Annotated in this window: 43 protein-coding genes, 3 tRNA genes and 1 riboswitch (1 of these 47 only partly in view); of the genes, 18 read left to right on the top strand and 28 right to left on the bottom strand. The window is 63.9% G+C overall.

The genetic code is table 11. From position 1 onward, the window contains the following. From ACZ92H_RS12320 to ACZ92H_RS12285, 8 genes are all read right to left on the bottom strand, one after another. The coding region (locus ACZ92H_RS12320) for a GTP-binding protein (RefSeq protein WP_017454492.1) at positions 1-124 on the bottom strand (124 nt) is incomplete at its 3' end. Between the two features lie 88 nt (positions 125-212). Next, a tRNA-Thr gene (locus ACZ92H_RS12315) sits at positions 213-287 on the bottom strand. Between the two features lie 43 nt (positions 288-330). Further along, a tRNA-Gly gene (locus ACZ92H_RS12310) sits at positions 331-404 on the bottom strand. 62 nt (positions 405-466) lie between these two features. After that, positions 467-551 (bottom strand) — tRNA-Tyr (locus ACZ92H_RS12305). Positions 552-784: 233 nt separating this feature from the next. Next, positions 785-2,431: a response regulator gene (locus ACZ92H_RS12300; RefSeq protein WP_465049547.1), complete on the bottom strand. Its 1,647-nt coding sequence runs from the start codon at positions 2,429-2,431 to the stop codon at positions 785-787. Between the two features lie 147 nt (positions 2,432-2,578). Beyond that, a complete protein-coding gene (locus tag ACZ92H_RS12295; RefSeq protein ID WP_131374441.1) occupies positions 2,579-4,174 on the bottom strand; it encodes a DUF3369 domain-containing protein in 1,596 nt (531 codons plus the stop codon). Between the two features lie 63 nt (positions 4,175-4,237). After that, the gene (locus ACZ92H_RS12290; protein WP_465049545.1) at positions 4,238-5,329 is read right to left on the bottom strand and encodes a J domain-containing protein; all 1,092 of its coding nucleotides are present in this window, start codon (positions 5,327-5,329) and stop codon (positions 4,238-4,240) included. A gap of 139 nt (positions 5,330-5,468) precedes the next feature. Beyond that, a complete protein-coding gene (locus ACZ92H_RS12285; RefSeq protein ID WP_465049543.1) occupies positions 5,469-6,620 on the bottom strand; it encodes a class I SAM-dependent methyltransferase in 1,152 nt (383 codons plus the stop codon). Between the two features lie 85 nt (positions 6,621-6,705). Here ACZ92H_RS12285 and ACZ92H_RS12280 point away from each other — a divergent pair, with 85 nt between their 5' ends. The 4 genes from ACZ92H_RS12280 to pepF all read left to right on the top strand — a co-directional run bounded on the left by ACZ92H_RS12280 (position 6,706) and on the right by pepF (position 10,956). After that, entirely contained in the window at positions 6,706-7,491 is a 786-nt protein-coding gene (locus ACZ92H_RS12280) for an SDR family oxidoreductase (RefSeq protein ID WP_465049542.1), read from the top strand. A gap of 53 nt (positions 7,492-7,544) precedes the next feature. Then, positions 7,545-7,943 carry a dihydroneopterin aldolase gene (locus ACZ92H_RS12275; protein WP_092798596.1) on the top strand — a complete coding sequence of 133 codons (399 nt, stop codon included), beginning with the start codon at positions 7,545-7,547 and terminating at the stop codon, positions 7,941-7,943. A gap of 20 nt (positions 7,944-7,963) precedes the next feature. After that, complete coding sequence (ttcA, locus tag ACZ92H_RS12270) at positions 7,964-8,899, top strand: tRNA 2-thiocytidine(32) synthetase TtcA (RefSeq protein ID WP_131374449.1); 936 nt, start codon at positions 7,964-7,966, stop codon at positions 8,897-8,899. A gap of 167 nt (positions 8,900-9,066) precedes the next feature. Beyond that, the gene (gene pepF / locus ACZ92H_RS12265; protein WP_465049540.1) at positions 9,067-10,956 is read left to right on the top strand and encodes an oligoendopeptidase F; all 1,890 of its coding nucleotides are present in this window, start codon (positions 9,067-9,069) and stop codon (positions 10,954-10,956) included. A gap of 92 nt (positions 10,957-11,048) precedes the next feature. Here pepF and kefC read toward each other — a convergent pair whose 3' ends face one another. The 6 genes from kefC to hppD all read right to left on the bottom strand — a co-directional run bounded on the left by kefC (position 11,049) and on the right by hppD (position 24,481). Next, positions 11,049-12,863, bottom strand: a complete 1,815-nt coding sequence (gene kefC / locus ACZ92H_RS12260; RefSeq protein WP_465049538.1) for a glutathione-regulated potassium-efflux system protein KefC — start codon at positions 12,861-12,863, stop codon at positions 11,049-11,051. Between the two features lie 84 nt (positions 12,864-12,947). Next, on the bottom strand, positions 12,948-14,738 hold the full coding sequence (locus ACZ92H_RS12255) for a M14 family metallopeptidase (protein ID WP_465049536.1): 1,791 nt from the start codon (positions 14,736-14,738) through the stop codon (positions 12,948-12,950). Between the two features lie 201 nt (positions 14,739-14,939). Further along, the gene (locus tag ACZ92H_RS12250; protein WP_465049535.1) at positions 14,940-17,663 is read right to left on the bottom strand and encodes a TonB-dependent receptor plug domain-containing protein; all 2,724 of its coding nucleotides are present in this window, start codon (positions 17,661-17,663) and stop codon (positions 14,940-14,942) included. A 163-nt stretch (positions 17,664-17,826) separates the two neighbouring features. After that, complete coding sequence (locus tag ACZ92H_RS12245; RefSeq protein ID WP_465049533.1) at positions 17,827-19,326, bottom strand: S41 family peptidase; 1,500 nt, start codon at positions 19,324-19,326, stop codon at positions 17,827-17,829. A gap of 128 nt (positions 19,327-19,454) precedes the next feature. Beyond that, positions 19,455-23,051 carry an indolepyruvate ferredoxin oxidoreductase family protein gene (locus tag ACZ92H_RS12240; RefSeq protein ID WP_465049531.1) on the bottom strand — a complete coding sequence of 1,199 codons (3,597 nt, stop codon included), beginning with the start codon at positions 23,049-23,051 and terminating at the stop codon, positions 19,455-19,457. A gap of 302 nt (positions 23,052-23,353) precedes the next feature. Then, positions 23,354-24,481 carry a 4-hydroxyphenylpyruvate dioxygenase gene (gene hppD / locus ACZ92H_RS12235; RefSeq protein ID WP_099665780.1) on the bottom strand — a complete coding sequence of 376 codons (1,128 nt, stop codon included), beginning with the start codon at positions 24,479-24,481 and terminating at the stop codon, positions 23,354-23,356. 125 nt (positions 24,482-24,606) lie between these two features. Here hppD and ACZ92H_RS12230 point away from each other — a divergent pair, with 125 nt between their 5' ends. Further along, complete coding sequence (locus ACZ92H_RS12230) at positions 24,607-25,131, top strand: Lrp/AsnC family transcriptional regulator (RefSeq protein ID WP_092798605.1); 525 nt, start codon at positions 24,607-24,609, stop codon at positions 25,129-25,131. Positions 25,132-25,136: 5 nt separating this feature from the next. Here ACZ92H_RS12230 and ACZ92H_RS12225 read toward each other — a convergent pair whose 3' ends face one another. From ACZ92H_RS12225 to ACZ92H_RS12210, 4 genes are read right to left on the bottom strand one after another with little or no spacing between them, the layout of a single operon-like run. Further along, the gene (locus ACZ92H_RS12225) at positions 25,137-25,832 is read right to left on the bottom strand and encodes a GNAT family N-acetyltransferase (RefSeq protein WP_465049529.1); all 696 of its coding nucleotides are present in this window, start codon (positions 25,830-25,832) and stop codon (positions 25,137-25,139) included. Beyond that, complete coding sequence (locus ACZ92H_RS12220; RefSeq protein WP_465049527.1) at positions 25,829-26,944, bottom strand: tRNA nucleotidyltransferase/poly(A) polymerase-related protein; 1,116 nt, start codon at positions 26,942-26,944, stop codon at positions 25,829-25,831. The genes ACZ92H_RS12225 and ACZ92H_RS12220 overlap by 4 nt, the downstream gene beginning before the upstream one ends. A gap of 12 nt (positions 26,945-26,956) precedes the next feature. Beyond that, entirely contained in the window at positions 26,957-27,673 is a 717-nt protein-coding gene (locus ACZ92H_RS12215) for a glutathione S-transferase family protein (protein ID WP_131374467.1), read from the bottom strand. Between the two features lie 22 nt (positions 27,674-27,695). After that, the gene (locus tag ACZ92H_RS12210; RefSeq protein ID WP_465049526.1) at positions 27,696-29,651 is read right to left on the bottom strand and encodes a lytic transglycosylase domain-containing protein; all 1,956 of its coding nucleotides are present in this window, start codon (positions 29,649-29,651) and stop codon (positions 27,696-27,698) included. Between the two features lie 137 nt (positions 29,652-29,788). On the opposite strand from ACZ92H_RS12210, the gene ACZ92H_RS12205 reads away from it, so the two are divergent. Continuing rightward, on the top strand, positions 29,789-30,328 hold the full coding sequence (locus tag ACZ92H_RS12205) for a 5-formyltetrahydrofolate cyclo-ligase (RefSeq protein ID WP_465049525.1): 540 nt from the start codon (positions 29,789-29,791) through the stop codon (positions 30,326-30,328). Positions 30,329-30,340: 12 nt separating this feature from the next. Here the strand turns inward: ACZ92H_RS12205 and metF are convergent, their stop codons facing one another. From metF to metK, 4 genes are all read right to left on the bottom strand, one after another. Continuing rightward, positions 30,341-31,171 (bottom strand): methylenetetrahydrofolate reductase [NAD(P)H], encoded by an 831-nt coding sequence (gene metF / locus ACZ92H_RS12200; protein WP_131374473.1) that lies wholly within the window; start codon positions 31,169-31,171, stop codon positions 30,341-30,343. After that, positions 31,158-31,514, bottom strand: a complete 357-nt coding sequence (locus tag ACZ92H_RS12195) for a phage holin family protein (RefSeq protein ID WP_131374474.1) — start codon at positions 31,512-31,514, stop codon at positions 31,158-31,160. Before ACZ92H_RS12195 ends, metF begins: the two co-directional genes overlap by 14 nt. 195 nt (positions 31,515-31,709) lie before the next feature. After that, on the bottom strand, positions 31,710-33,134 hold the full coding sequence (gene ahcY / locus ACZ92H_RS12190; protein ID WP_034783536.1) for an adenosylhomocysteinase: 1,425 nt from the start codon (positions 33,132-33,134) through the stop codon (positions 31,710-31,712). Positions 33,135-33,161: 27 nt separating this feature from the next. Beyond that, positions 33,162-33,229: riboswitch (S-adenosyl-L-homocysteine riboswitch) on the bottom strand. 122 nt (positions 33,230-33,351) lie between these two features. Then, entirely contained in the window at positions 33,352-34,518 is a 1,167-nt protein-coding gene (metK, locus tag ACZ92H_RS12185; RefSeq protein WP_102297496.1) for a methionine adenosyltransferase, read from the bottom strand. 188 nt (positions 34,519-34,706) lie between these two features. Between metK and ACZ92H_RS12180 the strand changes: the two genes are divergently transcribed. From ACZ92H_RS12180 to dapF, 3 genes are read left to right on the top strand one after another with little or no spacing between them, the layout of a single operon-like run. Beyond that, positions 34,707-35,576 carry a lysophospholipid acyltransferase family protein gene (locus ACZ92H_RS12180; protein WP_131374476.1) on the top strand — a complete coding sequence of 290 codons (870 nt, stop codon included), beginning with the start codon at positions 34,707-34,709 and terminating at the stop codon, positions 35,574-35,576. Beyond that, entirely contained in the window at positions 35,573-36,451 is an 879-nt protein-coding gene (locus ACZ92H_RS12175; RefSeq protein ID WP_131374478.1) for an LpxL/LpxP family acyltransferase, read from the top strand. Before ACZ92H_RS12180 ends, ACZ92H_RS12175 begins: the two co-directional genes overlap by 4 nt. An 11-nt stretch (positions 36,452-36,462) precedes the next feature. After that, positions 36,463-37,326 (top strand): diaminopimelate epimerase, encoded by an 864-nt coding sequence (gene dapF, locus ACZ92H_RS12170; protein ID WP_131374480.1) that lies wholly within the window; start codon positions 36,463-36,465, stop codon positions 37,324-37,326. A 9-nt stretch (positions 37,327-37,335) separates the two neighbouring features. Here the strand turns inward: dapF and ACZ92H_RS12165 are convergent, their stop codons facing one another. Next, positions 37,336-38,841 carry a tetratricopeptide repeat protein gene (locus ACZ92H_RS12165; protein WP_465049523.1) on the bottom strand — a complete coding sequence of 502 codons (1,506 nt, stop codon included), beginning with the start codon at positions 38,839-38,841 and terminating at the stop codon, positions 37,336-37,338. A gap of 415 nt (positions 38,842-39,256) precedes the next feature. On the opposite strand from ACZ92H_RS12165, the gene ACZ92H_RS12160 reads away from it, so the two are divergent. The 8 genes from ACZ92H_RS12160 to ACZ92H_RS12125 all read left to right on the top strand — a co-directional run bounded on the left by ACZ92H_RS12160 (position 39,257) and on the right by ACZ92H_RS12125 (position 46,739). Further along, positions 39,257-40,336: a porin gene (locus tag ACZ92H_RS12160; protein ID WP_131374484.1), complete on the top strand. Its 1,080-nt coding sequence runs from the start codon at positions 39,257-39,259 to the stop codon at positions 40,334-40,336. A gap of 180 nt (positions 40,337-40,516) precedes the next feature. Further along, positions 40,517-41,194, top strand: a complete 678-nt coding sequence (locus tag ACZ92H_RS12155; protein ID WP_465049522.1) for a DUF484 family protein — start codon at positions 40,517-40,519, stop codon at positions 41,192-41,194. A 7-nt stretch (positions 41,195-41,201) separates the two neighbouring features. Beyond that, entirely contained in the window at positions 41,202-42,149 is a 948-nt protein-coding gene (locus ACZ92H_RS12150) for a tyrosine recombinase XerC (RefSeq protein ID WP_465049520.1), read from the top strand. 126 nt (positions 42,150-42,275) lie between these two features. Next, entirely contained in the window at positions 42,276-43,346 is a 1,071-nt protein-coding gene (locus ACZ92H_RS12145; RefSeq protein ID WP_465049519.1) for a CobW family GTP-binding protein, read from the top strand. Between the two features lie 480 nt (positions 43,347-43,826). Further along, positions 43,827-44,279, top strand: a complete 453-nt coding sequence (gene dksA, locus ACZ92H_RS12140) for an RNA polymerase-binding protein DksA (protein WP_131374491.1) — start codon at positions 43,827-43,829, stop codon at positions 44,277-44,279. Positions 44,280-44,503: 224 nt separating this feature from the next. Next, a complete protein-coding gene (gene hslV / locus ACZ92H_RS12135) occupies positions 44,504-45,040 on the top strand; it encodes an ATP-dependent protease subunit HslV (protein WP_076565072.1) in 537 nt (178 codons plus the stop codon). Positions 45,041-45,173: 133 nt separating this feature from the next. Further along, positions 45,174-46,526: an ATP-dependent protease ATPase subunit HslU gene (gene hslU, locus ACZ92H_RS12130; RefSeq protein ID WP_465049555.1), complete on the top strand. Its 1,353-nt coding sequence runs from the start codon at positions 45,174-45,176 to the stop codon at positions 46,524-46,526. Between the two features lie 18 nt (positions 46,527-46,544). After that, entirely contained in the window at positions 46,545-46,739 is a 195-nt protein-coding gene (locus tag ACZ92H_RS12125; protein WP_131374493.1) for a hypothetical protein, read from the top strand. A 152-nt stretch (positions 46,740-46,891) separates the two neighbouring features. Here the strand turns inward: ACZ92H_RS12125 and ACZ92H_RS12120 are convergent, their stop codons facing one another. Beyond that, positions 46,892-47,506, bottom strand: coding sequence for an outer membrane protein (locus ACZ92H_RS12120; RefSeq protein ID WP_465049516.1), 615 nt, complete (start codon positions 47,504-47,506; stop codon positions 46,892-46,894). Between the two features lie 182 nt (positions 47,507-47,688). Between ACZ92H_RS12120 and ACZ92H_RS12115 the strand changes: the two genes are divergently transcribed. Beyond that, complete coding sequence (locus ACZ92H_RS12115; protein ID WP_465049515.1) at positions 47,689-48,483, top strand: helix-turn-helix domain-containing protein; 795 nt, start codon at positions 47,689-47,691, stop codon at positions 48,481-48,483. Here ACZ92H_RS12115 and ACZ92H_RS12110 read toward each other — a convergent pair. The 4 genes from ACZ92H_RS12110 to gspE all read right to left on the bottom strand — a co-directional run. After that, a complete protein-coding gene (locus ACZ92H_RS12110) occupies positions 48,456-50,711 on the bottom strand; it encodes a patatin-like phospholipase family protein (RefSeq protein WP_131374497.1) in 2,256 nt (751 codons plus the stop codon). The genes ACZ92H_RS12115 and ACZ92H_RS12110 overlap by 28 nt on opposite strands. Before the next feature lie 64 nt (positions 50,712-50,775). Further along, a complete protein-coding gene (locus ACZ92H_RS12105; protein WP_131374499.1) occupies positions 50,776-51,339 on the bottom strand; it encodes a type II secretion system protein N in 564 nt (187 codons plus the stop codon). 15 nt (positions 51,340-51,354) lie between these two features. After that, the gene (gene gspF / locus ACZ92H_RS12100) at positions 51,355-52,575 is read right to left on the bottom strand and encodes a type II secretion system inner membrane protein GspF (protein WP_465049513.1); all 1,221 of its coding nucleotides are present in this window, start codon (positions 52,573-52,575) and stop codon (positions 51,355-51,357) included. A 10-nt stretch (positions 52,576-52,585) separates the two neighbouring features. Next, positions 52,586-52,651, bottom strand: the 3' portion of a protein-coding gene (gene gspE, locus ACZ92H_RS12095) for a type II secretion system ATPase GspE (RefSeq protein WP_131374503.1). Its footprint extends 1,356 nt past the window's final position; only the last 66 of its 1,422 coding nucleotides appear in the window; its start codon lies beyond the right edge, outside the window; it ends in the stop codon at positions 52,586-52,588.

Below are 52,651 nucleotides of genomic sequence, written 5' to 3'. Positions count from 1 at the left end.
CGCCGAATTTCTTCGACAGAACCGTTGCGATTGCAGCGGTCAGCGTGGTTTTACCGTGGTCGACGTGGCCGATGGTGCCGACGTTGACGTGCGGCTTGGTCCGTTCGAATTTACCTTTTGCCATTTTGAACTCCTAATGATTTGATTAGATTGCTCAGGCACACGCCCGACGGTCTGGTTTGAATTGCTTCTGTGCTGCCTGCTGCGAATTCTGGTGCCCTTGACGTGGATCGAACACGTGGCCTCTCCCTTACCAAGGGAGTGCTCTACCACTGAGCTACAAGGGCTGTAATTTGTTGCATGCGATGCATCAAGCATCTGAACGGAAACTGGAGCGGGTGAAGGGAATCGAACCCTCGTCGTAAGCTTGGAAGGCTTCTGCTCTACCATTGAGCTACACCCGCGAGGTATCGTTCACTTTATCTTCACTTACTTTTGCTACTACCCAGTTTTCCTTGCAAAAACTTGGTGGAGGGGGCTGGATTCGAACCAGCGTACTCATAGAGAACAGATTTACAGTCTGTCGCCTTTAACCACTCGGCCACCCCTCCGCGGGAACCGCAGAGTATGAAGCATCTACTCACAACTGTCAACCTTATTTACTGATGCCTGACTGCTGCACTTGCTTATAAAGAAGAAGTTGGCTGCTTCGGGGCGTGATTATAAGCTCCCGATTTGAGAATGTGCAAGGGTTGGCGCAAAAAAGTCGTCTTTTTTCGCATTTTTTTTCTCCCCCTCGCCGGCAGCCCGCATTTTCCCGTCATTTGCCCCACATTGCCCTGCCTTACCGGGCGTCAGGCGGATGCATCCAGGTGTTGCCGTGCGGCTTATATTTACGCAACAGCTGCTGATGCAGGCCGGACAGCACGGGCAATTTCGGGTTGCGCGGGTCCAGGCGGCGCACGCCGGCAATAAACGTCAGCGCCTGCTGCCCCATGCGCTCATCCCAGCCTTCGTGCTCCAGGCATTTCAGCACGGCCACGGCAGCATTGAACACCACTTGCGGATTGTCGGGCAGGCGCGTGACAGCTTCGCCCATCAGCTCGACGGCACCGCGGAAGTCGCCCGCGCCCGCCCTGGCGGCACCGGCTGCCACCATGTCGGCCACTTCCTGGCGGCTTTGCCGCGCCAGGGCCTTGGCCAGCTCCTCGCGCCCCGCCTTTTCAAACACGGCCATGGCGCGCGTCATGGCGGCGCTGTCGGGTGCATTGCGCATGACTTCGCGCATCACCTCGGCGGCGCCATCTTCGCGCCCGTGCGCCAGGCACTGGCGCGCCAGCTCCGTCTTGAGCATGTTCGAGCCGCCCACGCTGTGGCGGTTGGCCGCCAGCGCCGCGTCGAGCGACTGCTGCAGCCGCTCCTGGTTGCCCGTATGCGCATGCAGCATGACGCCGCACAGGGCGCTGCACAGTTCCGCGTTCTTTTGTCCGCCCATCGACTTGTCCAGGTCGCGGATGACGGCGCCCACCTGCAGCGGGTCGCCCTTGCGCACCAGGGTCTGCACCAGGCGCACATGGTCTTCCGGATCGCGGAATTCGGAATACTTGGCCTTGCTGACCACCAGCTTCAGGGCCTTTTCCGCCGTCTCGATATCGTCGGCCGCCAGCGCCGCCTCGCCCAGGCGGCGCAAACGGCGCACGGCGTGCGGCGACAGCGCCACCGCCTCGCTCAGGGCCGCCTGCGCCAGTTCCGGCTTGCCTTGCGCCAAATGCGTGCGGGCCAGCCAGTCATAGGCGTCGAGAAAGCGCTTATTGTTCTCCAACAAGCCTTCCAGCGTGCCCTGCGCGGCGTCGTACTCGCCCAGCAGGAATTGCGTCTTGGCCTGTCCCAGGCGCGCCCAGCCGATGGCCTTGCTGTCGTACAGGGCCGCGTAGATCGGCTCCGCGTCGGCCGCCTCGCCCAGCAGCAGATGCAGCTCGGCGCGCAGGCGCAGGAAGTCGGTGGCATAGCGGGGATACAGGCTGGCGCCCTCGGCGCAGGCGGCAATCGCCGCGCGCTCGTTGCCCACGTCGATCAGGGCATACACGGGCACGAAGGCGTTGCGCTTGTCGAGCGCGCGGCCGATGCGTTCGAGCATGTTGTCGGCGGTGAACGGCTTGAGGATGTAATCGGTGGGCAACAGCTCGACGGCGCTGACCACCTTGGCGAAACTGCCTTCGCCCGTGACCATGAAGAACATGGTCGAGGCGTGCATCAATTTATGGTGGCGCAAGTCTTCCAGCATCTGCTGGCCATCCTGTCCGCCTTCCAGGTCGTACTCGCACAGGATCAGGTCATACGCTTTGCTGCCCAGCATGCGGATCGCCTGGCCCGAGCTGGCCGCGTCATCGATCTTCGCCAGGCCGCACAGGTTGAGCATATTGTGCAGGCTCGAGCGCATGCCCGGATGCGGCTCGATGATCAGTGCGCTGAGGCCCTTGAGTTCTTTCATGTCGTGATGTCCGAAAACTCAGCGGCGCGCCACACTGGTGCGTGGCGCCAGCCAGCATGAGGCTGCCGAGTATATGCCGGTGCCGCGCGCAAGGGAATGGCGCGGCAGCGAAAATTGGCAACAACGCTGCCAGACAATGCCCGCCAGTCAGGCGCCGGCGCGCTCCGGATGCCACAGCTGCGGCTCGTGGTCGATCAGGTCGAGCAGCGCGGCCACCACTTCCGGGTCGAACTGGCTGCCGCTGCGCTGCTCGATATATTCGCGCACCTGCGGATACGGCCATGGCTCCTTGTAGGGACGTTCGTGCAGCAAGGCATCGAAGACATCGACCACGGCGACGATGCGCGCAGCCACGGGTATGTCGCGCCCTTTCAGGCCATGCGGATAGCCGGCGCCATCGAAATGCTCGTGGTGGCCGCCGGCGATCTGCGCGCCATACGTCAGGTAGCTGACGCCATCGACCATGTTGGCGGCCCGCTCGAGGATGGTGCGCCCGACGCTGGCGTGCAGCTGCATCTGCGCCCGCTCCTCGTCCGTGTGCTTGCCGGGCTTGAGCAGCACGGCGTCCGGCGTGGCCACCTTGCCCACGTCGTGCAGGATGCTGGCCAGGCCGATCATGTCGAGCAGCTGCGGCGTGAGTTCGTCCGCATACGCGCCGCGCTGCTGCATGCGGCGGGCGATGGCATCGGACAGTTGCTGCACGCGCCGCACATGGCCGCCCGTGTCGCTGTCGCGGAATTCGGCCAGATCGGCCAGCGCCACCACGGTGGCCTCCTGCGCCTTGCGCAGCTGGCCGAACATGTACAGGTTGTCGAAGGCGGCGGCGATGCGCTGGCAAAACACTTCCAGCAAATCGCGCTGGATCTGCGCCAGCGGCCACGGCGGCGTGACGGAAATGGCCAGTTCGCGGTTGCCTTCCGTGTGGATGAACAGCACGTTGGCCGGATGCTCGAACTGGCTGCGCTTTTCCGCGAAGGCCTTGTCGATGGTGGGCGTGAGCGCATGGTCGGCCGGCATGGCTTCCGCCTCGGCCAGCACGGCATAGGTACCCGTGGCGGCCACCACCTCGGGGCGGCCGGCGCCGCCCTGCATCAGGCACAGCACGCCATCGGCGCCCACGTCGAGGATGGCGCTGACCTGGTTCAGCACGCCGGAAGCGAATTCGCGCAGGGAATGGATCTGGTACAGATTGGTGGCGCCCGCGAGGATCTTGCCCAGACCGATGCGGCTGCGCTCGAGCATCATCAGGCTTTCATACGCGCGCAGGGCCGAGATGACGGTGGTAAACAGCTTCTGCGTCGTCAGCTCCGTCTTGGCCTTGTAATCGTTGATGTCGTACTCGATGATGACGCGCTGCTCGGGCGCCTGGCCCGGCTGGCCCGTGCGCAGCACCACGCGCACGATGGAATTGTTCAGTTCGGCGCGGATGCGCTTGGCGAGGATCAGGCCCGCGTCATCCGTTTCCATCACCACGTCGAGCAGCACCAGCGCGATATCGGGCGTGTCGCGCAGGATCTCGAACGCCTCGCGGCCGCTGTAGGCGGAAAACAGCTCCAGTTCCCGCCCCTTGAAACTGACGTTGCGCAGCGCCAGCCGCGTGACCGCATGCACGTCGACGTCGTCATCGACGATCAGGACGCGCCACAGGCGCTGGTCGGGTGCCGCCAGTCCCGCGGGACTGGCCACCGGCTCATCCTCGTCGAGCAGCCAGTTATCATCTGCATCGGCTTTGAGGTCGGTCATGAATACTCCTAATGGATAAGGTCGATGTGGACGCTGCGTTGACGCCTATCAAGCATAATCAGATTAGATGCTGCTTACAACAGGATTCTGCGTGCCGATCTCGCCGCTGGCGGGGCCGGACACGGGCGCCGGCACGGCACCCTGCGCCTTGCCGCCACACGGGTCCTGCCCCGGCCCGACGGCCTGGTAGCGCACCTCATATTTGCCAGCGCCGAGCTGCTCCACCGTCAGCTTGTCATGCGCCAGGATGTACAGGTAGCGCACGTTCGAACGGCGCTCCTGGTCATACAGCTTGACGAACACGGGCGCCGCATTGGCGCTGTTATCGATCGTCAAGCTCAGTTCATCGCCCTTGTTACCGATCGGAAAACCATCCACATAGCCGGACTGCGCCGGCCAGGATTCGCCATTCGGCGCCACCAGCGCTGCCGATTCGGCCGTGCTCGCGCCATCGCAGGCGGGGCGGGTCGGCCTCAGGCTCAGCTGGGAAACGGCCAGTACGCGGATCTCGGGCGCCTTGGCTTGCGCGGGCTCGGCCGCATACGGCTTGCCCACCGCCCAGCTGTCGATGGCGATCACGTCGTTTTTTGCCGGCGGCGCGGCGACACTGTCAGGTGCGGCCGGCTCCGCACGCGCCCTGGCGCCATCGCGGGCCAGGCCGCTCCAGGCGGACGCCAGCGCGGCAGGGACGGGCTGGGAGGTATCGAGCATCAGCAAGGCGCCCAGCCAGCCCAGCAGCACACAGACCAGCAGGCTCAGCCACCAGCGCCAGTTGCGCCAGATGGGTGGCGCCGCGCGCCGCGCCTTGCCCCTGGGCGGCGGCACGTCCTGCGCCCAGCCGTGATCCTGCTGCGGGGCATGGCCTTTCGCGCGGCCATCCTTGCCCTTGCCGTCTTCGTGATGGGTGCTTTCCAGCCATTCGATTTCCCATTCCTCGGCGGCGATCCACTCGTCGTGCTCGCGGCGGCGCTGCGGATCGGACAGGGTGCCATAGGCGCTGTTGAGAATGGCCATGATGCGCGCGGCCTTCTCGTCGCCGGGATTCTTGTCGGGATGGTATTTCTGGCTGAGGGCCTTGTACGCGGCACGTATGACTTCCTGCGGCGCCAGGCGCGCCACTTTCAGGTTGTCATAGTGTGTATGTATCTTTCCCATCGTTCTATCTTGAAATCGGTGCGCGGCGACGGGTTCTTGCAGGATGGAACCGTGCTGTATCGGTCATCATATACGATATGACAAGACAATAACCACTGGCGGACAGGAAATTGCAGGGCGTTAACGCCCCGCCTTGACATCAGAGTCGGTGGCTGCGGTCGCCTGACAACAGGGCTTCCGGCAATTCGACCCGATGCCCCACCACCAGCACCTTGAACAGCTCGCCCATCTCGGCCGGCGACAGCAGTTTCTGCACGGCGCTGGCCTGCGGCAGGTATGTCTTGACCTCTTGCGGGTCGGTGCGCAGCAGCAAGTCGCCGATGCCGGCGCCCAGCAGGAAGGCGGCCTGGTTCATATAGGCCAGCACGTCGAGGCCCGCATCCTGCGCCGCCACCGCCATGGCCGTGAAGTCCACGTGGGCCGTGATGTCCTGCAAGCCGGGCAAATAAAACGGTTCCGCGTGGGCGTGGTGGCGGTAATGGCACATCAGGGTGCCCGTGGCGCGCAAGTCCAGATAATACTCATGTGCGGGGAAGCCATAGTCGAACAGCACGGCCGCGCCGCCCTTGCCGGCGGTCAGCATGCGCGCCAGCGAGCGCATGAAGCCGCTGGCCACGCCGTGGATCTCCGTGACATAGCCGACGGGCAAGGCATCCGCCTCGGGCACCTGGGCAGCGATCTGCGCCGCGACGTCGTCGCCAGCGGGACGCTCCACAAAGATGAACTGGCCATCGGCAATGCTGACGTCGAGCTCGCACCAGCCGGCGGGCGTCTTGCTGATGAGGTTGACGGGCATGGCGTCGAGTACTTCATTGCCGAAGACGGCGCCTTCAAACGTGTCGGGGAAACCATCGAACCACACCACTTGCGGGAAGGCTGCCAGCGCCAGTTCCTGGCGCGCGCGCAATTCACCGGACAATTCGACGATCGCATACTGTTCCACATGGATGCCGGCATGCGCCGCTTCCGTCAGGATATCGAAGGCCAGCTTGCCCGTGCCGGCGCCGAATTCGAGGATGCGCGGGGCCGTTTGCGCCATAATAGCGGCTGCCACATGGGCCAGGGTGGCGCCGAACAGGGACGATATTTCCGGAGCGGTTGTAAAATCGCCATCTTTGCCCAGCTTGGCGGCGCCGCCGCTGTAATAGCCGAGGTCAGGCGCATACAGCGCCAGCTCCATGAAGCGGACAAAGGGAATGGCGCCGTCATTGCGCGCGATTTCGGCGGCAATCTGGTGCTGCAAGGCATGGGACGCGGCCAGCGCGTCGCTATCGGGTACGGGAAGAGACATACCGTATTGTAGCGAATCGGCGGCGCGGGCCGCCAGTACCGGCCCTGGCAGCCACGCTCACCTCACATATCAATACAGTAAACACATGACATCAGCATCGACACTGCCACACAGCACACCCCGCGTCGCCCTCGTCACGGGCGCCGCGCGCCGCATCGGCCGCGCCATCGCGCTGGGCCTGGCGCGCGACGGCTGGGACATTGCCGTGCATTACCGCGCATCGCACGACGAAGCGCTCAGCCTCGTCGCGGAAATCACCGCGCTGGGCCGCCGCGCCCACGCCTTCCCCTGCGACCTGGCGCAGGAAGCGGCCGTGCGCCAGCTGCTGCCGCAGGTGCAGGCGGAACTGGGCGCCGTGACGTGCGTCGTCAACAACGCATCGTTGTTTGAATACGACAATGCCGGCAATTTCTCCGTCGGCGCGCTGGACGCCCACATGCACGCCAACCTGGCCGCGCCCATCCTGCTGGCGCAAGCCCTGTACCAGGCGACCCCAAGCGGCGGCCAAAGCGTTGTCATCAACTTGCTGGACCAAAAACTGTACAATCTCAATCCTGATTTTTTGTCGTACACCTTGTCCAAGGCGGCGCTGCTGTCGGCGACCACCATGCTGGCCCAGGCGCTGGCGCCGACAGTGCGCGTCGTCGGCATCGCCCCTGGCATCACCATGGTCTCCGGCGAGCAAACGGAAGCGAACTTTGCCAAAGCGCACGAAAATACGCCGCTGGGCCGTTCCAGCACGCCAGACGATGTGGCCGATTGCGTCTGCTATGTGGCCGGCGCGCGCGCGCTGACGGGCACGACCTTGCTCGTGGACGGCGGCCAGCATCTGATCGGCTTGCCCCGCGACGTCATGTTTTTGACCAAATAATCAGCAGCCATACCAGACAAACCAGCATTCCAGCATCCCCTAAAAGGTAAACTATGTCGTCCGCCCTGTTCCACCCCCGCCTGGCCGATTGCCGCCGCCTGTTCCTGCGCAATTACGAAGTCCTCATCAACATCGGTGTCTATGACTTCGAGAAAAAGGGCGAGCAGCGCGTCCTCATCAACGTCGACCTGTACATTCCCCTGGCCCTGTCGACGCCAAAGGATGACCAGCTGGAAGAAGTGGTCGACTACGACTTCATGCGCGAAACCATCGCCAAACGCATGGCGCAAGGCCACGTGCAGCTGCAGGAAAGCCTGGTCGACGACGTGCTGGCGGCCATGCTGTCGCACCCGCGCGTGCGCGCGGCGCGCGTGTCGAGCATGAAACCGGACGTGTATCCCGACTGCGAAGGCGTGGGCGTGGAAGTATTCAAGATCAAGGATGAAGTATGAACGAAGCAGTGATAGAAACAATGACAACGGCCGTGGAGATTCCGGCCAACGTGGACGCGCAGAAACTGGCGCGCAAGAAGGCGGAAAAAATCGCCCTGGAAAACAACAAGCTGCACAAGCGCTTGTGCCGCCTGGTGGGCCAGGCCATCGGCGACTTCAATATGATCGAGGATGGCGACAAGGTGATGGTCTGCCTGTCCGGCGGCAAGGATAGCTACGCGCTGCTGGACATCCTGATGACCTTGCGCGAGCGCGCGCCGATTCATTTTGATATCGTCGCCGTCAACCTGGACCAGAAGCAGCCGAACTTCCCGCCGGAAATCCTGCCCGCCTACCTGACGGAACTGGGCGTGGCATTCCACATCGAAAACCAGGATACCTACAGCATCGTCAAGCGGCTGATCCCGGAAGGCAAGACCACCTGTTCGCTGTGCTCGCGCCTGCGCCGCGGCATCCTGTACCGCGTGGCCGACGAGCTGGGCGCCAACAAGATCGCCCTGGGCCACCACCGCGATGACATCCTGGAAACATTCTTCCTGAATATGTTCTTCGGTGGCAAACTGAAAGGCATGCCGGCCAAGCTGCAGTCCGATGACGGCAAGCACATCGTCATCCGTCCGATGGCCTACGTGAAGGAAGAGGACACGCAGCGCTATGCGGAAGTGAAGGGCTTCCCCATCATCCCATGCGACCTGTGCGGTTCGCAGGAAAACCTGCAGCGCAAGCAGATCAAGGGCCTGATGCGCGAATGGGACAAGAAATTCCCTGGCCGCGTGGAAAGCATCTTCTCGGCCCTGTCGAACGTGGCGCCATCGCACCTGATGGACCCGAAACTGTTCGGCTTCAAGGACTTGAAGGCGGACGGCGTGGCCAACCCGCTGGGCGACATCGCCTTTGATGAAGAACCGTGCTCGACGCCGACCACCTTCGGCACGATCCCGCTGCAGCCCCTGTAAGCCTTCTGTTGTTTCGCCGCCACCATTCCGGTGGCGGCGGCCTGCCCCTTTCCCCCTGCGTCCATTTGAGGTACCGTAGTCAGCTCTGCCGGTACGCGATGTGTCACGCGCGCATCCCTGCCCGGCGGTCAGCACGCATTCTTCCGACAACCTCACTGGAATGAACCATGACGCCATCCGCGCTCAAGCGCCCCCTGCTGTTCTCCCTGCTTGCCCTCAGCCTCGCCACCGCCTCTGCCGCTCCTGCGCCAGCCCCCGCCCAGACCGACCGCCAGGCCGACCGCTGGGATTTGACGGCGCTGTATGCCAGCGACGCCGCCTTCGATGCCGACGCCAAAAAACTCTCGGCCCAGCTGCAGCAGCTGGGCGCCTGCAAAGGGCAGTTGAAAGCGTCGCCGGCGCGCCTGAAAAGCTGCCTGGACCTGTACGCGGATGCGCGCAAGCGCGTCAACATGCTGTACACGTATGCGGCGCAGTATTACGACCAGGACACGGGCGACAGCAAGGGCAACCAGCTGAACCAGCGCGCCGCGCTGCTGGGCAATGAGTTCAACCAGGCCACCACGTTCCTGCAGCCGGAAATCCTCGCCCTGGGCGCCAAGCGCATCGACGCCATGCTGGCGAAAGACAAGGGCTTGCAGCTGTACCGCTTCCAGCTGAGCAACATGCTGCGCAGCGCGCCGCACACGCTCGACGCCGCCGGCGAACAGCTGGTGGCGCAATTCGGCCTGGCGACGGGCTCGGCCGCCAGCGTTTACCGCACCCTGGCCAATGCGGAAATCCCGTGGCCCACCGTGAAACTGGCGGATGGCAAGGAAGTGCGCCTGGACCAGGCGGCCTACACGAAATACCGGGGCGACGACAACCGCGCCGACCGCAAGCTGGTATTCGACGCCTTCTTCGGCAAGTGGAAGGATTACGAGCGCACCTTTGGCGAAACCCTGTACGGCCAGCTGAAGACGGATGCCGCGTATGCGAAAGTGCGCCACTATGCCGATTCGCAAAGCGCCGCGCTGGATGCCGACAACCTGCCGCCGGCCGTCTACCAGACCCTGATCGCGCAGACGAATGCCAACCTGCCCACCCTGCACCGCTACTTCAAGCTGCGCGCGCGCATGCTGGGCGTCAAGGACCTGGCGTATTACGACGTGTATGCGCCGCTGCTGAAAAGCGACCGCACTTTCCCGCTGGCCGACGGCAAGCAGATGATGCTCGATTCCGTCGCGCCGCTGGGTCCCGACTATGTGAGCGCGCTGACGTCCGCCGTCAACGCGCGCTGGATGGATGTGTATCCGCGGCCGCGCAAGGTGGCGGGCGCCTACATGAATGGCGACGCATATGACGTGCACCCGTTCGTGCTGCTCAACTACACGGACAACTACGAAGCCGTCAGCACCCTGACGCACGAATGGGGCCACGCCATGCATTCGGTGCTGGCCAACAAGGCGCAGCCGTCGATCTATGCGCCGTACAGCATCTTTGTCGCGGAGATTGCCTCGACCACCAACGAAGCGCTGCTGCTCGACGCGCGCCTGAAACAGGCCAAGGATGACGACGAGCGCCTGCTGTACCTGGGCGCGGCGCTGGAAAACCTGCGCGGCACCTTCTTCCGCCAGTCCATGTTCGCCGAATTCGAGGCCGCCATCCACGGCAAGGTGGACAAGGGCGAGTCGCTGACGGGCGAGGAGATCACGGCCATCTACGCCGGCATCCTCAAGCGCTACCACGGCGAAGCGCAGGGCGTCATGACCATCGACCCCGCCTACGCGCTGGAATGGGCCTACGTGCCGCACTTCTACCACGGCTTCTATGTGTTCCAGTACGCCACCTCGATCGCCGCGGCGCAGGATTTCTCGCAGCGCATCCTCGACAAGGAACCGGGCGCCCTGGCCGCCTACCTGAAGATGCTCGGCTCCGGCGGCTCCGCGTATCCGTATGAGCTGGTGAAGGCGGCCGGCGTCGATCTGGCCACGCCGAAACCGTACCAGGCGCTGGTGGCGCGCATGAACGGCATCATGGACCAGATCGAGGCGATCGAAGCGAAGCAGGGGAAATAATGCCGGGGCAGGCGTAGGTCGGCTTGGCGCACAGCGCGCAAGCCGACGCTTCCACCAACGCCAACAATGTGTCGGATTACGCGGCCTTGCTGCTAATCCGACCTACCGTTTTCCACTTCCGCCGCCGCAAACGCGGCCGCGTCGCTCTCGAACATGTCTTCCAGTTCCTCGCGCGCCTGGCGCGTGAGGGACATGACTTTTTGCTGGTCCTGGAAGTGCGGCGCCACTTCCAGCAAAGTCTTGAGGTTATGCCGGCCAAAGATGCCGGCCGCGCGCTGCGCCCGCTCCTCGCTGAACCCCACCTGGCGCAAGGTCTGCTCGCCCAGCAGCAGGGCCGCCGCAAACGTCTCGCGCTCGATCAAGGTCACCCCCCGCTTCATCAATTCATAGTAATGCGTGACGTTGCGCGCGCGCGCCAGGATCGTCAGCTGCGGCAGGCGCAGGCGCACGGCGTCGACCAGGGCCAGGCTGTCGTCCACATTGTCGATGGCGATCACCAGGGCCCTGGCCTTTTCGATGCCGGCCGCCACCAGCAGATCCACGCGCGTGGCATCGCCATAAAACACTTTAAAACCGAACTTGCGCAGCAGGTCGATCTGGTCCGGGTCGTGGTCCAGCACCGTCACGCCGATCTTGTTGGCGGCCAGCAGGCGGCCGATGATCTGGCCGAAACGGCCAAAGCCGGCGATGACGATGGGATTGTCCTGCGCCTCGATCTGGTCGTCCGGGCGGCGCTTCTTGTCGCTTTGCAGGCGCGGCGCGACGAATTTGTCGTGCAACAGCAGCAGCAAGGGCGTGGCCACCATCGACACCGTCACCACCACCACCAGCAAGGCCCCCGTTTCAGGCGCAAAGACGTGCGCGGCCACGGCGGCGGCAAACACGACGAAGGCGAATTCGCCGCCCTGCGACAGCAGCAGCGCGAAGAACAGCTGCTGGCCGCGGGGAATGTCGAAGAACTTCGACAGCACGTACAGCAAGGCGATCTTCACCGCCAGCAGCCCCGCCACGAGGGCCAGGATCAGCATCGGCTGGGCGCGCAGCACGCCGAAATCGACGGACATGCCGACGGCCATGAAGAACAGGCCCAGCAGCAGGCCCTTGAAGGGCTCCAGGTCGGAAATAAGCTCATGGCGGTATTCGGAATCGGCCAGCAGCACGCCGGCGACAAACGTCCCCAGCGCCATCGACAAGCCCACCGATTCCATCAGCACGCAGATGGCGATCACCAGCAGCAGGGCAAAGGCCGTGAAGATTTCACGCAAGTCCGTCTTGGCGATGAAGCGCAGGATGGGATTGACGAGGAAGCGCCCGCCGATCACCAGGGCGGCCAGCACGGCGGCCAGCTTGGCCACGCGCAGCCAGCCCGGCTCGCCCCCATGCGTGACCAGTCCTCCCAGCAGCGGCACCAGCGCGATCATGGGAATGGCGGCGATATCCTGGAACAGCAGGATGGAAAAGCCGGCGGAACCGGCCGGCGTGCTCATCAGCTTGCGTTCGCCCAGGGTGGCCAGCACGATGGCCGTCGACGACAGCGACAGGCCCAGGCCGCCCACCAGCGCCGTGCGCCAGTCCACGCCGAAAGCCATGGCCACGGCGCACAGTCCCGCGCTGACGACGGCCACCTGCGCCCCGCCCCAGCCAAAGATGGGCCGGCGCAACAGCCACAAGCGCTTCGGTTCCAGCTCCAGGCCGATCAGGAACAGCAGCAGCACGACGCCGAATTCCGAGAAGCTGAGGATCACTTCGACATTCTTGATCAGGCCCATGCCCCACGGCCCGATGACGACGCCCGCCACCAGATAACCCAGCACGGCGCCCATGCCCAGGCGCTTGGCCAGCGGCACCATGATGATGGCAGCCACCAGGTAAAACAGTATGTTGATGAGAAAGCTGTGGTGTTCCATGCGGTTTCCGGGCAAAGATGTGGATGAAACGTCATCATGCCTGAAATGCGCGGCCCGGGTTTGCCCCGGGCCGCGAAGTGTCGCTTATCGGGCGGACTGCGCGGTGGCGCCGGGCGCCACGTCCGTGCGCCATACCGGATACAGGTTCAGGCGCTCGTCCCACGAACTGTGGCGGCGGGCAAAGAATTCCAGGCGCGCCTGCGGGCTTTTGGCAAAGGCGGGATCGCTGGCCAGGCGGGCGTGGAACTGCGCCGCCAGCGCCGGATCGGCCGCCAGCTGGGCGCGCGCCACGTCTTCGGCCACATAGTCTTCCATGTATTCCTTGCGCTCGAAGGCCGTGTTGAAACTGCCCCAAGCCAGCAGCGAATCGGGCGCGCGCGGCTCGAGCAGGGCCACCACCAGGCGCGCCTTGGCCTGGCCGACGGGCACGTACAGGTCGCCGGCGCCGATCACGCGCGCCTCGTCCCGCCATTCGCCCTGCACGGCCGCCGTCTGGCGGCCCTCGAACGACTGCGCGCCGAATGTCACCTGCGTGGCGCGGAAGGCCTGCACCGGCTGCCGGCCCCAGGCCGTGGCCAGCACCTGGTAAGCGACGCCATGCTGGCGCAGCTTGGCCGCCACCATCGGCGCCTGCGCGGCCGGCACCAGGTAGCCGGCCTTCGGCGCGGCCTGCTGCAGGTCGGGCACGATCTCGTCGCGCAGGGGCACCGTCCACAGCTGCGGCGTGTTTTCATCGTAGCGCGTCATCAGCGCGCCGGAAATGTCGGACGGGGTGCGCGTGTAGGCGTAGCCGCGAAACGCGATCAGGTGGCTCTTCTGCGTCGTCTTGTAGGTGAGCGGCAAGGTGCTGCCGGCCAGCTGCGCCGCGCGACTGTCCGCTTCCAGCGCCGCTTGCCGCCACTGCGCGCCATGCTGGGCCACTTGCGACAGCAGGGAAACGATGGTGTTGCGCGTGATGCGCACGCGGGTCGGATAATCCTTCCACGAGTGGGTTTCCACCAGCATGCCGAAGCGGTTGCGCAGCAGGAAATAGCCGTGCGAAAAACGCGGATTCGGCGCCGAGTCGACAAACCCCGATTGCGGATTGTCTTCCTCGGCGAACGAGATATAGAACGGTTTCGGGTCGGAGCCCTGCCTGGCCAGGTCGGCCAGCACGTTGTCGCGCAGGGCCGTGCCGGCCGCGCGCAAGGCAGGATCGCCCGCATGCACGGGTTCGACCTGGATCGAGATGTCCGGCTCGAACTGCGCGCCATCGGTGACGTGCAGGTCGACATACGCCAGCGGGTCCCAGGCATTGACCAGCGCCAGCATGTGCTGCATCTCGGGCGCATCGGCCTTCACGTAGTCGCGGTTCAGATTGTAGTTTTGCGCCGTGCTGCGCCAGCCCATTTCCACGGGGCCGCGCTGGTTCGGCCGGTTCCACTGGCCGAAGCGCTCGTGGCCGTCGACGTTAAACACGGGCACGAACAAGAGTACCTGCTGGTCCAGCGCGCCGGGCGCCGCCTTGCCTTCCAGGACTTCGCGCAGCGCCAGGAACCCGGCATCCTTGCCATCGATTTCACCGGCATGGATGCCGCCCTGCACCAGCAGCACGGGCAGCTTGCGGCGCGCCGCCTCGGCCGGCGTCAGCGCGCCCGTGTTCGTCACGGCCAGCGCCAGCATGGGACGGTTTTCCGGCGTGCGGCCAAATTCCACGCAGCGCACCTGCTTCGGATAGCGGGCCTGGAACTGCCGGCACAGGGTTTCCACTTCCGCGTAGCGCCCCGTCTGCAAAAAGCCCGAGCGCTCGGCCACCGTGGTCAGCGGCGAAGCGGCGTAGGCAGGCAAGGCAAAGGCGGACAACAAGGCGGCGGACAGCAGGGCGTGGCGTAGCATGGGACAGGCTCCATCGAGAGAGGACAAGCGGGCAATTATAGGGGGAGTATCGAGCGGGAGGACAAATAAAAAGCCGGGAAAGCAGCGTGTGCGATCCCGGCTTGGGAGGCTATGCCCCAGCATCTTCAATGCCGGGGTCAGACGGGGACGCCGAGTCCCGGCGGGTCCGACCCCAGGTTTCAGGTTGGCTCCTGGGTGAGATCAGCTGCCGAAATGGTAGTTGAATTCGACCCAGCCCTGACGGCCTTGCGGGCTGTAGTTACCCACCGGGTAGTACGGCCAGCCGCCGCTGTTGTCGCGCTTGACCGTATCGAGGACGTTGTTGATGATCAGCGACAGGGTGGCGCGGTCATTGATGCGGTACACGGTGCTGATGTTGGCCAGCGCCGTTGGCGTCAAATACGCCGTGCCGGCAGCGTTCGGGATCTTGCCGTAGCGGGTCACCAGCAAGGTGTTCGACCAGTCGCCTGCGCTCCAGTTGACGCTCAGGTTCAGTTTGTCCGGCCAGTCCGTGCTGCTCAGGTCCTTCAGCTCGTCGATCTCCTCATCGCCCGCGAACTGCTGCGATTTCTTGCTCAGCACCTTGGCGTAGTTGGCCTTGAAGGCGAAGCGGCCGTAGTCCGTCGTGCGCAGCAGGTACTTCAGGCTGATATCGACGCCGCTGGTGCTTTGCTTTGCCGCGTTGATCGGGTTGACGGTGATGGTCTTGATCTCTCCGGCGCGGTTCAGCGCATTGGCGGCGAAGCGCTCGACGCGGTTCAGGGTATCGACGCAGGTCGGCGAATTGATGTCGGTCTTGCCCAGGCGGCAATCGGCTTCGTCGCGCAGGATCTTGTCGGCGCTCAGGTTGGTCACCAGGTCGTCGATCTTGATGTTCCAGTAGTCGACCGAGACGTCGAAGCTGGCACTTGGCGACCAGACGGCACCCACGCCAAACGACTTGCCCTTCTCCGACTGCAGATCCTTGCTGCCGTTCTGCACATAGTCGGCGCCCGGCGATTTGTTCGCGTAGTCGCAATCCTCGATGGCCTGTCCGGCGGCGCCGCAACGGTAGTAGTCGGTGGTGCTCGAATAATAGCCCGTGCCGCGCGCCTTGTAGATGTAGTTCATGTCCGGCGCGCGGAAGCTGGTGGCGTAATTGGCGCGGAACAGCAGTTCGCGCGTCGGACGCAGTTCCAGGCCGCCGTTGTAGGTGAATTTGCCGTCGCTGCGGCCGGCAAAATTGTAGCGGTCATAGCGTCCGGCCAGGGTGCCCGTCAGCTTGTCGTGCAGCGGCAGGTTGACTTCGGCGCCCAGCGCGTAGCGGGTGCGCGTGCCGGCCGTGATGTCGGACTTGGTGGCGACGTTGAAGTAGCCCTCGTTGAGGCGCGCATCGGGCACGTTGCTGAAACCCTGCTTGCCCACTTCGGCGATGGTGGCGATCTTCGCCACGCCGGCCGGCAGCTGGAACAGGTCGCCGTTGGTGGCCAGGCTCAGGGTATTCGTCCAGGCCTTGTCGTCGCTGTCGGAATTGCCCGTGATGCTGTCGAACTCGGCGGCGGTCAGGCGGCGCGACAGGCGCGCGGGATCGGGGGCATAGATGGCGACGCCGCTTGCGTCCGTGCCCAGTTTCGGTCCCAGGAAGAAGCTGTCGATATTGGCCAGCGCGCGCGGCGTGTGGCTTTCGCTCTTGTACAGCGAGGCATTGTAGTTGGCTTCATACTGCCACGATGCCGTGCCGGGAATACGGCCCTTGGCGCCCAGCGAGATGGCCGTGGCCAGGTCGTCCCACTTGCGGTTGTAGCGCGATACGCCGCCCATTTCCTCGGGCGAGATGTAGCGCGTCCATGCCTCGTAATTGCCCGTGTTCTGGTTCTTGAAATAGCTGTTGCCCGTCGACGCAGAGGTCCAGGTGGGGCCGCGCGTATTGTTTTCCGTGGCGTTCTTGCCGATCAGGAAATCGGCGAACAGCGTCGTTTCCGGCGACAGCTCGTAGTTGGCGCTGCCGAACACGTTCTGGCTGCGGTTCTTGGTCTGCGTGGTCCAGTAGGTCGGCCCCACCTTCGGGCTGGCGCAATAGCTGCCGTTCTTCGCCTGGTACTTCACGACGCTGCCGCCAAACAGGTCGCCGAACTGGCTGCAGGTGTCGCCCAGGTCCTGGTAGGTGCCGGACGTGCCCGCCTGCACCACGCGGCGCGAGGCAATGTTCGTCGGCGTGCCCGAGCGCGTGGACATGAAGTCACGCTCCAGGCTCGACAGCGGATCGCGCTGGCTCAGCTCCACGCTGAACAGGGTATGCAGCTTGTCGAAATTGCCGCCGCCCGTCAGCTGCACGCGCTGGTTGCCGCCGCCGCCGCGCGTGGTGGTGCCTGCCTTGACGTTGATGTCAAAGCCTTCCGTCTGCTTTTTCAGGATCACGTTGATCACGCCGGCGATCGCGTCCGAGCCATAGATGGCCGAGGCGCCGCCGTTGAGAATTTCGATGCGGTCGACAATGCTCGACGGGATATTCGCCAGGTTGGTGAAGTTCACCGTGCCTTCATAGGCGACGGGGAAATCGGCCAGGCGGCGGCCATTGAGCAGGATCAGGGTGTGGTTCGGACCCAGGCCGCGCAGGCTGATGGTGTTGGCCGATGGCGTGAAGGTATTGCCGAAGTCTTCGCCCTGCGTAAAACCGCTGTTCTGCACCTGGTTGCTCAGCGCGTCATACACGTTCTTATAGCCCTGCTTGGTGATTTCATCGCCGGTCAGGATGGTGACGGGCGACGGGCCTTCCAGGCTGGCGCGGGGAATCCGCGAACCGGTCACGACGACGGCGTGCGCACTGGCTTCCGGCTGGGTATCGGCGGCGGGCGCGGCATTTTGTGCCTGTGCCTGGCTGGCGGCGCCACCCAGGATGGTCAGGATGGCGACGCTGAGCGGGGTTAACTTGAATTGTCTAGGCATCTTTGCGCTTCTCAAGGTGGGAGAAAATCCAAAAGATATCAAAATGAAAGCAATTACAGAACGAATGGATTCGTCTTTCCATATATCAAAATTGTTATATGGAAATATTTCAGGGAGGAAAATCGCGCCGCTCCCGGCGCGATCAAGGGAAGAAAGCCCCCGGTTACGGTTTCCTTATGGAAATTTCCTTGTATTGCGGGCGCAGCACGCGCAGGGCCGTGTCTTCCACGCTTTCCACCCGGCTCAACAGCCTGGACGCGCCCGTCGCCGGGGCACAGCTGGCCGTGCTGCGGTAGCGCAGGGCCGCCGCCAGCATGCCCTCGGCTGCATCGCCCAGCTGATGCTCATAATCATCCGCCACGCCGCACGTCGGCGCCATGCCATCGGCGTAGTCGCCGAAGCCCTTGGCGTTGACGCCCTGGAATTGCACGGCAAAATACGTGGTGCCGCAGTTCGGCTGGGGATAGAAGCCATAGGGCTTGCCGCACGTCGTGCCGCCGATCAGGTTGACCTCGATATCCACGCCGCGCAGGCCGTTGATAATCGATTCGCTGGCCGAGCAGGTATTGCCCGTGGTAAGCAAGGTGACGCGTTTCAGACCCAGGGAAGGCAAGGCCGTGCCCTTGGCGATGGGATTCGGCCCGGCAAAGCCCTGGCTCTGCGCATGGAACGGCAATGGCGCTTCGCGCCTGGTCTTGTCATTGGCCAGCACCTGTTCGAAGACCTTGCCCGCCGTCGCCTGCGGGCCGGCAATCATGTAGGCCAGCTCGCTGGCGACATCCAGATAGCCGCCGCCGTTGTAGCGCACATCAAGCACCAGGTCGCTGATGCCGGCCGCCTGAAAGCGGCGCATGGTCTCGATCAGCTGGCGTTCGGCCACGTTGTTGTGCGTGTTGAAGGTCAGGTAGCCGACTTTGCCCGTGGGCGTATTGATGATGCGCTCGTTTTGCACGGCGCTCGTGCTGACCTCGATGGCCTGCAGCGTGGCATTGAGCACCGTCCCGCCGCGGCTGAAGGCCAGCGTGTGCGAGGCTTGCGCTTTCGGGGACAGGCCCGCGTTGAGGATGGCCACGCTGGCGGCGTCCGGCGCATTGACGAAATCGACGCCGTCGACCGTTTGCAGCACGTCGCCACGCTGCAGGCCCGCCAGCGCCGCCGGCGAACCTGGCTCGACGATCGTGATCACGGCCTTGCGCGGCGGCGTGGCCTGCGCCACGGCCAGCAGCAGGCCATAGCCCAGTTCGACGCCGTTCTGCGACGCCTCCCACTCCGCCGTCGTATACGTGAAATGGAACTGGTCCTTGGGCTTGCCGGACGCCGTGGTGGCCGTTGTTTTCAGCACATCGAAATAGGCGACGGGCGTGGCAAAGCTCTGCGCCTGGTAGGTCGTCGGCACTTCGCGGTACCACAGATAGCTTTCATCGATCCAGCTGCGCACCCACGTCAGTTCATCGAGCAGGCTGCCCTGCCGGTCCGCGCTGCTGCCAGTGCGCGGCTTCTCGCAGCGGTTCGCCACCGTGGACGACGCCACCAGGGCGCTTGGCCCTGTCGAGGTCACGGGCGGGACGACTGCGGCGCTATCGCCGCCTCCGCCGCCACCGCAGGCACTCAGCAACAGGACTAGTGGCGCAACGGCCAGGGATGAGAGGCGCAGGGCATGCATGAAAAACTTTCCAAAAAGAAATTATCGAAAAATTATAATGCGTTTTACAAATGGGCGTTGTTTTATTTGATACAAAAAAATGGCGCCCGCAGGCGCCATTGGTTTAACTCATGCCACTACCGCGCCCATCAGGCCACGGTCGCCGCCACCGGCGCAGCCACGACTGGCGGCAACGGCGTCGGCGCGTTGAAAGCCGTCAGCAGACTGGCTTCCTTCTCCTTCGCCGCCTTCCAGTGACGCTCCTTCACGTGGCCGTAGCCGCGGATATCTTCCGGGATGCTGGCAATGGCCACGGCTTGCGCCAGCTTGGCCGTCGTCAGTTTCGGCAGCAGGCCGCCCACCGTCGCGCGGTATTCCAGTATCAGCGCGCGCTCCATCTTGCGCTCGGCCGTACGGCCGAACACATCGAAGGCCGTGCCGCGCAAGCCTTTCATTTTGGCCAGCACGCCGAATGCCTTCATCATCCACGGGCCGAATTCCTTTTTGACCAGGTGGCCCTGGGCGTCGGTTTTCGCCATGATCGGCGGCGCCAGGTGGAACTTGAGCTTGATGTCGCCCTCGAACATGGATGCGATCTTCGCCTGGAAGGCGCCGTCCGTGTACAAGCGCGCCACTTCGTACTCGTCCTTGTAGGCCATGAGCTTGTAGAAGTAGCGGGCCACGGCTTCCGTCAGGCGCAGGTGCGGGCCATTCAGGGCGCTTTCGGCGGCGCGTACCTGGCCGACGAAGTCCAGGTATTGCTGCGCATAGGCGCGGTCCTGGTAGGCCGTCAGCAGGGCCACGCGCTTTTCGATCAGGTCGTCCAGCGTTTCGATGCGCTTGAATTCCACCACTTTCGCCGGTGTCGTCATGCGCACCAGGCTGGCCGCGTCATGGGCGCCGGCGCGGCCCCAGTTGAAGGCGGCCTTGTTGAACGCCACCGAGACGTTGTTCAAGTCGATGGCCTTCATGATGGCCGCTTCGCTCAGGGGCACCTTGCCCTTTTGCCAGGCGTAGCCCAGCATGAACATGTTCGTCGCGATCGAGTCGCCCATCAGCGCCGTGGCGATCTGCCCCGCGTCGATGAAGTCCACGTGGTCCGCGCCGCAGGCCTTTTCGATTTCCAGGCGCGCGCCGACGCCGGGGAATTGCCAGTCCGGGTTTTTGACGAACGCCGCCGTCGACGAACTGGTCGAGTTGATCATGGCCCAGCTACGGCCTTCTCCCATGCGCGACAGGGCGTCGCGGCTGGCCGTGACGATCAGATCGCAGCCGATCACCAGATCAGCAGCACCGGTGCCGACACGCGTCGAGTGGATGTCTTCCTGGCGGTCCGCCAGGCGCACGTGCGACATCACGGGGCCGCCCTTCTGTGCCAGGCCGCTCATGTCCAGCACGGAACAGCCCTTGCCTTCCACGTGGGCCGCCATGGCCAGGATCTGGCCGACCGTGACGACGCCCGTGCCGCCGATGCCCGTGACCAGGATGCCGAACGGCTCGGCCGTCGAAGGAATCTGCGGTGTCGGCAAGGCCGGCACTGCCGGCGCGTCCTTGTCGGCGCTGGCCGCCTTCTTCGGCTTCTTCAGGCCGCCGCCTTCCACCGTGACGAAGCTGGGGCAGAAACCCGTGGTGCACGAGAAATCCTTGTTGCAGGACGACTGGTTGATCTGGCGCTTGCGCCCCAGTTCCGTTTCCAGCGGTTCCACCGACAGGCAGTTCGATTGCACGGAGCAGTCGCCGCAGCCTTCGCAGACGGCTTCGTTGATGACGGCGCGCTTGGCCGGGTCCGGGTATTCATTGCGTTTCCGGCGGCGGCGTTTTTCCGAGGCACAGGTCTGGTCATAGATCATGGCCGACACGCCCGGCATGTCGCGCAGTTCGCGCTGCACGTCCATCAGTTCCGAACGGTGGCGCACGGTGACGCCTTCCGCCCAGGCGTAATCGGACGGATATTTTTCCGGTTCGTCGGTGACGACGATGATGGGGCCGACGCCTTCGGCGGCGATCTGGCGCGAAATGATGGCCGGCGATAGCGGGCCGTCGAATTCCTGGCCGCCCGTCATGGCCACCGCATCGTTGAACAGGATCTTGTAGGTGATGTTCACCTTGGCCGAGACGGCGGCGCGGATGGCCAGGATGCCCGAGTGGAAATACGTGCCGTCGCCGAGATTGGTAAACACGTGCTTTTCATTCGTGAACGGCGCCTGCCCTACCCAGGTGACGCCTTCGGCGCCCATATGGGTAAACGTCGACGTTTCGCGGTCCATCCACAGCACCATGTAGTGGCAGCCGATGCCGGCCAGCGCGCGCGAGCCTTCCGGCACCTTCGTCGAGCTGTTGTGCGGGCAGCCGGAACAGAAGAACGGCGTGCGGTCCTTTTGCGGATCCGGCTTCACGCTGATCGCCTTGAGGACGTTTTCCTTCGCTTCCAGGTAGGCGATGCGTTCCTTCACGCGCTGCTCGACGGGGTGGCCCGCGTAGTAGCGCGAAATGCGGCTGGCAATCGCCCGCGCGATCATGGCCGGATTGAGTTCATAGGTGGCCGGCAGCAGCCAGTCGCCATGGCCCGTGCCCTTCTGGTTGCTCCACTCGCCCGTGTCGTCGAACTTGCCGACCACGCGCGGACGCTCGCCGTCCTTCAGGTTGTACAGTTCTTCCTTCAGCGCGTATTCGAGGATTTGCCGCTTTTCTTCCACCACGAGGATTTCGTCGAGGCCCTTGGCGAATTCGTGCACGCCGTCCGCTTCCAGCGGCCAGGTCATGCCGATCTTGTACAGGCGGATGCCGATGTCGGACGCCGTCTGCTCGTCGATGCCCAGGTCGGCCAGCGCCTGGCGCGTGTCGAGATAGGACTTGCCGGCCGTGATGATGCCGATGCGCGCCTTCGGGCTGTCCCAGATGATTTTATTGAGCTTGTTGGCACGCGCATACGCCAGCGCCGCATACCACTTGTAGCTGTTCATGCGCACTTCCTGCTCCAGCACCGTGTCGGGCCAGCGGATGTTCAGGCCGCCGGCCGGCATCTCGAAGTCGGTGGGCAGGGTGATCTGCACGCGGTCAGGATCGAAGTCGACGGCGGCGCCCGACTCGATGATGTCGGTCACGCATTTCATCGATACCCACAGGCCCGTGTAGCGGCTCATGGCCCAGGCATGCAGGCCGTAGTCGATGTATTCCTGCACCGACGACGGATACAGCACGGGGATGCCGCAGGCGTTCAGGATATGGTCGGACTGGTGCGCCGTGGACGAGGATTTCGCCGCATGGTCGTCGCCGGCCAGCACCAGCACGCCGCCATGCTTGGCGGAGCCGGCGTTATTCGCGTGTTTAAAAACGTCGCCGCAGCGGTCGACGCCGGGGCCCTTGCCGTACCACATGCCGAACACGCCGTCATATTTGGCGTCTTCGAACAGATTGGTTTGCTGCGTGCCCCAGACGGCCGTGGCGGCCAGGTCTTCATTCAGGCCAGGGTGGAATTTGACGTGGTGTTCATCGAGGTATTTTTTCGCCTTGATCGCCGTCATGTCGACGGAGGTCACGGGCGAACCGCGGTAGCCGGTGATGTAGCCGGCCGTGTTCAGGCCCGCTTTCAAGTCGCGCTCGCGCTGCAGCATGGGCAGGCGAATCAGCGCCTGGGTGCCCGTCATGAAGGCGCGGCCACGCTCCAGGGTGTATTTGTCGTTCAGGGAAATTTCAGACGCGTGCGCGCCCGGCTCAAGACTCGAGCCCTTGATTGGTGCATTCATTACTTGTCTCCATTATTCTCGGTGCTACGCGTGCAAAGTCGGTTGAACTCACACGTACCGGCCGCGCCTTGTGGGCAATGCCGGTGCGGAAAAATGACTTGTTTGTCGTAGACTACCACAGGAATGCGCGCAGTTCTTTGCTGCACTGCACTCCCGTGTTCTTGCCTTTTTGCGGCTTTTTAGTGCTTCTTTTTGCGGGCATGTCGGGTTACGCCATTCTGGCTAACCCGACCTACATTACTGGCCCCAGCTGTAGGTCGGATTAGCGCCGCGTAATCCGACATCCCCGGGCATGAGTCGTCTTACGCCGCGTTCGTATCTTTCAGCACGCCGCGCTTGATCTGGTCCAGCTCGATCGATTCAAACAGGGCGCGGAAGTTGCCTTCGCCGAAGCCCTGGTCGCCCTTGCGCTGGATGATCTCGAAGAAGATCGGGCCGATCACCGTCTGCGTGAAGATTTGCAGCAGCAGTTCGCGTTCGTTTTCCGTGCTGTGGCCATCGATCAGGATGCGCAGGCGGCGCAGTTCTTCCAGCTGCTCGCCGTGGTTCGGCAGGCGGCGGTTGACCAGCTCATAGTACGTTTCAATCGTGTCCTGGAAATCGATACCCGTATCGCGCATGCCTTGCACGGAAGCGTAGATATTGTCCGTGCCCAGGGCGATGTGCTGGATGCCTTCGCCATGGTACTGGTCCAGGTATTCGGCGATCTGCGACTTGTCGTCCGACGATTCGTTGATGGGGATGCGGATCTTGCCGCAAGGCGAAGTCATGGCCTTGGATTTGAGGCCCGTCAGCTTGCCTTCGATGTCGAAATAGCGCACTTCGCGGAAGTTGAACAGGCTTTCATAGAACGTCGCCCATTCCTTCATGCGGCCACGGTGCACATTGTGCGTCAGGTGGTCGATGTAGGTCAGGCCATGGCCGACCGGGTTGGCGACGGCGCCGGGAATGGCGACGAAATCGACGTCATAGATGCTGATGTCGCCGATGCCGCCCGGTGCGGCCGCGTCCGGCTTGTCCGCGCCCTTGCCGCGCCAGCGGTCGACGAAGTACAGCAGGGAATCGCCCACGCCCTTGATGGCGGGGATATTCAGTTCCATCGGACCCGTTTTATTGTCGAAGCCCCAGGCGCCCAGTTCCAGCGCGCGGCGGTAGACGAAGGCCGCGTCGTCGACGCGGATGGCGATGGCGCACACGGACGGGCCATGATGGCGGGCAAAACGCTGCGCGAACGAATCCTGTTCGGCGTTGATGATGAAATTGATGTCGCCCTGGCGGTACAGGGTCACATCCTTGTGGCGGTGGCGCGCGATGGCCGTGAATCCCATGTTCTCGAACAGCTTGCCCAATGCTTTTGGGTCTGGTGCTGCATACTCGACGAACTCGAAACCATCGGTACCCATCGGGTTATCCCAAGGCTGAAATTGCATGATGTCTCCTCCAAGAAGTAGCGCACAGTATAGGCGCGGGTCACGGGCATTAAATGCCAAAGATCTCCCGAACAATCATGATTTGCGCAATAATATTGCGTGAAACAAGACCCTCCGGAGGAAGCATGAGCAAAATTACGCTGGATAAAACGGACCGCAAGATCCTGGCCGTCCTGCAGGCCGATGGCCGCCTGTCAAATCAGGACGTGGCCGAGCAAGTCAGCCTGTCGCCGTCGCCATGCTTGCGCCGCGTCAAACGGCTGGAAGAAGCGGGCGTGATCCGCCAGTACGTGGCCCTGCTGGACCCGGAAAAGATCGGCCTGGGCTTGCTGGCCTACGTCAACGTGCGCCTGGAAAAGCACAGCGACGCCACGGCCCACAGCACGGCGCGGGTGCTGGCGCCCAACCTGGTGACGAATACCTCGCCGCGCGCCGACTTCGCCGTGGCCGTGGCGCAATGGCCGGAAGTGGTGGCCTGCTATGCGATGACGGGCGAAATGGATTATCTGCTGCGCGTGCATGTGGAAGACATGGAGCACTTTTCGCGCTTCATGATGGCCACCCTGCTGCGCCACCCCGCCGTGCTGGACGTGAAATCGAGCTTTGCGCTGCAGCGCATCAAGGATACGACGGCCCTGCCGCTGGTGTAGCCAGCCTACTCGGCCCCTGGCTTCTTGCGCCCTGGCAAGCGCTGCAACAGCTTGCTGGCGGCGCGCGCGTTCGCCTTGAAGGTATAGTCGAACATGGCGAACTGCTCCTGCACGGCTTCCTGCAGCATGCTGGATGGATTCGGCGGCAATAATTTCAAATAGGCATCGGCTTCGCCGTAGTCGCGCTGGATTTCCATGCCCGCCTTCTTGGCGATATGCATCATCGTCTTGTTGGACGACAGGCAATGCATGTACAGGGTATCGACATCATTGTTGCGGCAGTGAATCGCCGCCCGCTCGAACAGTTTCGAGCCCACGCCCATGCCGCGCATGGATTTCGATACCGACACGCCAAACTCCGCCACCTGCTCCTTGTCCGTCACCACGTGCTTCGCCGGCGCCTTGTCCTTCGGCGCGAATGCCAGGTGCCCCACGCCCACCAGCTTGAAGGTGCTGCTGTAGACGCCGTAGACCATGTCGCGCGAAAAATCCATCTTCTGCACGTACTGCGCCACCAGTTCATCGGGCAAGGCGCTGCCAAAGCGCAGCAGCCGGTCGCTCTTTTCCAGGGTCAGGAAATGCTTCATCATGCGGCGCCGGTCGCGCTCATGCAGCTGCTTGACCAGCACGGTCGGCCGCCCGCCACCGCTACGGCTGAGCCAGCGGCGGAACGGGTTCTGGAACAATTTGGGCAAGGTCATGGCAGTTCCATGCCGCTGATCGCGTTCGTGACGGCCTCGACCCGCGCCTCATGGATAACGGCTGGAATGCGCTTCGGTTCCTGTGCGCAAGCTTGCGCCAGCGCGCCCGCATCCACGCCGCGCACGGCCGCCAGCATGGCTTGCAGCCAGGCGGACTGGGGAAATGCACGCTTTTCCCGCACGTGCGCATCGCATTCGATGGCCTGCAGCATCTGCACGAAGCGCTGCGGCTTGCGCAGGCCGTCGCAGCGTTCGCACAAGCCCACCAGTTCTTCGGCGCTCAGCGCCAGCGCGCCGGCGACCGCCGCCTGCTCGCGCGCCGCCATCACGGCCAGCTCGCGGCAATCGTTGGGCACGCGCAGGCGCTCGCTGAGCGCAGCGATCTGCGCCGGCGGCACGGCCAGCATCAGCACGGCAAAGCGCACGCACAGGTCGTGGCCGGCGCTGGCGGCATGGTCGACCGCCCGCAGCAAATGTGCATTGACGATCAATTCGGGCACAATGCGCGCCAGGGCGCCGCACTCCTGCAGCACCGCCAGCATGCGCGACGGACGCGCCTCCAGCAAGCCTTTCGCCACTTCCTGCCACACGCGCTCGGCCACCAGGGCGTCGACTTCGCCGTCCGACACCATCCGGCGCATGAGTGCCATGGTAGCGGGCGCCACCGTGAAGCCAGGGAAGCGGGCGGCAAAGCGGGCCAGGCGCAGGATGCGCACGGGGTCTTCGCCAAACGCGTCGGAAACGTGGCGGAACACTTTATTGCGGATATCCGCGATGCCGCCGAACGGGTCCGTCAGCGTCCCGTCCTCGGCCCGGGCGATGGCGTTGATGGTGAGATCGCGGCGTACCAGGTCTTCTTCCAGGGTGACGTCAGGCGCCGTGTGGAAGACAAAGCCCCGATAGCCGGGAGCCGTCTTGCGCTCCGTGCGGGCCAAGGCATATTCTTCCTGCGTCTTCGGGTGCAAAAACACGGGGAAATCCTTGCCGACGGGGCAGAAGCCCTGGCGCAGCATGTCGTCCGGCGTGGCGCCGACGACCACGTGGTCGTGGTCTTTCACGGGCAAGCCCAGCAGTTGGTCGCGCACCGCGCCACCGACCGTGTAAATCTTCATGTTGCTCTTTTCTTAATCAGGTAATTCCGCATCGTGCTTGGCAGCCACTTCCGTCTCCGCCAGCGCTTCCGTGATCCAGCGGGCCACGGCCGGGTGCGCCTGCACGCGCTGGCAGTACGCATTCAGGGCCGGCGCCAGGCTCACGCCATAGGTGCGGAAACGCATGACGACAGGGGCAAAATACGCATCGGCGATGGAAAAGTCGCCAAACAGGAACTGGTGGTGGCCAAAGCGCGACAGGCACTCTTCCCAGATTTCGCTGATGCGGCCGATGTCGGCCTGGGCGGCGGCCGTGCGGCCCCGGCCCGGCAGCTGCGCCTTGATATTCATCGACATGGCCGTGCGCAAGCCGGCGAAGCCGGAATGCATTTCCGCGCAGACACTGCGGGCCATGGCGCGCGCGGCCACGTCCTGCGGCCACAGGTGCTTGTCCGGAAACTGTTCGGCCAGGTATTCGCAGATGGCCAGGCTGTCCCAGATCGTCATCTCGCCGGCCAGCAGCACCGGCACCCGGCCGCAGGCCGAGTATTCGGCGATCTTGCTCGACGTATCTTTCTGGTCGAGCAAGACGCGCACTTCCTGGAACGGGATGCCGAAGGCCGTCATGGCCACCCACGGGCGCATGGACCAGGACGAGTAGTTCTTGTTGCCGATGATGAGGGTCAGGCCGGGCTCGCGCGCGGCGGCCAGGGCTTGCGTCAGGCTGGGATCAAGGATGGTCGTTTGCATGGTAGCGATCAAGTCTAGGGAATTACGGCAGGTCCGCCGCGATGGCGCTGTTTTTCGGTCCCACGGTGCCCAGGCGCGCCTTCAGCGACTGCGGGCTTTTCTCGAACAGGGCGGCGTAATACGTGGCATTGGCCATCACGTTTTTCACGTAGCCGCGCGTTTCCGTGTACGGGATCGTTTCGGCGAAGACGGCGCCTTCCAGCGGACGCGTCATGGTGGCGCGCCAGATGCGCAGGCGTCCCGGCCCGGCGTTGTAGGCGGCGCTGGCCAGCACCTGCGAACCATCGAGGCCGCCCAGCACCATGTTCAGGTAATTGGTACCCAGCAAGACATTGGTGCGCACATCGCTCAGCGTTTCCGTGACGAAATCGGTGAGGCCGATCTTCTTGGCCACGTAGCGGGCCGTCGACGGCATCACCTGCATCAGGCCGGAGGCGCCCACGTGCGACTGCGCATCCATGATGAAGCGCGATTCCTGGCGGATCAGGCCATACACCCAGGCCTTGTCCAGGCCCAGGGTTTGCGTGGCAGGATGCATGACGTCGTCGTGCGGCGTCGGATAGCGTTGCGTGTAGTCCACTTCCAGGCGCGTGCGGTCCGAGGTGTTGACCATGCGGTCGAGCACATTGTTCTGGCGCGCAAATTCCGCGGCAGCCAGATGTTGCCTGTCCGTCATCGAACGCAATTCCCAGTTCCACTCGCGCGTGCCTTCGAAGCGCAAGCGCATGTTGAAAAATTTCAGCGCCCGCTGCAAGCCCGGATTGGCGGCCATGGCGGCGATTTCCGTCGGCGTGACGGGCTGGCCCGGCGGCGGCAAGACCAGGTGATTGCCCAGCTCTTCATTGGCCAGCAAGCCATAGAAGTTCGATTGATCGCTGATCGTGCGGTACAGGGCATCGGCCTGCGCGTTCGGGCGGCCCGGCGTTTCCGCCTGCTGCGCCCGTGCCAGCCAATAGACCCAGGTGGGGTCCGCGCGCAGCGAGGCCGGCATGGCCTGGATGCTGGACTTCACCACCGGCCAGTTGCCTTCACGCAAGGCGATGCGTGCCTTCCATTGCATCTGCTCCAGGGTCAGCGGCGCGCCATTCGATTTTTGCCAATATTCAAACGCTTCCGGCGCCAGCGAATACGAGGCCTGCAAGGCCAGGTTGGCCCAGCCGATGGCCTGTTCCTGCGGCGTCAGCTGCGCGCTGGCTTTTTGCAAGGCCACCACGCCCAGTTTCAGGGTACTTTTCGCCATGCGGCCGACGGCCACCAGGTACATCTCGTGGTCGGCGCGGCTGGCGCCCGCGCCCTTGGCCAGCACCAGGGCCGGCAAGTCGATGGCCTGCGCCATCTTCGCGTCGGACGCGCTCAGCAGCAGCGCGATGCGGCGCGCCGGGCCCGTGGCATTCGTCTGGCCCGCCAGGCGGATCTGCGCCCACAGGTCGTTCGCGTCGAACTGGCCATTTTGCGCCAGCACGGCGATCAGGCTGCCGCACGCTTCGCCATAGCCGGGCGGCGAGACGAGCAGGCTGCGCGCCTCCGGCGCCACGTTCTGGCCCTTGGCGGCGCGCGACATCAGCGCATAGCACTTGAGCTGGGTATCGTCGTCCAAGGCGAATTGCGGATATTGCTCGTCAAAGATGACCCAGTCGCGCTTGCGGCCCAGCTCCAGCAGCCAGTCGTTGCGGAAGCGGTCGGCGATGGCGCTGCCCTTGTAGCGGTTCAGGTAATCGCGAAATTGCGCTTCGGTCAACTGCTTGATGCGCGGTTTCAGCCGATAATAGTCAACATACGATGGAATCTGGTAATTCGTCAGGCGTGCAGCATAAAAGTCGGCCTTGTCGACGTCATCCTTGCGCGCGGCGTCGCGCAGCAGCAGGAAGGCATCGTCCTCGCTGCGCGTATCGGGCGCAGGCGGTACGGCGGAAGATGCGGTGGCGGACACCTGGGCCAGGGCGGCCAGGGGAGAGATGGCCGATGCAACACACAGCATCGTGCCGGCAATCCATTTCAGTGGGGAAATCAATGTACGACTCTCAATCTTAACTTGATGGTGATATGAATAGCGACCCTAGAATAACATGCGATCCGGCTACACGGCCACCCATTGCGCCAGAGGAAAAAGCCGGCTTGCGCAAAGCCCTGCTGGCGGCCCGGCGCGCCCTGCCCGAAGCCACGCGCGCGGCATGGGATGCGGCCATCGCGCAGCGCCTGCTGGACTGGTGCGCGCAGGAAAAAACCGGGGAACTGGGCGTGTACTGGCCCCTGCATGGCGAGCCGGACTTGCACGGCGCGTATGCGCAGCTGGCCGCGCGCGGCGTGCAGTTAAGCTTGCCGGTGGTGCTGGAAAAGCACGCGCCCCTGGCGTTTTCTGCCTGGACGCCGGGCGAAGCGATGGTGAAAGATGGCATGGGCGTGGCCGTGCCGGCGCAATTGCGCCTGTGCCCGGCGCCCGCCGCCCTGCTGGTGCCCTGCCTGGGGTTTAATGAACAGCGTTTCCGGCTCGGCTATGGCGGCGGCTATTACGACCGCACCCTGGCGGCCACGCCCCGTCCGCGCACGGTGGGCATCGCCTATGCGTGCCTGGCGGCACCCTTTGCCAGCGGCGAATACGACATCGCCCTCGATCACATCATGACCGAGGGCGATCTTTACGGTCAGGCGCGATAAGCCTGAGGGATTTTATTTGACCAGGCGCTGCCACAGTGCGGTCGTGGGCGCCGCCTGGTTCATGCTATAGAAATGCAAGCCAGGCGCGCCGCCTTCCAGCAGACGTTCGCACAAGCCCGTCACCACGTCCAGGCCAAAGGCCTTGATCGAGGCGCTGTCGTCGCCGAAGCTGGCCAGTTTCAGGCGTACCCAGCGTGGAATTTCCGCGCCGCACATGTCCGAAAACCGCATCAGCTGCGTGTAGTTCGTGATCGGCATGATGCCGGCCACGATCGGCACGTTGATGCCCATCTTCTGCGTCTGCTCGACAAACTGGAAATATGCGTCGGCATTGTAGAAGTACTGGGTGATGGCGGCATCGGCGCCGGCCTGCACCTTGCGCGCGAACGCATTCAGGTCGTCCTGCGGCGAACGGGCTTGCGGGTGCACTTCCGGATAGGCAGCCACTTCGATGTGGAAATGGTCGCCCGTCTCGGCGCGGATGAATTCCACCAGCTCGTTAGCGTAACGGAACTCGCCCGAGGCGCCATAGCCGCTGGGCAAGTCACCGCGCAAGGCCACGATACGCTTCACGCCGGCCGCCTTGAAGTCGGCCAGCACGGCGCGGATCGAGTCGCGCGAGCCGCCCACGCAAGACAGATGGGGCGCGGCTTCTTCGCCGGCCGCCAGGATTTCACGCACGGTGTCGAGCGTGCCCTGCTGCGTCGTGCCACCGGCGCCAAAGGTCACCGAAAAATACTTGGGATGCAACTCAGACAACTTGACACGCGTGGCGCGCAGTTTTTCCGCCCCTTCCGGGGTTTTTGGCGGGAAAAACTCGATACTGAAGTTATGGGTTGCCATTGTCATTACTCAAAAGTAAGGTCGACAAGGCCCAGGAAATGATGCTGTACAGAATGGCACCACCCACGGCAGACCAGAAACTGGCGACATGGAAACCAGCTATCATCTGCGCCACGAGCCAGAACATGAAGCCATTGATGATCAGGATGAACAGGCCCAGCGACAAAAACGTCACGGGCAGGGTCAGCAGGATCAGCAGGGGACGGATCAGGGCATTGATCAGCCCCAGCACGGCGGCGGCCAGCAGCGCGGTCCAGCCGCTGCTCATCGTCACCGAGTGCATCAGGTAAGGGACGGCAAACAGGGCTGCCGCATTGATGAACCAAATCAGTAGCAAGCGCATTTCTCTAGCCTGTCAAAAATGATAATAGACCGGCGACGGCCGGACTGTTCAGATTACACAAGTGCGTCTCCTTGCCTCACGAACCGTAGCGAGCGGATGCGCGGCGTGGCCGAGAAGCGCAGCTGTACGAAGGTACAGCGAGCATCGCCGGCCGCGCCCCGCGCCGCGCAGCAGGTTCCCGAGGCAAGCAACCGATTAGTAGCGGTAGTGGTCGGGCTTGTATGGACCTTCCGTGCGCACGCCGATGTAGTCGGCTTGCTCTTGCGTCAGTTCCGTCAGCTGCGCATTCAACTTTTTGAGTTGCAGGCGGGCGACTTTTTCATCCAGGTGCTTCGGCAGGGTGTACACGCCGACCGGGTAGTTGGCCGTGTTCGCGTACAGCTCGATCTGCGCGATCGTCTGGTTGGCGAACGACGAGCTCATCACGTACGACGGGTGGCCCGTGCCGCAACCGAGGTTGACCAGACGGCCTTCGGCCAGCAGGATGATGCGGCGGCCCGACGGGAAGATGATGTGGTCGACTTGCGGCTTGATGTTTTCCCACTCGTATTGCTTCAGCGAAGCAACGTCGATTTCATTGTCGAAGTGACCAATGTTGCAGACGATGGCCTGGTCTTTCATGCGCGTCAGGTGGTCGTGCGTGAGGATATGGTAGTTGCCGGTGCAGGTCACGAAGATGTCGCCGTGTTCGCAGGCGTAATCCATGGTCACCACGCGGTAGCCTTCCATCGCCGCCTGCAGTGCGCAGATCGGATCGACTTCCGTCACCCACACTTGCGCCGACAGGGCGCGCATGGCTTGCGCCGAACCTTTACCTACATCACCGTAACCGGCGATGACGGCGACCTTACCGGCGATCATCACGTCGGTGGCGCGCTTGATGCCGTCGACCAGCGACTCGCGGCAGCCATACAGGTTGTCGAACTTCGATTTGGTGACGGAATCGTTCACGTTGATCGCAGGGAAAGCCAGCTTGCCTTCTTTATGCATCTGGTACAGGCGGTGCACGCCGGTGGTGGTTTCTTCCGTCACGCCGAGGATTTCCGGCAGGCGCTTCGAGTACCAGGTCGGATCGGCCAGCAAGTGCTTCTTGATCGAGTTGAACAGGCAGATTTCTTCTTCCGAGCCGGGGTTGGCCAGCACGGACAGGTCGGTTTCCGCGCGCACGCCCAGGTGCAGCAGCAGGGTAGCGTCGCCGCCATCGTCGAGGATCATGTTCGAATAGACGGCCTTGCCGTCCACGTTCGGCCATTCGAAGATGCGGTGCGTGTATTCCCAGTAGTCGTCCAGCGACTCGCCCTTGACGGCGAAGACCGGCGTGCCGGCGGCGGCGATGGCGGCGGCGGCATGATCTTGCGTCGAATAAATGTTGCACGATGCCCAACGCACTTGCGCGCCCAGTGCTTCCAGGGTCTGGATCAGCACGGCGGTCTGGATGGTCATGTGGATGGAACCGGTGATGCGCGCGCCTTTCAAAGGCTGCGCTGCCGCGAATTCCTCGCGGATGGCCATCAGGCCTGGCATTTCCGTTTCAGCAATCTTGATTTCTTTGTCGCCCCATGCGGCCAGAGTGATATCGGCGATGGTGTAGTCGTGTTGCGATTTGAGTACGGCGTTCATCACGCCCTCCTTTCAGTTGTTGAAAAAGGTACGTGAGCGCGGTTGCAGGATATTCCGAGCCTGGCGAATTTCTTCGTCGCAACGCTCCTCGGACGCCGGATTTTAACATTGTCAAGGCCGGCGCGCCAGCCTGTTCGCCATGCAGGGCCGCGCAACAACACATAAAAAAAACGCCCGCGGCCTTCCGGCCGGGGCGCTCGTCAGCAAGCGAACTTGATTACTTCAGGCCGGCGGCATCGCGCAGCAGGGCAACCTTGTCCGTGCGTTCCCACGTGAATTCCGGCTCTTCGCGGCCGAAATGGCCGTAGGCGGCGCTCTTCTGGTAGATCGGACGCAGCAGGTCGAGCATTTGCACGATGCCCTTCGGACGCAGGTCGAAGTGCGCCAGCACCAGCTTGGCGATTTCCGTATCCGGAATCACGCCCGTGCCTTCCGTGTAGACGGTGATGTTGATCGGCTTGGCCACGCCGATGGCGTAGCTGACCTGCACCTGGCATTGGCGCGCCAGGCCGGCGGCGACGATGTTTTTCGCCACGTAGCGGGCCGCGTAGGCTGCCGAACGGTCGACTTTCGACGGGTCCTTGCCCGAGAACGCGCCGCCGCCGTGCGGCGCTGCGCCACCGTAGGTATCGACAATGATCTTGCGGCCGGTCAAGCCGCAATCGCCTTGCGGACCGCCGATGACGAAACGGCCCGTCGGGTTGACGAGGAATTTCGTGTCGGTCAGCCATTCGCGCGGCAGGATGGGCTTGATGATTTCTTCGATGACGGCTTCTTCGATCTGCGAGTGCGAGATCTCCGGCGCATGCTGGGTCGACAGCACGACCGTGTGCACGCCGACCGGGCGGCCATCGACGTAGCGCAGCGTGACTTGCGATTTCGCGTCCGGACGCAGCCATGGCAGGCGGCCATCCTTGCGCAGCTGCGACTGGCGTTCGACCAGGCGGTGCGCGTAGTGGATGGCGGCGGGCATCAGCTCGGCCGTTTCATCGCAGGCGTAGCCGAACATCAGGCCCTGGTCGCCAGCGCCTTGATCCAGGTCAATCCCCGCACCTTCATCGACGCCTTGCGCGATGTCCGGCGACTGCTTGTCGTAGGCCACCAGCACGGCGCAACCCTTGTAGTCGATGCCGTATTCCGTATTGTCGTAACCGATGCGTTTGATGGTTTCGCGCGCAACTTGAATATAATCCACATTGGCGTGGGTGGTAATCTCGCCAGCCAGCACCACCAGGCCGGTGTTGCAAAGGGTTTCGGCAGCCACGCGGGCCGCTGGGTCCTGGGTCAGGATGGCGTCGAGAATGGCGTCGGAAATTTGATCGGCAACCTTGTCGGGATGGCCTTCGGAGACGGATTCGGAAGTGAAGAGATAGTCATTTGACATTGCAAGCTCCTGTTTACTATGTGAATGTTCTGTCGCAGTAAAGAGGATTTTGCCTGCGACGCTTTAGCGATATTTATATTCCGCTTCGCAAGTTGTCTATTAACTCAGCGGTTACTGCATACGTGGTATTTTACGCTTCTTAAAAAATTTTGGCACGGCAACACGCCATTCCTGGAAACAGCTCATTCATGTTAGTCCCTATTTTCCGCTTTTTATCCCGCTTTCCCCTGCCCGTCCTGCATGGCCTCGGCGCCGCGCTCGGCTGGGTAATCTATGCCATTTCCCCTTCCTACCGCCGCCGCATGCGCGAGAACATGCAGGGTGCGGGGTTTTCGCAACACTTGCATGCGGCCGTGGCCGAAGCGGGCAAGAGCGTGCTGGAACTGCCCTTCATCTGGTGCGCGCCGGCCGGGCGCGTGGCGCGCCATGCCACGGTGGAAAACTGGGAACTGGTGGAACAGGCCCTGCAGCACGGCCGCGGCATCGTCTTCCTGACGCCGCACCTGGGCTGCTTTGAAATCGTCGCGCAGCAGATCGCCCTGCGCACCCCGCTCACCGTGATGTACCGCCCGCCCAAGCGCGCCGCCTTAAAGCCGCTGATCGAAGGGGCGCGCGCGCGCGAAAACCTGATGCTGGCGCCGGCCAACATGTCGGGCGTGCGCATCTTTGCCAAGTGCCTGAAAAAAGGCCAGCCCATCGGCCTGCTGCCCGACCAGGTGCCGCAGGAAGGCGAAGGCGTGTGGGCCGACTTCTTCGGCCGTCCCGCCTACACCATGACCCTGCCTGCCAAGCTGGCGCAAATGGGCGGCGCCGAAGTCATCATCACCTACGCGGAGCGCCTGCCGGGCGGCCGCGGCTACGTCGTGCATTTCGTGCCATTCACGGAGTCGCTCGACAGCACCTCGGCCGAGCAGGCGCGCACCATCAACGCGGCCATGGAGCAACTGATCGCCCGCAGTCCCGCGCAATACCTGTGGAGCTACAACCGCTACAAGGTGCCGCGCGGCGCACCGCCGCCCACGCCCGCCACGCCCGAGGCAGGCAAGGAGCCGGCATGAGACTGCTGATCGCCTTCATGTGGCTGCTGCACTGGCTGCCCTTGCCCATCCTCGGCCGCTTCGGCGTGGTCGTTGGCAGCCTGCTGTTCATCGCCATGCCCAAGCGGCGCGACATTGCGCTGACGAATCTGCGCCTGTGCATGCCGGAACTGACGGAACAGCAGCGCCGGACCCTGGCGCGCCAGCATTTCCAGGCCTATTCGCGCAGCGTATGGGAACGCAGCATCCTGTGGTGGGCGTCGGAAGAACGCCTGAACCGCCTGATCAAAAAGGTACCGGCCTTCCCTGGCCAGCAGATCGCGGCCAAGCCCACCATCTTGCTGTGCCCGCATTTTGTCTGCCTCGACGTGGCGGGCGCTGCCACGGCCATGGAAATTTCCGCCTCGTCGATGTACGTGCAGCAAAAGAACGCCGCCTTCGACCAAGCCCTGCGCAATGGCCGTTCGCGCTTCAAGCCGCCCAAGCTGTTTACGCGCCAGGACGGCATCAAGACGATTTTGCGCGCGCTGCGCGACGGCTTGCCCTACTTCATGCTGCCGGACATGGATTTCGGTGAAAAGGACGCGGAATTCGTGCCCTTCTTCGGCGTGCCGGCCGCCACCCTGACGGCCACGGCGCGCCTGGCGCTGGCGGCCAAGGCGCAAGTCATTCCCGTCATCGCCACTTTCCTGCCGAATTACCAGGGCTGGAAAGTGACGTATTACCCGGCCTGGGACGATTATCCGGGCGACGACATCACGGCCGCCACGCGCCGCATGAACGAATTCATCGAAGAGCGCGTGCGCGAAGCGCCGGCCGAGTATTTCTGGACGCATAAACGCTTCAAGACGCGTCCCGAAGGCGAAGCGTCGTTCTATTCCAACCAGCACAAGTGATACGCCAGAACATGAAACTCCAATTTACCAAGATGCATGGCGCCGGCAATGATTTCATCGTCATCGATGCCATCCATCAAGAGATCGACTTCACGCCGGCCCAGTGGCAGCGCCTGGCCGACCGCCGGTTCGGCATCGGCGCCGACCAGATCCTCGTGGTGGAAAAGCCGCGCCTGCCCGGCTGCGACTTCCGCTACCGCATCTATAACAACGATGGCGGCGAAGTCGAGCAGTGCGGCAATGGCGCGCGCGCCTTCGTCAAGTTCGTCAGCGAAAAAGGCTTGTCGGACAAAACCAGCATCCGCGTGGAAACCATGGCCGGCATCATCGCGCCGCGCCTGGAAACCGACGGCAGCATCACCGTCGACATGGGTGCGCCCGTGCTGGAGCCGCAGCTGGTGCCGTTCGACGCCAAGGGCCTGGACGGCGCGGCGCAAGGCACGGATCTGCTGTGGCCGCTGGACCTGGCCTTGCCGGGACAGGCCGCCACGGTGCTGGTGTCCGTCGTGTCGATGGGCAATCCGCACGCCGTGCAAGTGGTCGACGATGTCGATGCGCAAGACCTGGAAGTGTCGGGACCGCTGATCGAGCACCACCCGCGCTTTCCACGCCGCGTCAATGCCGGCTACATGCAGGTCGTCGACCGCCACCATGTGAAACTGCGCGTGTACGAGCGGGGCGCGGGTGAAACGCTGGCCTGCGGCACGGGCGCCTGCGCCGCCGCCGTGGCCGGTATCCGCCGCGGCGTGCTCGACTCGCCCGTGCGCATCAGCGCGCGCGGCGGAGAGTTGTCGATCGCCTGGCAGGGTCCGGGCCACCCCGTCCTGATGACGGGCCCGGCCGTGACAGTCTTCGAAGGCACGATCGAGCTGTAGGCGAGTACCTCAGGCCGCCAGGAACTGCTGTTCCTGCGGCAGGTCGAGTTCTGCCAGGTAGCACTTCAGGCGGTACAGGCGCTGCCGGTAGTTGCCTTCCGGACCATTCACACCGCAATCGACGCGCTCGAACAGGCGCACCACCTGGTCGAGCACCTGGCGTTCCTGCGCCGTGCGGATCAGCACCAGGCGCCGCTTGCCCCGTCCGTGCGTGGCGCTGATATCGATCAGCAAGCAATGTCCCTGGTCGGCCGCGTGGATATCGAGCAGCAGGGCTTCGGCGCGCGACAGGTGGAACCAGCGCGCCAGCTCCAGCCGCGCCGTCAGCAAGGGGTGGTTCTGTCCCAGCTGGCGCAAGTGCGCACTGGCATGCGCGGCGCCGCACTGGCCCCAGTCTCCCGTTTCGCCGCGCGGCGCGATGCGCGCCAGCGCCGCCTCCGCCTCGCTGCTGCCTTGCGCCTGTGCCTGCAGCAGCCAGTATGCGGCGCGCACATCGCTGTTGACGCTTTCGCGCCGGTTGCGCCAGGCATGCATGCCGCATTCGAGCTGCGCCGGGCCGTGGCCCAGGTCGGCGGCGCGCTCCAGGCAGGAATGGGCTTCGACCACATTGCGCTGGGAAAATTCCGGTTTCGTGTAGATGCGCGACAGCACGAACCAGGCTTCGGCCAGGCCCTGCTCGCCAGCCTGCGTCAGCCAGCGCACGGCCCGCTTGAAATTGGCGGCGCCATTGCGCGTGGCCAGCCGCTGGCCATGCGCATCCATGCGCGCATAGCCGAGACCCAGTTCCAGCTGCGCCGTGCGGTCGCCGCCATGCGCGGCCAGTTCGCAACACTGCCAGCCTTCGGCATCACCGCCGGGCGCCAGCGCCTGCGCGCAGCGCGACAGCAGCAACACCTGCTGGGCATCGAGCGCGATGGTGCGCGCGCCCGCCGCTGCCTGGCGCTGCAGCAATTCGCGCGCCAGCGGCAAGCCCAGCGCCAGGAACCGGCCATGCTCGCCGCTGTGCCAGGCCCGCTCCAGCCCCGCATACAGGGGCGTGTCGCGCTCGCGGGCTGCTTCCTGCATGGGCGCGGCGACTGGCGCGGACGGCATGCCCGCGCCAGTCTGCATGGACAGCAGCCATTGCGCATCGGGCAAACCGGCCCGCGCCGCCGCTTCCAGCGCCAGGCGCGCCTTGGCGCGCAAGGTTTCGCAACTGGTGCTGGCCGCATTGCCCAGCACCAATTGCGCCAGCACCAGTCCAGCCTGCACCAGCCCCGCGTCAAAGGCCTGCGCATAATAGGGAATCAGCGCCTTGGCCGCTGGCTGCGCCACTTCGAAGGGCACATGCATGCCGATCAGCATGCATGCCTCCTGACTATCTTCCTGGGCCGCGCGCGACAGCCAGTGCAGGGCGGTCGGCAAACTCTGCGGCACGCCTTGCCCGAACAGATACACCCGTCCCAATGCCAGCTGGCAAGCCACATCGCCCGCCCGCGCGCCCTTGATCAATCCTAGTGTTTCGCGATTTGCCATCGATTCTCGATATTGAGTCAATGATTCTAATAATGGTGAGAGGTCTCCAGGCCCGTCGAAGCAGGCCGTCCCCTAGTGTAACGTCCCCGGAGCCGAAATCCGCCAAAGACGGTGCAAGAACTTGATTCAACGCAACAATATCCTGGCGTCAACACGTCAATATGGCGGTGCCGCCAACCCGGTGGCAAGGGAGGCGTGTTGCCGCTGGCGTCTTGAGCACGGCAAGCGCGCGTTACAAAAATACAACAGGGCCAAGGATTTGTGCCGCTTTCCACCAATCTTTTCACGCATATTTGACCAATCCCGCACGTCTTGCGTGCCGACGAATTAAGGTTCATTCATCGAAACGCGACAATTAGCGCATTTCAATCTGCTCGGATCTCGGACGGAACTCACTTTAAATAGGGAATAAGACATGAAAAAATCACTCGTTGCCCTCGCTCTCTTCGGCGCCTTCGCCGCCACCGCACAAGCGCAGTCGTCCGTTCAAATCTACGGCACGATCGATGCCGGCGTGGCCAAAGCGACGGGTACTTCCACCGCCGTCACCAAACGCGACAACAACAAACTGGGCTTCAAGGGCACGGAAGATCTGGGCAATGGCTTGAAAGCCATTTTCCAACTGGAAATTCGCTATGAATCCGATACGGGCACCATTGAGAACACCTCGGGCGCCAATTCGCGTCCACTGTTCCAGGGTCAAAGCCGCGTCGGCCTGCAAGGCGATTTCGGTACCGTGCGCCTGGGCCGTGGCCTGACCGCCTTCCAGGAAACGAGCACCTCGTTCGAACCATGGTCGGGCATGCCGACGCCGGCCGGTTTCCAGACCGACCTGACGGTGGCCGGCTACACCAGCGATCCGCTGAGCCCCCCAGGCAACTCGCGTAACCGCTTCTCGAATGCCGTGTTCTACAACTCGCCAGTCATCAGCGGCTTCCAGTTCAATGCCACCGTGGCCGCCAAGGAAGCGAACAACAACGTCGCCGTCGCCGCTACCGTGCGCAACCTGACGACGAATGCCACCGGCAACTACGCGCTGCCAGCCAACGTGGTGCCAGCATCGAATCCGTACTCGGTTTCGGCCACCTACAACTACGCGCAATTTGCCGCCATGGCCGCCTACGAACGCAATGGCGTGCAAGCCAAGCTGTGGTCGGTCGGCGCCTCGTTCAATCCGATCGCGGAATTGAAACTGATGGCTTCGTACCAGCATCAGGATGACGGCAACTTCAAAATCGTCAATACCGATACCAAATCGTGGGTGCTGGGCGCCAACTACGACGTCGGCCCAGGCAAGATCCGCGCAGGCTACGGTCAAAAAACGCCCGATGGCGTCGCCAAGACCAAGCAAGCATCGCTGGGCTACGATTACAACCTGTCGAAGCGTACCTACCTGTACGCAGATATCTCGAACAAGAAAGCGGCCAGCGTCACCAACTACAACAACACCACTTCGGTCAACTACATCGGCGTGGGCGTACACCACAACTTCTAATGGCGCCGCAGGCCACCCGCAAGGGCTGGCCTGACGACCAGGAAGGCGAGGCGGCATGGGCAACCATGCCGCTTTTTTCATGGGCGCGTGGAAAATGCATGCGCGGCGCGCCCTTTGCGCCTAAGCGGCCGCACTCTCGGTTAGAATTAAGCGTTCACCTCTCACCTTCAGAAGCCATCAATGACCGCCACACTCGATTCCAGCACCGTCGCCCATTATCTGAGCGAGCATCCGAATTTCTTCGAAGAGCATACCGCTCTGCTCGGCGAGGTCAAACTGAGCAGTCCGCTGACGGGACGCACCATCTCGCTGCAGGAACGGCAGATGGAAGTGATGCGCGACAAGTACAAGGCGCTGGAACTGCGCATGTCCAAGCTGAGCCGCCTGGCCGAGGAAAATGGCGACATCGCCAGCAAATTCCACGGCTGGAACCAGGCCATGCTGCAGGTGCGCAACGATGCCAACATGCCGCGCGTGCTGGTCGATGCGCTGCAAAGCAATTTCGACGTGCCCTACGTCAGCCTGCGCCTGTGGCAAGTGCTGCCGGAACACGCCAACGGCTGGTTCACGGAAGACGTCACGGCCGACGTGCGCATGTTTGCCAACAGCCTGCAAGCGCCGTACTGCGGCAGCAACCGCGATTTCGAAGCCGTGCACTGGCTGCAGGCGGACAAGATCGAATCGACCGTCATGATCGCCCTGCGCGCGCCCGGCACCACCGGCACCTTCGGCTTGCTGGTGCTCGGTTCGCCCGACAGCGAGCGCTTTACCTCCAGCATGGGTACCGACTTCCTCGTGCACATCGGCGCCACGGCCAGCGCCGCACTGGCCGCCCTGCGCGCCGGCTCGCCGGCCTGAAGTCGCCATGAGCGAGACGCGCGGCAAGGCTGACTGGCTGGACGCCTACCTGGCCCAGCTGGCCACGCAGCGCAAGCTGTCGCCGCATACGCTGGACGCTTATGGACGCGACTTGCGCGCCTTGCTGCAACTGAGCGGCGATACGCCCTGGACAGCCCTGGCGCACAATGAAGTGCGGCGCTACACGGCCAAGCTGCACGCCGGCGGACTCGACCCGCGTTCGATCGCCCGCAAGCTGTCGTCGTGGCGCGGCTTCTTCAACTGGCTCAGCGGCGAGACGGCACTCGATGCCAATCCCGTCGACGGCATCCGCGCCCCCAAGCGGGCCAAGACCTTGCCGAAAGCCCTGTCGGTGGACGACGCCGTGCGCCTCGTCGCGCCCGCGCCGCACCAGCAGGGCGGCGCCGAAGCGGAGCAGCTGTGCAACCGCGCCATGTTCGAGCTGCTGTATTCGAGCGGCTTGCGCGTGTCCGAGCTGACCAGCCTGGACACGCATTACTGCAAGGCGGAAAACGGCCAGGCCGCTTCGCTGGGCTGGCTCGACATGGGCAGCTTCGAAGTCATCGTCACGGGCAAGGGCAGCAAGATGCGCAAGGTGCCCGTCGGCAAGGCGGCACTCGTGGCCCTGAGCACCTGGCTGGCCGTGCGTCCGCCGGCCCGGGATGGCAGCGCCGCCCTGTTTCTCAGCACGCGCGGCACGCGCATCTCGCCCCGCGTGCTGCAGCTGCGCCTGAAGGCGCACGCGCTGGCGACGGAAATTCCCGCCAACGTGCATCCGCACGTGCTGCGCCACTCGTTTGCCTCGCACGTGCTGCAATCGTCGGGCGACTTGCGCGCCGTGCAGGAAATGCTGGGCCATTCCAGCATCACCTCGACCCAGGTCTACACGGCCCTCGATTTCCAGCACCTGGCGCACGTGTACGACCAGGCGCACCCGCGCGCCAAGGCCAAGTAGGCTAAACGACCTGATCCATATCAAGCGTCTCGGGGCCCATTTGCAAGCTTTTGCAAAATTCCGGCATAATCGTCCGGATTCGCCCGCTTGCACGGCGGCACCACCGACTACAGCATAGGCATTCTCATGGCACTGATTCCCACCACCATCCTCACCGGTTTCCTCGGCGCCGGCAAAACCACCCTGCTCAACCGCATACTGCAGGAAGAGCATGGCATGCGCATCGCCGTGATCGAAAACGAGTTTGGCCAGGAAAACATCGACAATGAAATCCTGGTGCAGGACAGCAACGAACACATCATCGAGATGAACAACGGCTGCATCTGCTGCACCGTGCGCGGCGACCTGATCGTGGGCTTGACGGAACTGGCGCGCAAGCGCGATGCCGGCTTGCTGGCATTCGACCGCGTCGTCATCGAAACGACGGGCCTGGCCAATCCCGGCCCCGTGGCGCAAACCTTCTTTGTCGACGAAGAAGTGGGCAGCCACTACATGCTCGATGCCATCCTCACGGTGGTCGATGCCCGCCATGCAATGAAGCAACTCGACGAATACGAGGAAGCCCAGCGGCAAGTGGGCTTTGCCGACAAGCTGCTGCTGTCGAAAACCGACCTCGTCAGTGAAGACGACGTGGCCATCCTGATGCGCCGCCTGAAACGCATCAACCCGCGCGCGCCCATCGGCAAGGTCGATTTCGGCCGCGCGCCGCTGGCCGAGGTACTCGACATCCGCGGTTTCAATCTGAACGAGAAGCTGGAACTGGACCCGGATTTCCTGGCCACGGAGCCGGCGCACGTGCACGACCACGCCCATGCGCACGACCACGAGCACAAGCATGAACACAGCGACGCCTGCGCCGCCGATTGCGGCCATGCCGACCATCACCATGCGCAGCACAGCGACGATATCGCCGCCTTTGTATTCAAGAGCACCCAACCGTTCGACAGCGCCAAGCTCGATGAATTCCTCGGCGGCCTGGTGCAAGTGTATGGCCCGCGCATGCTGCGCTACAAGGGCGTGCTGCTGATGCAGGGCGCCGAGCGCAAGGTCGTGTTCCAGGGCGTGCACCAGCTGATGGGCAGCGACTTGGGCGCCAAATGGGGCGAAAACGAAGTGCGTGGCAGCAAAATGGTATTTATTGGCAAGAATCTACCAAAAGACATTTTTATTCGCGGACTCGAACAATGTTTGGTATAAACTAGCCGGGTTTTGCAAAGTACCCGTTGCAAAGCAGAAACAAAAGGGAAAGTTAAGCATGCTTTCCCATTGCCCGATGACAATCTTGCTGACATAAACCAACAAGCGGCCGTCTCTGATCGGCTAGTCAACAAATCGGGATGGCAATATACGGCAAAGCGTGCCAAAATCAGCGACGAAAACGGCCCATGTCGTTAGCCTGTCATGAAATGCTGGCAAACTGCCGCTGGCCGCATGCCAGGCATGCAACCGATCCACCCAACACGCAGGTCGACGCGGAGCGCGCGACCGGCATATAGCGGTAAAAAGTTATCAACATGGCAAATATAGCCGGCCGGTAGTCCTGGCCGCCGCCGGCAAGCCAAGGTCGCAAGCAGTACATCCGGACAGCAATGCCTAGCGGAACCTGTACAGTTGCTCGGCATCGCCGAATCAACTGATCAATTTGAAAACTCTGTCGTATCGAAGGTAAGCGAAGTTATGACCAAAACTAATAAATCGACCCCGGCCGCCAACCAAGACATCCCTCTCATCAGCGAAGAGCAAATTCGCGCCATGAGCGACGATGACTACATGAATCCGGCACAACTGGCATTCTTCAAGGCACGTTTGCAGCAGCTGGAAAAAGAGCTGCTGAAAAACGCCGGCGAAACCACGGAACACTTGCGTGAAACCGTGCTGGTACCGGATCCTGCCGACCGCGCCACCATCGAGGAAGAGCATGCGCTGGAACTGCGCACGCGCGATCGCGAACGTAAATTGCTGAAAAAAGTACAGCAATCGATCGCCAGCATCGACGCCGGCGACTATGGCTGGTGCGAAGAAACGGGCGAGCCTATCGGCATCCCGCGCCTGATCGCCCGCCCCACCGCCACCTTGTCGCTGGAAGCCCAGCAACGCCGTGAACTGAAGCAGAAACTCTACGGCGACTGATCGCCCGCCCCCTGGCGCCACCGCCCCGGCGGGCGCGCCCTGGCAGCAAAAAAAGCACACACCCCCGGGTTGCGTGCTTTTTTTTCGTCCCGCGCCGACTACACTGAAGCAGACGCGGCAGCGGCAAGTGACGCTTGCAATTGCCTTTTCCATCCCCACGTTTGGGCCATGGGCGCGCAAACGCATGACCTTGCACGCATCGGCACGAATCTTTTGAGGTCACTATGGAACAATTTCACGGCACCACCATCCTCTGCGTCCGGCGCGGCAAGCAAGTCGCGCTGGGCGGCGACGGCCAGGTAACGCTCGGCAATATCGTCATGAAGGGCACGGCCCGCAAAGTGCGTAAGTTGTATCAGGGCAAGGTCCTGGTCGGCTTTGCCGGCGGCACCGCCGATGCCTTCACCCTGCTCGACCGTTTTGAAGGCAAGCTGGAAAAACACCAGGGCAACCTGCTGCGCGCCTCCGTCGAACTGGCCAAGGACTGGCGCACCGACCGCGTGCTGCGCCGCCTGGAAGCCATGCTGCTGGTGGCCGACAGCGAATCGACCCTGGTCATCACGGGCAATGGCGACGTGCTGGAGCCGGAAGACGGCATCGGCGCCATCGGCTCGGGCGGCACCTATGCCCAGTCCGCCGCCAAGGCGCTGCAGGAAAACACGGACTTGTCGCCGGCCGAGGTGGTCAGGAAATCGCTGACCATCGCCGCGGAACTGTGTATTTATACCAACATGTCGCACATCATCGAGACGCTCGACTAAGCGTTCCCGGGAAAACGCCCATGGCTGCGCTGCATGGCCTGGGCGTACAAAAACGTACTGCCTGCGGCCACGCGCCCTGCCCTGAACGTTTTTCGGGCACTCTTTATAAAGAATACAGAAAGCCAATATGATCATGAACATGACCCCGTCGGAAATCGTCACCGAACTCGACAAACACGTGGTGGGCCAGGCCAAGGCCAAGCGCGCCGTCGCCATCGCCCTGCGCAACCGCTGGCGCCGCCAGCAGGTGGCCGAGCCCCTGCGCCATGAAATCACCCCCAAGAACATCCTCATGATCGGCCCCACGGGCGTCGGCAAGACGGAAATCGCGCGCCGCCTGGCCAAGCTGGCCGAGGCGCCCTTCATCAAGATCGAAGCGACCAAGTTCACGGAAGTGGGCTATGTGGGGCGCGACGTCGACACGATCATCCGCGACCTGATCGACATCGGCATCAAGCAGACGCGCGCCTCGGAAATGAAGAAGGTGCGCGCGCGCGCCGAGGACGCGGCGGAAGACCGCATCATCGACATCCTCGTGCCGCCGGCGCGCGATTTCGGCTTCACCCCGAACACGGCAGCGGCCGTGGACAGCGGCAGCGGCGACAGCACGCGCCAGACCTTCCGCAAGCGCCTGCGCCAGGGCGAACTCGATGACAAGGAAATCGAGATCGAGCTGGCCGACGCCGGTCCGCAGATGGAAATCATGGCGCCGCCCGGCATGGAAGAAATGACGGAGCAGATCAAATCGATGTTCTCGGGCGTGGGCGCGCAGCGCAAGAAGGCGCGCAAGGTCAAGATCCGCGAAGCGCTGAAACTGCTGGTCGAGGAAGAAGCGGCCAAGCTGGTGAACGACGACGAGCTGAAACAGAAGGCCATCCAGAACGTCGAGCAGAACGGCATCGTCTTCCTCGACGAGATCGACAAGATCGCGTCGCGCTCGGAATCGGGCGGCGCCGACGTCTCGCGCGCCGGCGTGCAGCGCGACCTGCTGCCGCTGGTCGAGGGCACGACCGTCAACACCAAGTACGGCATGATCCGCACGGACCACATCCTGTTCATCGCTTCGGGCGCCTTCCACCTGTCGAAGCCATCGGACCTGATCCCGGAACTGCAGGGCCGCTTCCCCATCCGCGTGGAACTGGAATCGCTGTCGATCGCCGATTTCGAGCGCATCCTGACGAGTACCGACGCCTGCCTGACGATGCAGTATGAAGCCTTGCTGGCGACGGAAAACCTCACATTGCAATTCGCCCCGGAAGGCATCACGCGCCTGGCGGAAATCGCCTACTCGGTGAACGAGCGCACGGAAAACATCGGCGCGCGGCGCCTGCACACGGTGATGGAAAAACTGCTGGAAGAAGTGTCGTTTACGGCCAGCGAAGGCAGCAGCAGCGCGGAAAACGTGCTGGTGATCGACGCCGCGTACGTCAACGAGCGCCTGGAAGCGCTGTCGGTCAACGAAGACCTGTCGCGCTACGTGCTGTAATCAGGGAGGGGGAAACCGATGGCAAACAAGGCATTGGCGACGCGGCAGAAAATGCAGTTCCGCGTCGAGCCCTCGCAAAAACCGCGCAACCCCGTCGCCACGGCGGCCCTGCAGCGCAGCGCCGGGGCGCACGTGAAAACCGTGTCCGGCCAGCGCCAGCAGGAAAAGCGCCTGCTGGCGAAACTGCTGCTGAAGGCTGACGTCAAAGACTGATCTGGAACTGTCCCTGGCAAGGCGCATGGACGAAGACGGCATGCGCAAGACGGCGAGGCCGTGCAACGCCGCCATGGATAATGTCAGGCCGCCCGCGGACACCCCGGGTCAGGGGCGTCCGCCATCAGGCCATCATTGCCGGCCGCCTGCCGTTAGAAACGGTAGGACGCGCCCAGCGAAAACATGTCGACCTTGGTCTGCTGGCTGCCGTTGTACTTCACCGGCACGCGGTCCCAGTCGAGGTGCAGCGCCCAGTTACGGTTCAGTGCGTACGCCGCACCGAGACCGTAGGTCAGGCCGATCTTGTCCTTCTTGTCCGAGCCGCCCCCCAGATAATCGACCTTGCCCTGCGTGTAGGCCGCGCCCATGCGGCCGCTCAGGGTAAATGCGTCGAACTGGTAGCCAAGCACGCCTTGCATGCCAAGGCCCGTGAACTTGCCGCGGCCGGCGCGCTTGCCGGCACCGGTATCGAAGCCGGACTTGACCTCGCCCCCCAGATACCCCACCAGCTCAATCGAAGGCACGGCCACGCCGCCCTGAAACGACAGCGCGTCGAAACTGTAACCCACGTACGCCTTGCCGCTGCGCTTGCTGCTTTTGTCGCACTCGCCTTGCCCCGGCACGCAGTCAAGGTCGCTGCTGGCGCGAAAGCCATAGCTGGCGCCCATATAGATGGGGCTCGATGCCGCCTCGGCGGCCGAGGCATGCACGGGAGCGAAGGCGGCAAGCGCCAGCATCGCCACTGGGAAATGGAATTTGAAAGACATGGATAAACCTCTACAAGTGGATGGATTGCCTGGTTGTAGCGCGCTGCGTGAACCACGCTCTGGCGCCACCAGCAGGAGTGTCATCGCTTTTACCCTAAAGTACTATCTCCTTGTGCAAAGTGCCATTACCGGCTACATTCGGTACCGTCAACCGCTACCAAACTTGCAAAAAGGGATATATCGTGAGTTCGCCTGAACTGGTCCTCCGCGTGCTGCGCACGCAATTGCGCGCCGCCGGCATCACTTACAAGGTGCTGGCCGAACGCATCGGCATGAGCGAGTCGAGCGTCAAGCGCATGTTTGGCCAGCACGACATGTCGCTGTCGCGCCTGGCCCTGATCTGCAAGGCCTCCGGCATCGCCATGGAAGACGTGCTGCGCGGCGCGGCCGACATCACGCCGCACGCCGACACCCTGACCCTGATCCAGGAAAAATCGCTGATCGCCCATCCGCGCCTGCTGCTCGTGGCGATCTGCTGCCTCGGTCACTGGAGCCTGGAACAGGTGGTGGAAACGTATGCGCTGACGCAAGCCGAGTGCATCGGCTACCTGGCCGAACTGGACCGGCTGGGCTTGATCGAACTCAAGCCGCTGAACCGCTACAGCCTGCGCGTCTCGAACGCCTTCCACTGGCTGGCCGACGGTCCCGTGCAGCAGTACTTCCGCGAATACGTGGTGGCCGATTATTTCAGCGGGCATTTTGACGGCGCCGGCGAAACCCTGATGTGCATCCCGGCGCGCCTGTCGCTGTCGAGCGCCCAGGAGCTGGTGCAGAAGATCCGCCAGCTGGCCGAGGAGCTGGCGCGCCTGCACCAGAGCGACCGCCGCCTGGCGCCGCAGGAACGCGATGGCTTTACCCTGCTGCTGGGTTTCCGTTCATGGGAATTTGCCGCCTTCACGGCGCTGCGCCGCAACCCTGCCTCTGCCCTGCCGGCCACGCCGCCCGCCAGTTACCAGACGGGGCCCAGGAACAGATAAAAGGTGCTCTCGCCCCCCTTGGACGCGCCCGAGGCCACGTACACGGGGCCGAAGCGCGTATCGACGGAAATGAAGGCGCTGCTGGCCTGCGTGAACTTGCTGGCCCTCCAGCGTTCGCTCGGATCGAAGCCGCCGCCCATCTCCAGCGAGAAGCCGGCCCGCACGGCGCCGCCCAGGGTGCTTGGCAGGGAACCGATGCGGCGCGCCATCACGACGCGCGCCAGGGCGATGCTGCGCCCGCTCACGGATTCGAACTCCGTGCCGGACAGGCGCAGGAAACCGCCCAGGCTGAGCGGCGCCTCGCCGCGCTGCGCGCGCGCCCATTCGCCATATACGTGGCCGGCCCAGTTGCCGCGGCCGAACGCCTTCAATGCCGACAGCGAGGAACGGCCCAGGGCCGCTTCGCCCGAGCCCGTGGTCGAGGCCCGCGTCCAGGTGGCGTCGAGCAGCATGCCGCGCGTGGGGAAGCCGGGCGAATCGAGCGTATCGACGCGGAACTGCACGAACTGCGTCGTGCCCAGCGCGCGCGACTCCGGCAGCGCGGGATCGGCGGGGATCGCCAGCTTGCCCTTGACTTCCGTGCGCGTGACGCCAAACTGCAGATCGCCCCAGGTGCCGAACTCGCGCCCCAGCACCAGCGCCGCCGTCTGGCCGTTGTACGCCAGGCGCGCGCTGCGCCGGCCCTTGTCGAAGACATCCATCGCCGACGAGGTGTACTGCAGCTGCGGCGCGATATACCACGGGTTGCCCGCGCCCAGCGGCTGCCAGAACTGCACGCCATAGCCGCGCGCATTGCCGATCTGCGCCGTGCTGCGCAACTCGCCGCCCCAGCTGTTCAAGTTCGAGCGCACGTGCAGCAGCTTCAGGGCGAAGCTGTTGCTGTCCCTGAAATCGCTGGACAGCTCCAGGCCCACGCGCAGGCGGTTGCTGGCCCAGGGCGCTTCGACCGCCTTGATGTTGACCGTGCGCTGGTCGCCCGCGTCGACCACTTCCGTCTCCACGCGCGCCACGTCGCCGCGGCCATACAGCCTGGCGGCCGCCTTGAGCACATCTTCCTGGCTCACCGGCTGGCCTTCCACCAGCCCCGACTGGGCTTGCAGGATGCGCGGGTTGATCTCGCCCTCGCTCTCCACGGCCAGGCGCGTCAGCGGCAAGGCCACGTCCAGCAGGGCCGGCGCGGCCAGGCGCAGCTGCTCGCGCGCCGCATACTGTTCCGGCGGCAGGGCCAGCGGCGCCAGGCGCGCGGCCAGCGCCTGCGCCGCCTGTTCGCCGGCACGCATGGCGCGCGCATAGTTTTCAAAGTCGAGGAAACTCACGCCCGTCAGGTCCGGCGCCACCAGAATGTCCTGTGGCCGCATTTCCTTGAGCGAGCGCTGCACGTTCTGTTCCGTGAGGATCTGCAGCATCTGCTGCGCCACGCCGATGGCGCTGCCCAGGTCTTTTTCCGGCGCCAGCGGCGTGCCCACGTTGACGGCGATGACGATGTCGGCGCCCATGGCGCGCGCCATATCGACGGGCAGGTTGCGCACCAGGCCGCCGTCGACCACCAGGCGGTTATTCACGCGCACGGGAGCAAACACGCCGGGCACGGCCAGCGAAGCGCGCATCGACAGGAACAGCGGCGTGTCGACCAGTTCCACCAGTTCGCCGCTGACCAGGTCCGACGCCACCGAACGGAACGGCAATGGCAGCTGGCTGGCCGGGCGGTCGCGCATGCCGGCTGGCAGCAGGCGGTTCAGGGCCATCTCCAGCGCCGCATTGCTGGCGGCGGCGGGCGGCGTGGAAATGCCGTTGCGGCTCAGGCCAAACTCGATGCGCGAAGGCAGCAGCAAGTCTTCCTCGCGGCGGCGGAATGCCAGTTCATCGCGCGGCGGACGGTCGGCCACCACGCGCGCCCAGTTGGTTTCACGCGCCATCTTTTCCAGGTCCGCCACGGACGCGCCAGCCGCATATGCGCCGCCCACCACGCCGCCCATGCTGGTGCCGACCACCATGTCGATCGGTACATGCAGCTCCTGCAGCACCTTGAGCACGCCGATATGCGCCAGGCCGCGCGCGCCGCCGCCCGACAGCACCAGGGCGATGCGCGGACGCGCCGGCGCGGGCGCTATCGCAGTGGTGGCGGGCACGGGTGCGGCGGCGGGAATATCGGCGGCAACGCCAGCTTGCGGCAGGGCGCACAGCGCCGCCACGCAGCCTGCTGCCAGGACGGCACGGATCGAAAACATGAAGACTCCTGTTGCGGCGGCTGGGCGCCACCGGCATGGTGCGATTGAAACGGTGTGGCGTAACTTAATTCGACGGCGGCGGCGGCACGGCCGACACCTGCGGCGCGGCCGGCATCTGCACCGCCGGGCGCTGCGCTTCCATCGGCATCGGCGGCGGCACCAGGTTCGCTGCCGGCGCGGGGGCCGGCGCGGGCGCGGGTGACGGCAGCATCGCGGGCATGGCCAGCGCCTTGTCATCGGCCACCAGGTCGATGCGCTTGCTCACGCCGCCGTCCAGCAGCAGCACGTGGCGCGCATGCACTTCCTGCACCGTCACGCCCGGCACCACCTCGGTGCCTTCCGGCACGGCGACGGACGGCTTGCCGTCCGTCGAGATGATGGCCACGCTGCGGCGGCCATTCCCGGCCGCCACCACGCCCTTGAGCTGGTAGTTGCTGGCCGTGGCGACGCTGACCTGGCCGCCAAACAGCGAGGCGCCCGCCTCCACGCTGGCGTCCTGCACCACCGGCACGGCAGGTGGATTGATGGGGCGCTGCGGTGCCTTGAACAGCTGCATGGCCCAATAGGCCAGCGACACGGACAACGCCACGACGGCGAGCAGACTTGTGAGTTGGGGCAAACGCTTCATGGCTTCCTTGAATTCTTATCTTACGAGCTGATTGATTTCGATAATCGGCATCAGCACGGCCAGCACGATCAGCAGCACCACCACGCCCATGGCCAGGATCAGGGCCGGCTCCAGCAGGCCGGCGATGGTCAGGGTGCGGCGCTCCAGGTCCTGCTCCTGGGCGCTGGCGGCGCGTTCCAGCATGGCCGGCAGCTCGCCCGTGATCTCGCCGGCGCGTATCATGTGGATCAGCATGGGTGGAAAATGCTTTTGCGCCGACAGTGCGCGCGCCAGGCTGACGCCCTCGCGCACGGCGCTGCTGGCGTCCGCCACCAGCTCCTGCATCGCCACGTTGGTGAGCGTGTCGCGGCTGGTGTCGAGCGCGCGCAGGATCGGCACGCCGGAACCGGTGGTGATGGCCAGGGTACTGGCGAAACGCGCCGTGTTCAGGCTGCGCTCGAACTTGCCGTACAACGGCGCCGTCAGCAGCCAGGTATGCCAGCGCCGTTTCAGGGCCGGCTGCTGCAGCGCGCGCCGCCAGGCGAACCAGGCGCCGACGAGGATCACGGCAACGATGATGCCGTAATTGCGCACGAAGTCCGACAGCGCCAGCATGATCACGGTGAGCATGGGCAGCTTTTGCTTGGTATTGGCGAACACCGAGACGATCTGCGGCACCACGTAGGTGAGCAGGAAAATGACGATGGAAAACGCCACCACCGTGACGATGGCGGGATAGGTAAACGCCAGCTTGACCTTCTGCACCAGCGCATTGCGCCGCTCGATGTAGTCGGCCAGGCGCGACAGCACGCGCGACAAGTGGCCGATCTGCTCGCCCGACGCCACCAGGGCGCGGTAGATCTCGGCGAAGTCGCGCGGATGACGCGCCAGCACGTCGGAAAACGCGGCGCCGCCGATCACTTCCGAACGGATCGAGGCGATCAGGTCGCGCAGGTACGGCCGCTCGGCCTGCTCCAGCAGGGCGGAAAACGCCTGCTCCAGCGGCAGGCCCGCCTCCAGCAAGCTGGCCAGCTGGCGCGTAAACAGGGCCAGCTCGGTACTCGACAGGCGCTCGCCGAAGCCGCGCCGCCTGGTCACGCCGGCGGCATCGACCTGCGCGGCGATCTGCTCGACGGCCAGCGGCACCAGGCCTTGCACGCGCAGCTCGGCGCGCGCGGAACGGGGACTGTCGGCATTGAGCACGCCCTTGCGGGTGGCGCCTTGCGCGTCGACGGCTTCATAACGGAATGCGGGCATGGTGGCGGGCCTAGTCTTTGGTCACGCGCAGCAATTCTGCCTGCGTGGTGGTGCCGTCGCGCAGCCAGCGTTCGCC

The organism is Janthinobacterium foliorum, from assembly GCF_978021625.1.
Note: the sequence above shows the minus strand (reverse complement) of the source record. Positions and strands in the feature narration are given on the sequence as shown.

Coding starts and splice junctions, on each gene's coding strand:
- ACZ92H_RS12300 (WP_465049547.1), bottom strand. CDS start 2,431: ATGAAAGAACTCAAGGGCCTCAGCGCACTGATCATCGAGCCGCATCCG.
- ACZ92H_RS12295 (WP_131374441.1), bottom strand. CDS start 4,174: ATGACCGACCTCAAAGCCGATGCAGATGATAACTGGCTGCTCGACGAG.
- ACZ92H_RS12290 (WP_465049545.1), bottom strand. CDS start 5,329: ATGGGAAAGATACATACACACTATGACAACCTGAAAGTGGCGCGCCTG.
- ACZ92H_RS12285 (WP_465049543.1), bottom strand. CDS start 6,620: ATGTCTCTTCCCGTACCCGATAGCGACGCGCTGGCCGCGTCCCATGCC.
- ACZ92H_RS12280 (WP_465049542.1), top strand. CDS start 6,706: ATGACATCAGCATCGACACTGCCACACAGCACACCCCGCGTCGCCCTC.
- ACZ92H_RS12275 (WP_092798596.1), top strand. CDS start 7,545: ATGTCGTCCGCCCTGTTCCACCCCCGCCTGGCCGATTGCCGCCGCCTG.
- ttcA (WP_131374449.1), top strand. CDS start 7,964: ATGACAACGGCCGTGGAGATTCCGGCCAACGTGGACGCGCAGAAACTG.
- pepF (WP_465049540.1), top strand. CDS start 9,067: ATGACGCCATCCGCGCTCAAGCGCCCCCTGCTGTTCTCCCTGCTTGCC.
- kefC (WP_465049538.1), bottom strand. CDS start 12,863: ATGGAACACCACAGCTTTCTCATCAACATACTGTTTTACCTGGTGGCT.
- ACZ92H_RS12255 (WP_465049536.1), bottom strand. CDS start 14,738: ATGCTACGCCACGCCCTGCTGTCCGCCGCCTTGTTGTCCGCCTTTGCC.
- ACZ92H_RS12250 (WP_465049535.1), bottom strand. CDS start 17,663: ATGCCTAGACAATTCAAGTTAACCCCGCTCAGCGTCGCCATCCTGACC.
- ACZ92H_RS12245 (WP_465049533.1), bottom strand. CDS start 19,326: ATGCATGCCCTGCGCCTCTCATCCCTGGCCGTTGCGCCACTAGTCCTG.
- ACZ92H_RS12240 (WP_465049531.1), bottom strand. CDS start 23,051: ATGAATGCACCAATCAAGGGCTCGAGTCTTGAGCCGGGCGCGCACGCG.
- hppD (WP_099665780.1), bottom strand. CDS start 24,481: ATGCAATTTCAGCCTTGGGATAACCCGATGGGTACCGATGGTTTCGAG.
- ACZ92H_RS12230 (WP_092798605.1), top strand. CDS start 24,607: ATGAGCAAAATTACGCTGGATAAAACGGACCGCAAGATCCTGGCCGTC.
- ACZ92H_RS12225 (WP_465049529.1), bottom strand. CDS start 25,832: ATGACCTTGCCCAAATTGTTCCAGAACCCGTTCCGCCGCTGGCTCAGC.
- ACZ92H_RS12220 (WP_465049527.1), bottom strand. CDS start 26,944: ATGAAGATTTACACGGTCGGTGGCGCGGTGCGCGACCAACTGCTGGGC.
- ACZ92H_RS12215 (WP_131374467.1), bottom strand. CDS start 27,673: ATGCAAACGACCATCCTTGATCCCAGCCTGACGCAAGCCCTGGCCGCC.
- ACZ92H_RS12210 (WP_465049526.1), bottom strand. CDS start 29,651: ATGCTGTGTGTTGCATCGGCCATCTCTCCCCTGGCCGCCCTGGCCCAG.
- metF (WP_131374473.1), bottom strand. CDS start 31,171: ATGGCAACCCATAACTTCAGTATCGAGTTTTTCCCGCCAAAAACCCCG.
- ACZ92H_RS12195 (WP_131374474.1), bottom strand. CDS start 31,514: ATGCGCTTGCTACTGATTTGGTTCATCAATGCGGCAGCCCTGTTTGCC.
- ahcY (WP_034783536.1), bottom strand. CDS start 33,134: ATGAACGCCGTACTCAAATCGCAACACGACTACACCATCGCCGATATC.
- metK (WP_102297496.1), bottom strand. CDS start 34,518: ATGTCAAATGACTATCTCTTCACTTCCGAATCCGTCTCCGAAGGCCAT.
- ACZ92H_RS12180 (WP_131374476.1), top strand. CDS start 34,707: ATGTTAGTCCCTATTTTCCGCTTTTTATCCCGCTTTCCCCTGCCCGTC.
- ACZ92H_RS12175 (WP_131374478.1), top strand. CDS start 35,573: ATGAGACTGCTGATCGCCTTCATGTGGCTGCTGCACTGGCTGCCCTTG.
- dapF (WP_131374480.1), top strand. CDS start 36,463: ATGAAACTCCAATTTACCAAGATGCATGGCGCCGGCAATGATTTCATC.
- ACZ92H_RS12165 (WP_465049523.1), bottom strand. CDS start 38,841: ATGGCAAATCGCGAAACACTAGGATTGATCAAGGGCGCGCGGGCGGGC.
- ACZ92H_RS12160 (WP_131374484.1), top strand. CDS start 39,257: ATGAAAAAATCACTCGTTGCCCTCGCTCTCTTCGGCGCCTTCGCCGCC.
- ACZ92H_RS12155 (WP_465049522.1), top strand. CDS start 40,517: ATGACCGCCACACTCGATTCCAGCACCGTCGCCCATTATCTGAGCGAG.
- ACZ92H_RS12150 (WP_465049520.1), top strand. CDS start 41,202: ATGAGCGAGACGCGCGGCAAGGCTGACTGGCTGGACGCCTACCTGGCC.
- ACZ92H_RS12145 (WP_465049519.1), top strand. CDS start 42,276: ATGGCACTGATTCCCACCACCATCCTCACCGGTTTCCTCGGCGCCGGC.
- dksA (WP_131374491.1), top strand. CDS start 43,827: ATGACCAAAACTAATAAATCGACCCCGGCCGCCAACCAAGACATCCCT.
- hslV (WP_076565072.1), top strand. CDS start 44,504: ATGGAACAATTTCACGGCACCACCATCCTCTGCGTCCGGCGCGGCAAG.
- hslU (WP_465049555.1), top strand. CDS start 45,174: ATGAACATGACCCCGTCGGAAATCGTCACCGAACTCGACAAACACGTG.
- ACZ92H_RS12125 (WP_131374493.1), top strand. CDS start 46,545: ATGGCAAACAAGGCATTGGCGACGCGGCAGAAAATGCAGTTCCGCGTC.
- ACZ92H_RS12120 (WP_465049516.1), bottom strand. CDS start 47,506: ATGTCTTTCAAATTCCATTTCCCAGTGGCGATGCTGGCGCTTGCCGCC.
- ACZ92H_RS12110 (WP_131374497.1), bottom strand. CDS start 50,711: ATGTTTTCGATCCGTGCCGTCCTGGCAGCAGGCTGCGTGGCGGCGCTG.
- ACZ92H_RS12105 (WP_131374499.1), bottom strand. CDS start 51,339: ATGAAGCGTTTGCCCCAACTCACAAGTCTGCTCGCCGTCGTGGCGTTG.
- gspF (WP_465049513.1), bottom strand. CDS start 52,575: ATGCCCGCATTCCGTTATGAAGCCGTCGACGCGCAAGGCGCCACCCGC.